At 31.8% G+C, this 57,671-nt stretch carries 36 protein-coding genes (1 of these 36 cut by a window edge); 23 read left to right on the plus strand and 13 right to left on the minus strand.

Features of this window, described 5'->3' with window-relative positions; translation table 11 throughout:
- Positions 1-1,977: the final stretch of a T9SS type B sorting domain-containing protein gene (locus MED152_RS04470; protein WP_015480674.1), read on the plus strand. The gene continues 3,648 nt to the left of window position 1, outside the view; the window shows 1,977 of its 5,625 coding nt (coding positions 3,649-5,625); its start codon lies beyond the left edge, outside the window; its stop codon occupies positions 1,975-1,977.
- A 4-nt stretch (positions 1,978-1,981) separates the two neighbouring features.
- Positions 1,982-4,687 carry a T9SS type B sorting domain-containing protein gene (locus tag MED152_RS04475; RefSeq protein WP_015480675.1) on the plus strand — a complete coding sequence of 902 codons (2,706 nt, stop codon included), beginning with the start codon at positions 1,982-1,984 and terminating at the stop codon, positions 4,685-4,687.
- Between the two features lie 71 nt (positions 4,688-4,758).
- Here the strand turns inward: MED152_RS04475 and infB are convergent, their stop codons facing one another.
- From infB to rimP, 3 genes are read right to left on the minus strand one after another with little or no spacing between them, the layout of a single operon-like run.
- Positions 4,759-7,566: a translation initiation factor IF-2 gene (gene infB, locus MED152_RS04480; protein ID WP_015480676.1), complete on the minus strand. Its 2,808-nt coding sequence runs from the start codon at positions 7,564-7,566 to the stop codon at positions 4,759-4,761.
- A gap of 60 nt (positions 7,567-7,626) precedes the next feature.
- Positions 7,627-8,883, minus strand: a complete 1,257-nt coding sequence (gene nusA / locus MED152_RS04485; protein ID WP_015480677.1) for a transcription termination factor NusA — start codon at positions 8,881-8,883, stop codon at positions 7,627-7,629.
- Positions 8,884-8,894: 11 nt separating this feature from the next.
- Positions 8,895-9,356: a ribosome assembly cofactor RimP gene (gene rimP, locus MED152_RS04490; RefSeq protein WP_015480678.1), complete on the minus strand. Its 462-nt coding sequence runs from the start codon at positions 9,354-9,356 to the stop codon at positions 8,895-8,897.
- Between the two features lie 193 nt (positions 9,357-9,549).
- On the opposite strand from rimP, the gene MED152_RS04495 reads away from it, so the two are divergent.
- Entirely contained in the window at positions 9,550-10,380 is an 831-nt protein-coding gene (locus MED152_RS04495) for a universal stress protein (protein ID WP_015480679.1), read from the plus strand.
- Positions 10,381-10,383: 3 nt separating this feature from the next.
- Here MED152_RS04495 and recR read toward each other — a convergent pair whose 3' ends face one another.
- Positions 10,384-11,001 carry a recombination mediator RecR gene (gene recR / locus MED152_RS04500; protein WP_015480680.1) on the minus strand — a complete coding sequence of 206 codons (618 nt, stop codon included), beginning with the start codon at positions 10,999-11,001 and terminating at the stop codon, positions 10,384-10,386.
- Positions 11,002-11,101: 100 nt separating this feature from the next.
- On the opposite strand from recR, the gene MED152_RS04505 reads away from it, so the two are divergent.
- The 7 genes from MED152_RS04505 (at position 11,102) to MED152_RS04535 (ending at position 31,295) form a co-directional block, all read left to right on the plus strand.
- Positions 11,102-12,556 (plus strand): sodium:solute symporter, encoded by a 1,455-nt coding sequence (locus MED152_RS04505; RefSeq protein WP_015480681.1) that lies wholly within the window; start codon positions 11,102-11,104, stop codon positions 12,554-12,556.
- Positions 12,557-13,171: 615 nt separating this feature from the next.
- Complete coding sequence (locus tag MED152_RS04510) at positions 13,172-21,805, plus strand: choice-of-anchor A family protein (protein WP_015480682.1); 8,634 nt, start codon at positions 13,172-13,174, stop codon at positions 21,803-21,805.
- A 285-nt stretch (positions 21,806-22,090) separates the two neighbouring features.
- Positions 22,091-27,874 carry a collagen-binding domain-containing protein gene (locus MED152_RS13855; protein WP_015480683.1) on the plus strand — a complete coding sequence of 1,928 codons (5,784 nt, stop codon included), beginning with the start codon at positions 22,091-22,093 and terminating at the stop codon, positions 27,872-27,874.
- Between the two features lie 156 nt (positions 27,875-28,030).
- Entirely contained in the window at positions 28,031-28,678 is a 648-nt protein-coding gene (gene pdxH / locus MED152_RS04520; protein WP_015480684.1) for a pyridoxamine 5'-phosphate oxidase, read from the plus strand.
- 31 nt (positions 28,679-28,709) lie between these two features.
- Positions 28,710-29,198: a histidine phosphatase family protein gene (locus MED152_RS04525; protein ID WP_015480685.1), complete on the plus strand. Its 489-nt coding sequence runs from the start codon at positions 28,710-28,712 to the stop codon at positions 29,196-29,198.
- A gap of 6 nt (positions 29,199-29,204) precedes the next feature.
- Positions 29,205-30,101 (plus strand): Ppx/GppA phosphatase family protein, encoded by an 897-nt coding sequence (locus tag MED152_RS04530; protein WP_015480686.1) that lies wholly within the window; start codon positions 29,205-29,207, stop codon positions 30,099-30,101.
- 93 nt (positions 30,102-30,194) lie between these two features.
- Entirely contained in the window at positions 30,195-31,295 is a 1,101-nt protein-coding gene (locus MED152_RS04535) for an OmpA family protein (RefSeq protein WP_041383871.1), read from the plus strand.
- Positions 31,296-31,362: 67 nt separating this feature from the next.
- Here the strand turns inward: MED152_RS04535 and MED152_RS04540 are convergent, their stop codons facing one another.
- Both MED152_RS04540 and lpxK read right to left on the minus strand, forming a co-directional pair.
- Entirely contained in the window at positions 31,363-31,851 is a 489-nt protein-coding gene (locus MED152_RS04540; protein WP_015480688.1) for a thioredoxin fold domain-containing protein, read from the minus strand.
- Positions 31,852-31,945: 94 nt separating this feature from the next.
- Entirely contained in the window at positions 31,946-32,974 is a 1,029-nt protein-coding gene (lpxK, locus tag MED152_RS04545; protein ID WP_015480689.1) for a tetraacyldisaccharide 4'-kinase, read from the minus strand.
- 52 nt (positions 32,975-33,026) lie between these two features.
- On the opposite strand from lpxK, the gene MED152_RS04550 reads away from it, so the two are divergent.
- Positions 33,027-34,121, plus strand: a complete 1,095-nt coding sequence (locus MED152_RS04550) for a Nif3-like dinuclear metal center hexameric protein (RefSeq protein ID WP_015480690.1) — start codon at positions 33,027-33,029, stop codon at positions 34,119-34,121.
- 2 nt (positions 34,122-34,123) lie between these two features.
- The gene (locus tag MED152_RS04555) at positions 34,124-34,897 is read left to right on the plus strand and encodes a zinc ribbon domain-containing protein (protein ID WP_015480691.1); all 774 of its coding nucleotides are present in this window, start codon (positions 34,124-34,126) and stop codon (positions 34,895-34,897) included.
- Between the two features lie 74 nt (positions 34,898-34,971).
- Here MED152_RS04555 and MED152_RS04560 read toward each other — a convergent pair whose 3' ends face one another.
- The 4 genes from MED152_RS04560 to MED152_RS04575 form a co-directional block, all read right to left on the minus strand.
- On the minus strand, positions 34,972-36,822 hold the full coding sequence (locus MED152_RS04560; protein WP_015480692.1) for a DUF349 domain-containing protein: 1,851 nt from the start codon (positions 36,820-36,822) through the stop codon (positions 34,972-34,974).
- Between the two features lie 111 nt (positions 36,823-36,933).
- On the minus strand, positions 36,934-37,689 hold the full coding sequence (locus MED152_RS04565) for a shikimate dehydrogenase (RefSeq protein WP_015480693.1): 756 nt from the start codon (positions 37,687-37,689) through the stop codon (positions 36,934-36,936).
- Positions 37,667-38,677 carry a DUF368 domain-containing protein gene (locus MED152_RS04570; protein ID WP_015480694.1) on the minus strand — a complete coding sequence of 337 codons (1,011 nt, stop codon included), beginning with the start codon at positions 38,675-38,677 and terminating at the stop codon, positions 37,667-37,669. Before MED152_RS04570 ends, MED152_RS04565 begins: the two co-directional genes overlap by 23 nt.
- Positions 38,678-39,601 (minus strand): DUF368 domain-containing protein, encoded by a 924-nt coding sequence (locus MED152_RS04575; protein ID WP_015480695.1) that lies wholly within the window; start codon positions 39,599-39,601, stop codon positions 38,678-38,680. It abuts the gene before it with no gap.
- A gap of 137 nt (positions 39,602-39,738) precedes the next feature.
- Here MED152_RS04575 and MED152_RS04580 point away from each other — a divergent pair, with 137 nt between their 5' ends.
- From MED152_RS04580 to MED152_RS04590, 3 genes are all read left to right on the plus strand, one after another.
- Positions 39,739-41,445 (plus strand): amidohydrolase, encoded by a 1,707-nt coding sequence (locus MED152_RS04580; protein WP_015480696.1) that lies wholly within the window; start codon positions 39,739-39,741, stop codon positions 41,443-41,445.
- Between the two features lie 87 nt (positions 41,446-41,532).
- A complete protein-coding gene (locus MED152_RS04585) occupies positions 41,533-42,318 on the plus strand; it encodes an MBL fold metallo-hydrolase (RefSeq protein ID WP_015480697.1) in 786 nt (261 codons plus the stop codon).
- 24 nt (positions 42,319-42,342) lie between these two features.
- The gene (locus MED152_RS04590; protein ID WP_015480698.1) at positions 42,343-42,858 is read left to right on the plus strand and encodes a superoxide dismutase family protein; all 516 of its coding nucleotides are present in this window, start codon (positions 42,343-42,345) and stop codon (positions 42,856-42,858) included.
- Positions 42,859-42,930: 72 nt separating this feature from the next.
- On the opposite strand, the gene MED152_RS04595 is transcribed toward MED152_RS04590, so the two are convergent.
- From MED152_RS04595 to MED152_RS04605, 3 genes are all read right to left on the minus strand, one after another.
- Positions 42,931-43,905 carry a Gfo/Idh/MocA family protein gene (locus MED152_RS04595; RefSeq protein WP_015480699.1) on the minus strand — a complete coding sequence of 325 codons (975 nt, stop codon included), beginning with the start codon at positions 43,903-43,905 and terminating at the stop codon, positions 42,931-42,933.
- Positions 43,905-45,617, minus strand: a complete 1,713-nt coding sequence (locus MED152_RS04600; RefSeq protein ID WP_015480700.1) for a sodium:solute symporter — start codon at positions 45,615-45,617, stop codon at positions 43,905-43,907. The genes MED152_RS04595 and MED152_RS04600 overlap by 1 nt, the downstream gene beginning before the upstream one ends.
- A 144-nt stretch (positions 45,618-45,761) precedes the next feature.
- Entirely contained in the window at positions 45,762-48,248 is a 2,487-nt protein-coding gene (locus tag MED152_RS04605; protein ID WP_041383875.1) for a PIG-L family deacetylase, read from the minus strand.
- A 175-nt stretch (positions 48,249-48,423) separates the two neighbouring features.
- Here MED152_RS04605 and dnaN point away from each other — a divergent pair, with 175 nt between their 5' ends.
- From dnaN to MED152_RS13505, 8 genes are all read left to right on the plus strand, one after another.
- Complete coding sequence (dnaN, locus tag MED152_RS04610) at positions 48,424-49,542, plus strand: DNA polymerase III subunit beta (RefSeq protein ID WP_015480702.1); 1,119 nt, start codon at positions 48,424-48,426, stop codon at positions 49,540-49,542.
- Positions 49,543-49,642: 100 nt separating this feature from the next.
- The gene (locus MED152_RS04615) at positions 49,643-50,239 is read left to right on the plus strand and encodes an ACP phosphodiesterase (RefSeq protein ID WP_238559158.1); all 597 of its coding nucleotides are present in this window, start codon (positions 49,643-49,645) and stop codon (positions 50,237-50,239) included.
- A complete protein-coding gene (gene ggt / locus MED152_RS04620) occupies positions 50,236-51,915 on the plus strand; it encodes a gamma-glutamyltransferase (RefSeq protein ID WP_015480704.1) in 1,680 nt (559 codons plus the stop codon). The genes MED152_RS04615 and ggt overlap by 4 nt, the downstream gene beginning before the upstream one ends.
- Positions 51,916-51,925: 10 nt before the next feature.
- Entirely contained in the window at positions 51,926-52,699 is a 774-nt protein-coding gene (locus MED152_RS04625) for a hypothetical protein (RefSeq protein WP_015480705.1), read from the plus strand.
- 1 nt (position 52,700) lies between these two features.
- Entirely contained in the window at positions 52,701-53,117 is a 417-nt protein-coding gene (locus MED152_RS04630; protein ID WP_015480706.1) for a VOC family protein, read from the plus strand.
- Between the two features lie 70 nt (positions 53,118-53,187).
- Positions 53,188-56,430, plus strand: a complete 3,243-nt coding sequence (locus MED152_RS04635) for a S41 family peptidase (protein ID WP_015480707.1) — start codon at positions 53,188-53,190, stop codon at positions 56,428-56,430.
- Positions 56,431-56,488: 58 nt separating this feature from the next.
- Positions 56,489-57,355: an RluA family pseudouridine synthase gene (locus MED152_RS04640; protein ID WP_015480708.1), complete on the plus strand. Its 867-nt coding sequence runs from the start codon at positions 56,489-56,491 to the stop codon at positions 57,353-57,355.
- A 12-nt stretch (positions 57,356-57,367) separates the two neighbouring features.
- Positions 57,368-57,658 carry a DUF1272 domain-containing protein gene (locus MED152_RS13505; RefSeq protein WP_083903255.1) on the plus strand — a complete coding sequence of 97 codons (291 nt, stop codon included), beginning with the start codon at positions 57,368-57,370 and terminating at the stop codon, positions 57,656-57,658.
- Positions 57,659-57,671 lie beyond the last annotated feature (13 nt).

Consider the following 57,671-nt stretch of genomic DNA (forward strand, 5'->3'; position numbering starts at 1 on the left):
GAGATTGATATTACTAACTATAGAAACGATATCAATAAAATAGATATTACTACAATTCCTGAAGGAATCCAGTTTCCTATTTACTATAAAATAATTAGTACTATTAATAACAACTGCCAAGGTTTAGGAGAATTTTTCTTACAAATACATGCAGTTCCTCAAGCAACTACAGTTTCTGACATAGAAGAATGTGATGATGCTTTATCTGGAAACACTGCTGATGGTAGAAATGCTGCCATAAACTTAAGAGATAAAGTTGCCGAAATTTTAGGAACAGGACAAACTGAAGCAGATTACGAAGTTACTTTTCATACTACAGAAGAAGGTGCTATAAATAACATAGATGTAATTACAAACGATACAAATTACACAAATCAAGCACCAAGTGGATTTACAGCTGGTACCACTAGTGAACAAACTATTTATGTTAGGGTACAAAACAGAACAGGTAGCATGTGTTATAATGCAAACACATCGTTTAAAATCATTATTCAACCAATTCCTACTGTTCCTGCAAACGTGCCAGATTTAATGGTTTGCGATGTAGTTACGCCTTCTGATGCAGATCCTAGAAATAGAATAGCCCAAAATATAAACTTAACAGAAAGAGAAGCAGATATTTTAGATGGTAGAACTGGTTTAATTGTTGAATATTACATTTCTCAGCAAGATGCAGAAAACAGAACAAATGCTATTGCAGATCCAAGTAATTTTCAAAATACAACAGCAGAAACATCATTTCCTACAGATTTTAATACAGATGATCCAGGTGTACAAACCATCTTTTTTATTATTGTAGATGAAAATGGCTTACAATGTCCTTCTGTATTTTCTACATTTCAATTACTAGTTTATCCAGAACCATCTATAAATCCTGTAAGTGTATTATCTGAATGTGACAATGATGATGATGGAGATGATGCAAACGGAATTATTCAAACAATAGATTTAAGTAGTAAAATTCCTGAGGTTTTAGGAGCAAGTAGAAATGTGAGCGATTTTAACGTAACTTTTCATATATCCCAAGCAGATGCAACATCTGGTGATAACTCTTTAGCTTCACCATACACCAACTCAAATAGTACAGAAACTATTTATATAAGAGTGAAGAACAAACAAACTATGTGTGTAAATGACGATGCTAACTTTGAGTTAATCGTAAATCCATTACCAAACTTTACTGTAACTACACCACAAATTCTATGTTTAAATGATTTACCTTACAACATTAGCGTAGAAAATCCGAGTGACAATTACACCTATGTTTGGACAGATGAAAATGGAAATACATTAAATCCAAATGCATCTGTAGATAATATTGATATTTCATCTGGAGGAAACTATAAAGTTACAGCAACCACAACGGATGGTACAATGTGTTCTAGAGAAGAGACTATAGAAGTTATAGAATCTAACATTGCAACTTTAGAATCTAGCTTTATAACCATTGTAGATGAATCGAATAATTTAGGAAGCACTAATAATTTATCTATCTCTATTGATACTATAAATAATGATTTAGGTCCTGGAGATTATCAATTTGCGATTGTAAATACAGATAATAATACTAGAATTCCTTTTATAGGTTATCAAGATGAACCACTTTTCGAAAATTTAGAAGGTGGAATTTATCAAGTTATTGTAAATGATAAAAACGGATGTTCTCCAGATACAACTTTACTAGTATCTGTAATACAGTTTCCAAAATTCTTTACACCAAATGGTGATAACATAAATGATACTTGGGTGGTAAAAGGTGCAAATCAAACTTTTTATCCTAATGCAAGTATTAATATCTTTAATAGATTTGGAAATCTAGTAGCTCAAGTTCCAATTGATAGCAATGGTTGGAATGGTATGTATAATGGTAAATTATTACCTTCTGATGATTATTGGTACAATGTAACATTAGTACCTGCAGACACAACAAAACCTACAATAAATAAAAAAGGAAACTTTTCTTTATTGAGAAAATAAGGTTATGAAAACCTATTTAACTCTTTTATGTCTTTGTCTAAGTTTAAGCATTACAGCTCAAAACGAAACCATTTATTGGTATTTTGGAAATAGAGCCGCTTTAAATTTCGACAAAGGCGAATTAGAGGTTTTAGCAGACAGTGCAATGGATGCACCTGCTGGTTCTGCATCTATTGCCAATGAAGATGGCTTATTAATGTTTTATTCTGATGGAGCAACTGTTTGGAACAGAAATCATGAAATTATGGAAAATGGTAGTGGTCTTGCAGGAGATCCTAACAATTTTCAATCATCAATCATAATACCTAAACCAGGCACAAATAATACTTATTACCTGTTTTATGCTCGTTCAGAAAACTCAACAAACCCTTTGGTAACTGCTGGTGCGTTTTATTCTGAAATAGAATTTTCAAATGATTTTCCTTTAGGTAAAGTAGTCGCTAAAAATGCTTTTTTAGATTCTAATGCTCCTTCAGAGAAATTCACGGCTGTGCATCATAAAAGTGGCGAATCTTTTTGGTTATTAACACTTACTGCTGCAAACTCAGACCCTGATGAATTAAAAACAGTTTTTAAGGCATATCCAATAACAGATTCTGGTATTGATTTCAACGCAAAAGTTACCAATTTAGACTTTGGAATAGAGTCTTTAGGTGCTATGAAGTTTTCTGTTGATGGCAAAAAATTGATAGTTGCTAGCCAAACCGAAAGTGATAGAACTAGATACGTTCATTATTTTAATTTTGATAATGAAACAGGAGATATTACCTTTAATAGAAATCTTATAATTGATCCTCCTTTTGCAGTTTGGCCACCAAAAGGAATCGAAATTTCGCCTAATGGACAATTTGTATATGTTAGTTTTGATGCGGGTGACAATAATGGAATATTTCAATATGAAATAGAGGGCCCTACAGCCCAAGAGGATCCTAGAGCTCTTTTGTATTTTAGGCCAAATATTAAAGTAGAAAGCTTACAGTTGGCCAATGACCAAAAAATTTATGTTGCATTAACTTTTGAGAATGATGATAGCTTAATTTTAGGTGTAATTAATGAACCAAATGGAAAAAGCTTATTGTCTAATTACACTCCTCTATCTCCAGAATTAAATCCTGGTAAATCTAAGAGAGGCTTACCAAACTTTATACAATCTTACTTTGCGTCAAAAATTGTTACAGAAAACCAATGTTTTGTAGATCCTTTTACATTTTCTAGCACCTCCTATGCTCCTATTTCTGATGTAATTTGGGATTTTGGCGATGGTAATTCTGGAACAGGAATTACTACTACTCATACTTATAGTGCACCAGGAACCTATACTGTTAAAGGTGTTTTAACTGTTGGTTCTAAAAAAGTTACAGTTTATAAAGTAGTTGAAGCTTTTGAATTGCCAGTGTTAAATGCGAATCAAGAGTTGATAGAATGTGATGAAGATTCTGATGGACTATCTACATTTAATCTCTTTTCGATTACCTCTAAAATTACTGACCCTACCTTAAACGAACAATTAATATTCTACTTATCTCAAGATGATTTGAATAATGATGTTCCTATTGCAAATCCTGAAAACTTTCAAAATACGGTTCAAAATCAAGAGATTTTTGTGAAAGTAATTAATGACAATGGCTGTTTCGAAACAACATCATTTATAATTACTGCTAGGTTTGTAGATCTTGCAAATATTGAAAATTTTTATGTCTGTGAAGATTCTGATGGAATTGTTGGTGATGCCAAAGGTCTTTTTGACAGTGAATTCTTAGCGAGTTCTATTCGAAATCAATTGGGCATTCCAAACAGTACATTATTATCTTTTTATCCTACCTATTTAGACGCACAAACCAATTTAAATGAATTTGAATCTAACTTTACATATACATCAGGAACAATATATGTTAAAGCGCAGGAAGCTGATTTATCTTGTGGAGGAATTCAAGGTTTTAATATTATTGTAAATGCTACACCACCAATTAATCTGTTAGACAATTACACCATTTGTTTTGATCCCAGTGCTAAACCACCTGTAATTGTTTCTGCCAATACTTTAAATGATCGTTTTGAATGGAAAAATGCAAACGGAACTATACTAAGTACAGATCAAGACTTTATACTAAATCAAGTAGGGCAGTTTTCGTTAACTGTTTATAAAATAGAAAATGGAATAGAGTGTTCTAACACGAAAGAATTTGGAGTAGTGAATCCTCCTATTCCTACTTTTAGTGAAATTATAGTTGATACAGAGGATGAAAAAAATAACACAATTTCAGTTACAGTAGATGGGAATAGTAGTTATGAATTTTCTTTAGATAATATTGACTATTTTGGAAATGCCAACAATTATTTCTTCAACAATGTTGATGCTGGTCTGCAAACGATTTACGTCAGAGATCTAAACAATTGCGAACAAGCTATACAAATTACAGTTTCTGTAATTGGCTTTAAAAAGTACTTTACGCCAAATGGAGATGGAGAAAATGACTTTTGGAATATTAAAGGGCTAGATAAAACATCGTTTAAATCTATAGATGTAAAAATCTTCGATAGATTTGGAAAGCTGATATATTCAATTACAGATTTTGATTCCATAGGTTGGAATGGATCTTACAATGGTAAAAACCTAAATTCTAACAACTTTTGGTTCAAAGCCAAAATAGTAGACAAAGATGATAATGAAATTAATGAATCTGGAAACTTTAGTCTAATTAGAGATTAAATTTGGAAGCATAAAAAAACACCAAAACAAATTCATGTTTTGGTGTTTTATTTTTATAAAAAGTAAGAAATTTATTTCAATTTCTTCTTAACTGCTACTTCTTTGTAAGCTTCTATTGCATCACCTTCTTGAATATCATTATAGTTCTTAATTTGTAAACCACAATCATAACCTTTTGCTACTTCTCTAACATCGTCTTTAAAACGTTTTAATGAAGTTAAAACACCATCATGAACTACAATTCCATCTCTAATAACTCTAATTTGAGAATCTCTAAAGATTTTACCAGACATTACCATACAACCTGCAATGTTACCTACTTTAGAAATTTTATATACTTCTCTAATTTCAACATTACCAGTAACCTCTTCTTTCATTTCTGGAGATAACATTCCTTCCATGGCATCTTTAAGGTCATTAATTGCATCATAAATTATAGAGTATGTTCTAATATCAACTTCTTCTCTATCTGCTACAGCTCTTGCATTTCCTTGTGGTCTTACATTAAACCCAACAATAATAGCGTCTGAAGCTGTTGCTAGTAACACATCACTTTCTGTAATGGCACCAACACCTTTATGTAAAATATTAACCTGAATTTCTTCTGTAGATAATTTTTGGAAAGAGTTTGTTAATGCTTCTACTGAACCATCCACGTCTCCTTTTAATATAATATTTAATTCTTTGAAATCTCCAAGAGCAATACGTCTTCCTATTTCGTCTAACGTTAAAGTTTTTTGTGTTCTTACAGACTGTTCTCTTTGTAATTGTGAACGTTTTGTAGCTATCTGTTTTGCTTCTCTTTCGTCATCAAATACTAAGAACTTGTCTCCTGCTTGTGGAGCACCATCTAAACCTAATATAGAAACTGGTGTTGAAGGTCCTGCTTTTTTAAGTTTCTTACCTTTATCGTTAAACATAGCTTTTACTTTACCACTATGTTTACCAGCAAGAATATAATCACCTACTTTTAAAGTACCTGCTTGTACTAAAATAGTTGTTACATAACCTCTACCCTTATCTAATTGTGCTTCTACTACAGTACCAACTGCATTTTTATTAGGATTAGCTTTTAATTCTAATACCTCTGCTTCTAATAATACTTTTTCTAAAAGTTCATCAACACCTTGACCTGTTTTTGCTGAAATGTCTTGAGACTGGATATTTCCACCCCATTCTTCTATCAACAAATTCATTTGAGATAATTGTGTTTTTACATTATCTGGATTTGCGTTTGGTTTATCAATCTTATTAATTGCAAATATGATTGGAACACCTGCTGCTTGAGCGTGAGAAATAGCCTCTTTTGTTTGTGGCATTACATCATCATCTGCTGCTGCTACAATAATTACTAAATCTGTTACTTGAGCTCCTCTAGCACGCATTGCAGTAAAGGCTTCGTGACCTGGAGTATCTAAAAAGGCAATTTTTTGATCACCTACATTTACAGAATACGCTCCAATATGTTGCGTTATTCCTCCACTTTCTCCTTCAATTACATTTGCATTTCTAATATAATCTAATAAAGATGTTTTACCATGATCTACGTGACCCATTACAGTAATAATAGGCGCTCTAGTTTCTAAATCTTCTGGTTTATCTTCTACTTCTTCAATAGACTCTTCAACTTCTGCACCAACAAATTCTACTTTATAATTGAATTCTTCTGCAACAATTACTAAGGTCTCTGCATCTAAACGTTGGTTCATTGTAACCATCATTCCTAATGACATACATGCAGAAATAATATTGGTTACTGGCACATCCATCATAGTTGCAACTTCACTAACAGTAACAAATTCTGTTACTTTTAAGATTTTGTTGTCTAATTCTTGTGCTTCTAGTTCTGCTTCAGATTGTTCTCTTCTGGCATCACGTTTATTTCTACGATATTTAGCTCCTTTTCCTTTAGAAGATTTCCCTTGTAATTTCTCAAGAGTTTCTCTTACTTGTTTTTGGATTTCTGCTTCTGTTGGCTCTTCCTTTTTAACAGGAGTTCTTGTATTTGCTCTGCCTCTTGGCCCAGTTCCTCTTGGTCTGTTATTGTTAGAACCTCTGTTTCCTGTAGGTCTTCCTACTCCACCTCCACCAGGTTTGCTTATACGCTTACGCTTCTTTTTAGCATCTGTACCTGTTTTCTTAACCTCGGTTTTCTTCTTTTTAGGTTTTTCGAATTGTTTTAAATCAATCTTTTTACCTGTAAAGTTAGGACCATCTAATTTTTTGTATTGAGTTTTAATAGCTTCAGCATTTTCAGGCGTAACCTCACCTGATTTTTCTTCTGCTTTTGTAGCATCTGATTTGCCTTCTATTTTACTCTCTACTTTAGAAGCCACTTTTTCTATAGCAGAAATAGGCTTAGCCTTTTCTACTTTCTTAGTTTCTTTTGGAGCTTCTACTTTATCCTCAACAACTTTTTCTGCTTCTACCTTTTTCTCAGGAGTTGCTTCAACTTGTTTTGGTGCTTCTTTCTTAGGCGCTTCTTTAACTGGCTCAGGCTTTTCTGTAGGCTTTTTACCTGCATTATCGATATCGATTTTACCAACTGTTTTAAGCTCTAACTTTTCTGCTTTGGCTTTAAGAATTTCTTCTTTCTTCTCTTCTTCTGCTCTTTTCTTTTCTAACTTAGCTTCAAGTTCTAAACGAATTGCTTCTTTCTCTTTACGCTTTTCTTCGCCAACTTCTTTAGATGCAGCTTTTTTGTTTGCATCTGTTTCAAAGCCATCTTGCAACACTTGATAGATATCAGCAGAAATTTTAGTAGTTGGTCTTGCTTCTATTTCATGACCATTCTTTGCTAAATATTCAACTGCTCTATCAAGAGAAATGTTTAATTCTCTTAAAACTTTATTAAGCCTCATTGTTTTGCCTACAGACATATAATTCTTTTAACTTTATAATTGTAAAAATATAATTTTTACTTTGTTTCTACGCTATAATTAGTCCTCGAATTCCTCTTTTAAAATTCTTTGAACATCTATAATTGTTTCTTCCTCTAAATCAGTTCGTTTCACCAATTCTGCAACGCTTGTTTCCAACACACTTCTTGCAGTATCTAAACCAATTTTCTTGAATTCTGTAATAACCCAGTCTTCAATTTCGTCAATAAATTCTGTTAACTCTACGTCTTCTTCTTCTAAACCTTCTCTTTGAACGTCTATTTCGTAACCTGTTAACTCACTTGCTAATCTAATATTAACACCACCTCTACCAATTGCTTTAGAAACTTCTTCTGGTTTTAAAAGAACGCTTACACGACCTTTCTTACCATTTTTCTCTTCTTCATACATGGTAATTTCCATTGATGTTACTTTTGCTGGGCTAAGTGCTCTAGAGATAAATAATTGTTCGTTTTTAGTGTAATTGATAACATCTATGTTTTCATTACCTAATTCACGAACAATGCCATGTATTCTTGAACCTTTTACACCAACACAAGCTCCTACAGGATCAATTCTATCATCATAAGAATCTACAGCTACTTTTGCTTTTTCACCTGGAATTCTTGCAACACCTTCAACAGTTATTAAACCATCAAAAACTTCTGGAATTTCTTGTTCGAATAATTTATTTAAAAATGCTGGAGATGTTCTAGATAGAATTATTGCAGGTTTGTTACCTCTTAATTCTACAGTTTTAATTACACCTCTTACATTATCTCCTTTTCTAAAAAAGTCTGAACGTATTTGCTCACTTTTTGGTAACACAATTTCATTACCTTCATCATCTAACAATATAATTGCATTATGACGTATGTGATGCACTTCTGCACTGAATAATTCACCTTCTAAATCTTTAAATTGCTTAAAGATATTAGTACTATCGTGCTCGTAAATTTTAGAAATTAAGTTTTGACGTAAAGCTAAAATTGCTCTTCTTCCTAAATCGATTAATTTAACCTCTTCAGATACATCTTCTCCGATCTCAAAATCTGGCTCAATTTTTCTAGCTTCAGAAAGTTCTATCTCTTCATTATCATCTTCAGAAAAACCATCTGCAACAACAACTCTATTTCTCCAAATTTCTAAATCTCCTTTATCTGGGTTAATAATAATATCAAAATTATCATCTGAACCAAACTTACGCTTTAAAGCAGCTCTAAAAACTTCTTCTAAAATAGACATTAATGTTACTCTGTCTATACTCTTATTATCTTTAAATTCTGAAAACGAATCAATTAATGCTATATTTTCCATTACATCTTTACTTAAAATACAATCTTCACTTTTGCTTCTTTAATTTCTGTGTAAGTTAAAGTTGCCGATTTTTTTACGGTAACTTTACCCTTACCTATTGGTTTTGGTTCTCTTGCTTTCCAGTTTAGCACAATCTTTTCATCATCTGCCTCTACAAGAGTACCTTCTAATTCTTCTTCTGCAGTTTTTACTTTTAATATTCTATTGATATTTTTTACGTACTGCCTTTTTTCTTTCAATGGATGAGAAATGTCTGGAGTGGTTACTTCTAAAGAAAAATCTTCTTCTTCTCTATCTAAATTATGCTCTACATTTCTACTAATTCTAATGCATTCACTTAAAGGAACTCCATTATCACCATCTACTGTAACTTGAATTTTATTATTCTCAGAAATTGTTAAATCAATTAAAAATAGACTTTCATTTAAGGCCAAAGCTTCGTCTACTAAATCTTTAATTTTCTTATGATCCATATAAAAACTTGATAATCGATTAAAATATTCTTTTTGAGTATAAAAAGAGGGGACTTTAAGTCCCCTCATTTATCAAATTACTGCTAAATTCTGTGCAAATATACGAATTGTTTACTATTTAGCAAACGTAATTATATTCTATTTTTTTTCGTAACTTTAATTTATACAATTAATTAAATCAACCAAATCTATTATGGATAAAATATTAGTTCCTATCGATTTTTCTAAGAGATCTGAATTTGCCTGTAAAATGGCATCTAGAATTGCAAAGAAATCTAACAGCACAGTGTACTTATTGCATATGATAGAATTGCCATCTGGAATTGTAGACATGGGTGCAGGAAGCAACTTTAGTATTCCTGAAAGCATGTTGTATTTAAGAAAAATTAGAGATCGAATTTTAGAGTTTAAAACCGATTTTTTTGATGAAAGCTATGAAGTGCATCATGCCATTCGTTTTCAAAAACCATATGAGGGTATTTTGCAATATGCTGAAAAAATTGAAGCAGATTTAATTGTTATGGGTTCTAAGGGACATTCTGAATTTGAAGAAATTCTTATTGGTTCTAATACAGAAAAAGTAGTAAGAAGAGCTCATGTACCTGTTATTGTTGTTAAAAAAGATTCTAAGAAGTTTAGAATTAAAAACATTGTTTTTGCTTCTAACTTTAAAGACGATAGTAAAAAAGTAGTTTTTAGAAAGTTTCTAGATTTTGCTAATCATTTTAAAAGTGAAATTCATTTATTAAAAGTTACAACACCTACTAAATTTGAAAGCACTCACGATGCTACCGAAAAAATAGAAAACTTTATTAGGGAATTCGATTTACCTAAGTTCTCTATTAATATTTACAATGATGCTTCTATTGAGAAAGGTATTCTAAATTTTTCGAGAGATTTAAATGCAGATTTAATTGCATTAAGTACAAGTGGAAGAAGTGGACTATCTCACTTATTTTCTGCAAGTGTAACCAAATCACTATCTAAAAAAGCATTAAAGCCCATTTTAACAATTAAAGCGTAACCCTTAATTTTTTATAGATTGAGAAAAAGGAATTCTATTAACAATAGATCTTCCTAAAGTAACTTCATCTGCATACTCTAATTCGTCTCCTACAGAAATTCCGCGAGCTATGGTAGATGTTGTAATGTTGTATTTTTCTATCTGTTTATAAATATAGAAGTTGGTAGTATCACCTTCCATTGTTGAGCTCAAGGCAAATATCAACTCTTTAATTATGCCTTTTTCTACCTTATTTACTAAAGATTCTATTTGTAAATTCTGTGGCCCTATGCCTTCTATTGGAGAAATTTTACCACCCAAAACATGGTACAATCCCTTAAATTGAGAAGTACTTTCTATAGCCATAACATCTCTAATATCTTCTACCACACAAACAATTTCTTCATTTCTTTTAGGATTATTACAAATATCACACAAAACCGTATCTGAGATATTATGACATTTTTCACAAGATTTTACATCGTTTCTTAAATGCAACAAGGCTTCTGACAAATAACTTGTATTTTCTTTAGGCTGCTTTAATAAGTGCAGAACCAAACGTAAAGCTGTACGTTTACCAATACCTGGTAATCTTGAAACTTCGTTTACAGCATTCTCTAAAATTTTTGACGAAAAATCCATAGTTGCAAATTTAAATCATTCAAAAGAAAAGAATGAAGAAAAAATAAAAAAGACTGTTAAATAACATATATTCGTGCTTACAAAATTGAAATTTATACATATGCAGCCACTTCATATTTTACTTTTAATAATTGGTTATTTCTCTGTATTAATTCTTATTTCTTACGTTACTGGTAAATCTGCCAATAATGCTACGTTTTTTAAGGCAAACAATTCATCACCTTGGTATTTGGTTGCTTTTGGTATGATAGGCGCTTCACTTTCTGGAGTTACATTTATTTCTGTTCCTGGTTGGGTAGAAGCCCAAAGCATGAGTTACATGCAAATGGTTTTGGGCTATATAGTAGGTTATGCTGTTATTGGCTTAGTATTACTACCTCTTTATTATAAACTGAATTTAACATCAATTTACACCTATCTTCAAGATAGATTTGGAAATTATTCCTACAAAACTGGTGCTAGCTATTTTTTATTATCAAGAATCATTGGTGCTTCTTTTCGACTGTTTCTAGTAGCTAATGTTTTACAACTCTTATTGTTTGATGAATTTGGAATACCTTTTTGGATTACAGTAACCATAACAATACTATTAATTTGGTTGTATACGTTTAAAGGCGGAATTAAAACTATTGTTTGGACAGATACCCTACAAACACTATTTATGCTAATTGCAGTTGGCGTTTGTATTTACACCATTTCTAGTGAAATGGAAATTAGCAATTTATTTACTTATGTTACAGACAGTGAACTCTCTAAAACTTTCTTTTTTGATGATTTTAAATCTGGTGATTATTTTTGGAAACGATTTCTTGCAGGTGCATTTGTGGCTATTGTAATGACAGGATTAGACCAAGATATGATGCAAAAAAATCTTACTTGTAGAAATCTAAAGGATGCTCAAAAAAACATGTTTTGGTTTACAATAGTTTTAGTAGTTGTAAACTTCTTCTTTTTAGCTTTAGGAGTGTTACTAACAGATTACGCTCAAAAAAAAGGAATTGACGCACACAAAGACCAACTTTTTCCTATAATAGCAACCAAAGGTACTTTAGGTTTAGCTACAGCTATTTTCTTTCTACTAGGTTTAATAGCAGCAGCCTACTCTAGTGCAGATTCTGCATTAACTTCTTTAACCACCTCTTTTAGTATTGACATATTGGAAATAGACAAAAAAGAAAGCGCTGTTAATCAAGAAAAAATTAGAAAAAAAATACATATAATCTTCTCACTAATTTTAATTGTTACCATCTTAATTTTTAAATATTTTATTGCTGATGAAAGTGTGATTGCTAAGATATTTACCTTTGCAAATTACACCTATGGCCCATTATTAGGTTTGTATGCTTTTGGTCTTTTTACGAGGTTTAAATTAAAAGATAAATGGGTGCCATTCGTCTGTATCTTGTCTCCAATTATTACTTATTTATTGAACTACTATAGCTTAGAATTATACAATTTTAGCTTTGGTTTTGCATTGCTCATCGTTAATGGACTCGTCACTTTCATAGGTCTTTACACCGTTAAAAGTAGCCAAAAAAAGGCAATTATTGACTGATAATCAGCCATTTAATGAAAAGTTATTAACAGTTAATACAACTTAATTATCTGATTTTTAAGTATTTACACTCTAAACCCTAACTAAATGTTAATTTTTTAGTTTTAGAGTTAAGAAGAAATCATTATTTTTTTTACATTTGCATACTTATAAGAAGTACTCTTAAATTACTTGAATAACCCCAAATTCAGCAATTTACCCCTCATTGAACTTTTCATAAGCGAGTAAAATTCGTTTATTGTTCAGTTATCGAAATAATACTGTCCTTTAACGAAAAAATCACACCCCTAAGACCAAAATAAGATAATTTTGTTCTTGATAGTAAAGTATTAACCCTAAATTAAAACTTTTTCGATGAAGAAAAATTTACACCCTAATCCGCAAAACTCTCTGAGATCTTCAGTGAGCCAAAATTCAATTATTAACATAATTAAATCCGAATTAGATTTAGGCCAATTACTTTACTAAGGTAAAAGTATAGATTTTTAATGCTTTTTAATTAGCATACGAAATCAACGTCTAACTAACGATTCTACCCTAAGTTCGAAACCTCTAAAGTCTTGTTCATAAAGGAGAATAAAAGTTGTAACCCTATTTTATAACCTTTTTCACGCCATGAAAAAAATTACACAACCCCAAACGAAACAATTCGTTTTCTCTACTCTAGTAAAGAAATTGAATTCAAAAGTCTTATTAACATTTTTGCTTGCTACATTTTTAGGAGCATCAGGAGTTTTAGCACAAAATACTGCTAATCCTACTGGTAAGGAAAGCATCAGACAATCTAGCAACACAACTGCTAAGTCTGGCTCTAAAACTAATTATGAAGATTTTTCTAGCCTAAACAATTTTTCTACAAGTAGTAGAACAAATGTTTGTTCTCCAGAAAGTTCTTTATTAATTACTGAAGCAAGTTCTTGGGGTATTTCTAGGTCTACTATTAATAATAGTGGAATTCCTTCATTTTGTTTAAGTTTATATGATACTGCTCCAAAGGATGATGATGTATTTAATACTACATTGAATCCTGCAGCTGATATTAGCTTTAACAATAACAATTTATCTACAAGTTCAATTATAAACAAGGTTCAAAGAGTAATGAGTTTAATGAAGCATAATTCTTATGCTCCTAGCTCTGCTCCTTCTAGCTTAACAGATAATTTCTATAGAGCAATTGCTGTAGCAGTTTGGCACTACACAGATAATTTAGACACATCAAATTATAACTATCAATGGACAGGTGCAGATGGCAACACCTATTCTGTTAGCAATATTAAAACTTGGGTTAGTAATGGTACATTAAGTGCTTCAGATGCAATTTGGTTAGTTCCTGAAGATAATGATAGACAACCAGAGGTGATGTTGAACGAAAATACATCATCAAACTGTTGCCCAACTTCACCTACGTTAAATTTAAGCGCAGTTACACCAACAAATAATGACGGTTCTGTAAAAATCAATTCATCAAATACAACACAATTTTATGGCATTAGTACCTTAAACGCTGGCACATATGATGGGCCAACAACAATTGCTACTGCTACTGCTTTACCAAATTCTTTACCAGCAACAATAATTTCTAATGTATTGAATAATGGTGGAACTTATATAATTAGAGCCTTTTCTAATTTCGATGATTGTTTCACTGACTATACAATTACGGTTCCTGCAGGTACAGGATCTACTTGTACTAGCACTTACGCCTCATATCAAAAAGATGTAAATAATGTAAATGGAAAAAACAATGTAGCTGGTGCTCCAGATGGTAGCTTTGCTGAAATTCATAATAGCAACCAAACATTAGTTGTAGACTTTAATCAAACTTTTCCAGCAGGTACAGAATACAGAATAACTTGGAAAGTAAGAAGTGGAGTTAGTGGAACTGCTTATATAGATTTGTCTGAATCAACTTCATCGAACTCAAACTTTGTAAATCATCCTACTAGACCTCAAACTAACTCTAATAATTTTATCACTACAACTGTAACTTCAAACTCTAGCTTTAGATATGTTGCTTTTGATAAAGGAGATATTAACGATGTAGACTATGACATAGATGCTGTAGAAGTTATAGTATGTGTACCTTGTGAAGTAGCTGACAATACTACCAATACTACTACAATTACCGAAAATGAAACTAAAACTTTAAGCGGTACTCCAGCAGGAGGAACATTTTCTATTGTTTCTGGTGGTGGTTCTATCAACGGATCTACTTATACTCCAGATGATATTAATACAAATACAAATGTAGTAATTCGTTATTCTGTTGCAGCTAATGGAACTTGTTCAGCTACATCAGATGACATCACTTTTACAGTAACTCCTGTTTGTGATGTTGTTGCAGATAACACAACTACAACAGCCTCTATTACTGAAGCTGAAACAAAAACATTAAGTGGTTCTCCAGCAGGAGGAACATTCTCTATCGTTTCTGGTGGTGGTTCTATCAATGGAAACACTTACACTCCAGCAGACGTAAATGGCGACACTAGCGTAACAATTAGGTATACTATTGCTGCAGATGGTGATTGTGCTGCTACAACTGACGATGTTACTTTTTCTGTAAAAGTTTTACAATCTGTAACTGTTAGCAGTACAGATGTAACTTGTTATGGTTTAAATGACGGATCAATAACTTTTAACTTTGAAGATGCTACTACAAGAACTCATATTGAATTTAGTTTAGATGGTGGTTCTAATTTCTTTACCAAAGTTGCAGACGATTCTGGTAGTGTAACATACTCTAATCTTAGCCCTGGAACTTACGATGTATGGGTTAGATGGGGTAATGGTGAATATAAAAGAGACTTAGGTGCAAACGTAACTATTTCTCAACCAGCAGAAATTGTTGTTAACAATACAACTTCTACTGCTTCAATAACTGAAGGTCAAACTAAAACATTAACAGGAACTCCTGCAGGTGGTACTTGGTCTATTGTTTCTGGTGGTGGATCAATCAATGGAAGTACTTATTCTCCAGCTGACATCAATACAAACACAACTGTAAAACTAAGATATACAGTTGCAGGTTCTGGGTCTTGTTCGGATATTTCTGATGATGTAACATTTACAGTAACTCCTATTTGTGTTACTGCCAACAATACAATATCAACTGCTTCTATTAACGAAGGTGAGGCTAAAACATTAACAGGAACTCCTGCTGGTGGAACTTGGTCTATTGTTTCTGGTGGAGGCTCAATCAATGGAAATACTTATTCTCCAGCTGACATCAACACAAACACAACTGTAGTGATTCGTTATACAATTGCTGCTGATGGTGATTGTGCTGCTACAACTGATGATGTTACTTTTACAGTAACTCCTGTATGTGATGTAGTTGCTGACAATACAACTTCTACTGCTACCATCAACGAAGGTGAGGCTAAAACATTAACAGGTTCGCCTGCTGGTGGAACTTGGTCTATCGTTTCTGGCGGTGGTTCAATCAATGGAAACACTTATTCTCCAGCTGATATCAATACAAACACAACTGTAGTGATTCGTTATACAATTGCTGCTGATGGTGATTGTGCTGCTACAACTGACGATGTTACTTTTACAGTTACTCCTGTGTGTGACGTAGTTGCTGACAATACAACTTCTACTGCCTCAATTACTGAAGGTCAAACTAAAACTCTTACAGGAACTCCTGCCGGTGGAACTTGGTCTATTGTTTCTGGTGGAGGTTCTATCAATGGAAATACTTATTCTCCAGCTGACATCAATACAAACACAACTGTAGTGATTCGTTATACAATTGCTGCTGATGGTGACTGCGCTGCTACAACTGATGATGTTACTTTTACAGTAACTCCTGTATGTGATGTAGTTGCTAATAACACAACTTCTACTGCTACTATTAATGAAGGTGAGGCTAAAACATTAACAGGAACTCCTGCTGGTGGAACTTGGTCTATCGTTTCTGGTGGTGGTTCTATTTCTGGTTCAACTTATACTCCAGCTAATATTAACACAAACACAACTGTAGTGATTCGTTATACAATTGCTGCTGATGGTGATTGTGCTTCGACTACTGATGATGTTACTTTCACAGTAACTCCTGTGTGTGATGTAGTTGCTGACAATACAACTTCTACTGCTACTATTAATGAAGGTGAGGCTAAAACATTAACAGGTTCGCCTGCTGGTGGTACTTGGTCTATCGTTTCTGGTGGTGGATCAATCAATGGAAATACTTATTCTCCAGCTGATATCAATACAAACACAACTGTAGTGATTCGCTATACAATTGCTGCTGATGGTGATTGTGCTGCTACAACTGATGATGTAACTTTTACAGTAACTCCTGTATGTGATGTAGTTGCTGACAATACAACTTCTACTGCCTCAATTACTGAAGGTCAAACTAAAACTCTTACAGGAACTCCTGCCGGTGGAACTTGGTCTATCGTTTCTGGCGGTGGTTCAATCAATGGAAACACTTATTCTCCAGCTGATATCAATACAAACACAACTGTAGTTATTCGTTATACAATTGCTGCTGATGGTGACTGCGCTGCTACAACTGATGATGTTACTTTTACAGTAACTCCTGTATGTGATGTAGTTGCTAATAACACAACTTCTACTGCTACTATTAATGAAGGTGAGGCTAAAACATTAACAGGAACTCCTGCTGGTGGAACTTGGTCTATCGTTTCTGGTGGTGGTTCTATCAATGGAAATACTTATTCTCCTGCTGATATTAATACAAACACAACTGTAGTGATTCGTTATACAATTGCTGCTGATGGTGACTGCGCTGCTACAACTGACGATGTTACTTTTACAGTTACTCCTGTGTGTGACGTAGTTGCTGACAATACAACTTCTACTGCCTCAATTACTGAAGGTCAAACTAAAACTCTTACAGGAACTCCTGCTGGTGGAACTTGGTCTATCGTTTCTGGTGGAGGTTCTATCAATGGAAATACTTATTCTCCAGCTGATATCAATACAAACACAACTGTAGTGATTCGTTATACAATTGCTGCTGATGGTGATTGTGCTGCTACAACTGACGATGTTACTTTTACAGTTACTCCTGTGTGTGACGTAGTTGCTGACAATACAACTTCTACTGCCTCAATTACTGAAGGTCAAACTAAAACTCTTACAGGAACTCCTGCTGGTGGTACTTGGTCTGTCGTTTCTGGTGGTGGATCAATCAATGGAAATACTTATTCTCCAGCTGATATCAATACAAACACAACTGTAGTGATTCGTTATACAATTGCTGCTGATGGTGATTGTGCTGCTACAACTGATGATGTTACTTTTACAGTAACTCCTGTGTGTGATGTAGTTGCTGATAATACAACGTCTACTGCTTCAATAACTGAAAGTCAAACTAAAACATTAACAGGTTCGCCTGCTGGTGGTACTTGGTCTATCGTTTCTGGTGGAGGGTCAATCTCTGGTTCAACTTATACACCAGCTGATATCAATACAAACACAACTGTAGTGATTCGTTATACAATTGCTGCTGATGGTGATTGTGCTGCTACAACTGATGATGTTACTTTTACAGTAACTCCTGTGTGTGATGTAGTTGCTGACAATACAACTTCTACTGCTTCAATAACTGAAGGTCAAACTAAAACATTATCAGGTTCGCCTGCTGGTGGTACTTGGTCTATCGTTTCTGGTGGAGGGTCAATCTCTGGTTCAACTTATACACCAGCTGATATCAATACAAACACAACTGTAGTGATTCGTTATACAATTGCTGCTGATGGTGATTGTGCTGCTACAACTGATGATGTTACTTTTACAGTAACTCCTGTGTGTGATGTAGTTGCTGACAATACAACTACAGCTACTACAATTAATGAAGGGCAAACTAAAACTCTTACAGGTAATCCTACAGGTGGAACGTTCACAGTAGTTTCTGGTGGAGGAACTATAAACGGAAATATTTATACTCCTGCTGATGTATCTACAGATACTACAGTAGTGATTCGTTATACAATTGCTGCTGATGGTGACTGTGCTGCTTCATCTGACGATGTTACTTTTACGGTTACAGAAGGTGGTTGTAATCAATCTCCAACTGATGCTGCTTTAGGATTTAACGTATTTACTTTAGAAGGTTTACAATTATCTACTAATGAAACTGAAGGTAGTGTTGCTACAGGTGGTGACTTGACTATTTCAGGAAACTATCAAATAACGACTAATGACCCTGGTTCTTTCCAAGTAAACAATGTAACTGTTGGTTTAGTTGTTGGTGGAAAAGTAAATTATCAATCAGGAAATTCTTTACAAATCAACCAAAATACTTATGTAAAAATTGGTGAAAGTAATGGATCTGTTGTTTGGTATAAAGATCAAAACAATGCATTTTCTCCTATTAGAGTTACTAAAAACTCAAGCTACAATTCTTCACCAAGAATTAGTTTACAAGCAAATGCAAATCAATTAAACGTATCATCTACAAATAATCCAATATTTGAGAGTAACGTAATAGATTTTGCTAGCGCATTTCAAACATTAAGAGGTAACTCTACAAATTTATCTCAATATGCAAACAATGCTCAGTTAACAAATCCTAATGGGCAACCAATTTCGAACACTAACTTACCAAATCAAGTAAAAATTAATTTACAAGCTGGTGTTAATTATCTAAACGTAACTGGTTCAGATTTAAATAACGTAAGTGTATTTACTTATAACAATAAGCCTAGTGCAACTAATATTTTAGTAATAAATGTAGATGCTGCAGGATCTTTTGATTGGACCGTTTGGAATCAAGCAGGCGTTGGTCAGCAAGATGCACCTTATATTATTTACAACTTTTATAACACAACTACTTTAAATGTTGTCGGTAACTCTACAGTTGTAGGTTCTTTATTTGCTCCTTTTGCAGATATAAACAAAACTGTAAACCAATCTAACATAGAAGGTCAGGTTATTGGAAAATCATTTAATCATGCAGGTGGAGAAGTACACTCAGCCAATTTTGTTCCAACAATTTCTGGTTGTACTACTAGTACAGGTGTTGCACCAACTGCAGAGTTCAATGTAAACTTGAATAACCAATGTTTTGATGGTAACTCATTCGAATTCACAAATACATCAAATACTGGTAACACATCGCAACCAAATGACCCTATTACGTATGCTTGGGATTTTGGAGATGGTACTACTAGTACGTTAATGAGTCCTACTAAAACGTATGCAAATTCTGGTACATATACTGTAACCATGACTGCTACTAATGGTGTTGGTTCAGATACAACCACAACTCAAGTAACTGTTAAACAAGATTTAGACATTACATTAACAATTAACTCTACAAGTAATGGTGATGGAAGTGTTACAAAAACTTTCACAGTAGATAATCCAGCTGTATTCCAAACTTATGATTGGTCTTTAGTTGAATCTGATGGAACATTAGTTGCCAATCTTGGTACAAATGTAACTACAGTAAATGCAACTATTACAGATGCTGGTTTATACTATGTAGAAATTGTTGCTGAAGATCAAAATGGATGTACTAAAACACACAGATTCCCTGTAACAGTAACTTCAGGAGAAGTTACAGGAGGTAATTCTGGTGGAGTTGAGTCTGAGTCTTTAGGAGATGCAATCTCTAAGATTTATGTGGGTAGAAAAAAGAACTCTGTTCCTACAACTTTCGTAAAATCTGATGCTAATCTTTACAACAAAGCTAAGATGAAAGCTGAGCAGCCTTATCAAGGTAAAGGGCAAACTATGTTAGACATGTTCCCTACTGAATTAGTAGCTGGTAATATCGCTAATGTTACCTCTCCTACTGATATCTTAGATTACACAATAGCTGATGAAGTATTATCTGTAGATTTCTCTTTAGATGGTAAAACCAAAGGGGTAGTTTTAGGTGTGAAAACATCAGATAAAATCTATAACCATACCAAGGCCTCTTGTGATAGATTAAGAGGTGCTGAAATCTTAAACATTCAAACTGTACAATTAGAAGGTTACAACTTCTTAATGCAAGGTATTAAGCAAAGAAATGGTGTTGTAGAATATGCGATCTCTTTTGCAACTGCTAAGAATAATAACGATACTAATTATACCATTCAAACCAATTGGTATGTAAACAACTACATCAAGTTTAACGATGTATATAACTTCCAGGTTTGGACTACAAACCCTGCTGATACTCAAAAATTAGTAGTAGATATTTTAAACAACTTAAAAGCATTTATTCCTGTAACTCAAACAGAAGTGCAGAAAGTGCCTAAAACATATGCTGCTAAGATTTCCAGAGAGAAAAATGAACTTGTAGTACTTTTAAGAAGCACTCAAAAAGGATTGAATACTGAGATCTCTATGGAAGAAATCTACTCTGAGACTGCTAACAATGTGAAGTTTAGATATAACCCAGTAAACACAGAGTTAGAGCAAACTTTAAGAGTAGACATTGCTGATGGATATGAGTATGATGGTTTAGTAAAAGTAGATGGTGAAGTTGAAGATGCCTTTTATCATGCAGATGGTAACTGGGGATTAGATTTCGATTCAAACTATACTAAAATTAAAGAGTACTTTGTATCAAATAGTTTTGATAGAATCTATCAAGATGATGAGCATGCTATCAACAGGAACGTAGCACTTAGAGCAACGAGTGATTTTGATTACTTAACACTTTACAAATCTTTATTACCTGGTACTTTAGCTGCTGATTATTCTGAGTACAACTACTTATCATTCACAGCAAAAGGTTCTGGACTAATTGAATTAGGTTTAATTAAAAAATCTATTGAAGATTGGAAAGCACAATATAGAGTAATGGTAGATTTATCTGAAGAAGAGCAAACTTATTATGTACCTTTCGATATCTTTACATCTAGTGCTAGTCAAGAAAAATTAACAGCTGAAGATTTAACAACATTATTATTTACGTTCTTACCTGTTGAGGCGCAAACAAAAGAGTTAGATTTAACAATCTCTGATGTAAAGTTCACCAAAATAGCAGTTGAAGATCAAATTGTAAATAAAATTGAGAAGTTTGAAAATGAATTTATGGCATATCCAAACCCTTCTCAAGGTAATGTAAACTTGTTACTATTTAGTCAAGTAGATACTGAAGCAACTGTAACTTTAACAGATATTACTGGTAAAACTATTTACAAAGAAAACGTAAACTTAAATACTGGTAAAAATGAACTAGACTTTAACTTTAGAGTTAAAACTGGTGTAATGTTACTAAAAGTAGCTAGTAAAGAAACAAACTATGGTACATCTAAAATAATCTTTAGATAAAACATATAAAATATCAATAGTCGAAATAATTTTTAGGGGTATTAATTTTTAGACTACTTGATCCCAAGAGCTGACTTACGTCAGCTCTTTTTTTTTGTATTGCATACTGGTTTAATTAAACTTACTTGCGAATAAAAGATAAAAACACTGCTCAATTACTTGATTTTCATATAAATTACGTTAAACTTATTATAAAAAATGTATATTTGCTACACCCCAAAATTTATTAATACCCTATTTCAACTTTAGATTATTATTATAATCTACTAAAATGTTACATCCCTAATGGATTACATCAATGAAACTGTGGTTAATAAAAAGAACTTCTCACTGCTTAAAATTGCAGCAACGTTTTTATTTATTTTCTTTTCAACCTTAAACGTAAATGCGCAATGTGTCAATGCTACAGATTGTGATGGAGATGGTATTGCCAATAGTATCGATTTAGATGATGATAATGATGGCATCTTAGATATAGATGAGTTTAGTTGCCCACCTTTGGCATCTGGTACAATTACATCATTTATTATAGAAAATAAACCACAAACAGCGTCTACCAAAACTGTAAACTCTTTTTCAAACTCGGCTTCACCATTTTCTCAAAACACTTCTTATACCCTATCTTATGGAACAAGTTTAGGAAAACGTTTAGAAGGTTTTGTTCTAAGTTCTGGAAATACAATTAAGGTAGACGAAGATGCATCTGTTGGTAACATTACCTTTAGAAGAGCTACAAGTGGTACTGCTCCTACCAACCAAATTATTTGGATTGAAAATGATGGCCATTCAAGTACTGCTAACGCAACTCAATTACATACAACAGAAGTAAACAACATGGCTGAAACCTTTTCGCATGGATTTTACAATGTAGGTAGTGATAATGTGTTTGATAATAGTATGTCTTCTCAAAACAATAATAATATAGAAAGAGTAGATGTAGTTTTTGATGATGGTTATTATATTAACTCGAATACTAATCAATACGTAACTGTTGGTGAAAGAGGAAAAAACAATTTTATTGATATTGCAATTATTACTAGTATAGATAATAATGGTACACCAACTTCTTATAGTTCGGTTTACAGAGTGACCACAAGTTCTATGACAACCATAGAAAAGTTACCCTCTACAGTATTAAGAAAAGAAATATCAGATACAGAATTCAGACCAAGCACAGCATTAAATCAAGATGTAGCAATAAGAGCGGTTAATTTTGCAGATTTCGGAGTTGCAAACGGAACCACAGTTTATGGGTACTCTATTTTTCCTCCAGATTACAACACAGCTAACCTTTTAGATTGGACAACTTTTCCAACCAATACAAACCCCTCATTAGGTGGTTTAGATTTGGTTTTGTTCAACTATTTTTCATCAGATTGTATAAGCAGAGATACAGATGGAGATGGCCTACCAGATAGTAAAGACACAGATTCAGATAATGATGGATGTCCAGATGCTATTGAAGCAAATAATTCGTATACATCAGCCACCGTAAATAATACGCTTGTTGGTGGTAGTAATGGAGGTAGTTTACTCAACTTCCCTACTCCTGTTAATAATAATGGAATTCCAACTGCAGTAGGTACTACAGTAGGTGGTTCTGAGGTTTCTGGACAATCAACTAGCAGTAAGGTTACAACTGCAGAACAAATTACAGTTAATACAGCTCCAACAAGTTTAACAGTTAATGAGAATGATAATGCTTCTTTTACAGTTAGTGCTTCATCAATATCAACAACTACTTTTGCTGCAGGAAATCCCAATTATACAATTCCACCAGGTACAAATAGCACAGCCAACCTAACCTACAAATGGTTTAAAAATTCGGCTTCTTCATCTATTCTATCTACTAATACAACCTTAAACTTAGGTACTGTTGGTTTTTCTGATGCTGGAGATTACACCTTACAGATATTTGCTGTAGACAATGTTTGCCCTGAAGAAATAACAGTTACTTTAACTGTAAATGATGTTCCAACAGCATCTAATGACACAGCAACAGTAAATGAAAACAGCCCTGCAAACACTATAGATGTTTTAAATAACGATACTTTTGGGAACGATGGGCCTAATACTGGTGCAATTTCTTTACCCAATGCAACATCTAGTAATGGAGGAACCTTGTCTGTAGATGATAATGGAACACCAAATGATCCAACAGACGATACTATATTATATACACCAAATTCAGGTTTCACTGGTAATGATACCTTTGATTACACCATAACAGATGCTAATGGAGATACTTCAACAGCAACAGTTACTGTAACAGTAAACACTGTTTTTAACTGTAATCAAAGTCCAACTGCACCTGCCCAAGGTTTTAATGTCTTTGTAGAAGAAAATTTAGAAGTGGTTGAAAATGAGAGTAAAGGTGCTGTAGCAGTAGGTGAAAACTTAACTATAAAAGGTAATTACAATGTAGCTTCTGATGATTGTGGAGATTTTGATACAAATGGATTAAAAACAGGTCTATTAGTAAACGGTCGTGTAAATTACCCATTAAATACGGTAATTAATACAGATGATGATGAGTGTAATTGTGGAGATCCAACCATTGTGAATAATGGAAGTTTTGAACAAGGAGCAAATCCATCTACTTGGACATTAAAGAATGAAGTTGATATACCTGGTTGGTATACTACTGCTACTGACAATAAAATTGAGATTTGGAAATCTGGTTTTCAAGGTAAAAATGCACAAAGTGGTAATTTTATTGCTGAAATAAATGCAACACAAAGAGCTGCACTATATCAAGTTATTTGTGCTGAGCCAGGCTCTGTATTAAATTGGTCTATATGGCATAGAGGAAGACGTGGAATTGATGTAGCTGATGTAAAAATTGGGGTGTCTTTAAATTCTGCAACTACTGTAAGTACAATGAGTACCGATCAAAATGCATGGCAAAATTATACAGGTTCATATACAGTGCCTGCAGGAGAAAATAAAGTTTATTTTGTATTTCAAGCGGTTTCTAGCCAACCATACAACAACTTATCTTATGGTAATTTAATTGATAATTTTGAAGTAACTAAAACAACTCAGGGAGTATGCCCAACAGGAGGTACAAATCCTGCTGGTTTGTTAACTGTAGTAAATCCTAATTATTATACTAAAATAGGAAACAGTAATGGTTCTGTGGCATGGTATTTTGATCAAAATAATGCACCAGCAAACATGAGAATAACTCCAAATGGAACTTATAACTCTTCTTCAAGAATTCAAATGAATAACAACTCACCTACTTATGGAGTGAGTGCAGGAAATAACCCTGTTTATGAAAATAATTTAATCGATTTTTCTAGTGCTTTCCAAAGCCTAAGAACAAATGCCACTAATTTAGCATTAAATGCCAATAATGCTGTTTTAGAGGATGATAATGGAAATTCTATTTCCAACACCAATTTAGCAAATCATACAGAAATATTCTTAAATAACGGTATCAATTATTTAAACATTACTGGTGCAGAATTAAATGCTACAAGTATTTTCGAAGCACAAAGAAATGCCAACGCAGATCGAATTTTAATAATTAATGTAGATGCCCCAGGAACATTTAATTGGAATGTTTGGGAGCAAAGAGGTTTTAGTGCGATAGACAGCCCTTATGTAATGTATAATTTCTCGAATACTACTGAACTGAATTTAGTTGGATCAGAAGAAATTTACGGAACTATTTTTGCACCAAATGCCGCTATAGAAAAATCAGTAAATAAAGAAGATATATTTGGTCAAGTAATTGCAAAATCTTTAATTCATGATGGTGGTACAATTCACTGTCAAAAATTTGCAGCAACCACAACTTGTCCACCAATTGTAGGTGTTGCTCCAACACCAGATTTTAACATCAATGTAAATCCACAATGTTTTGTAGAGAATGATTTTTCTTTCGAAAACACAACGCATACAGGAGGAACTGTGCAACCAGATGCACCAATTACTTATTTATGGAGTTTTGGAGATGGTACTACTAGTACAGAAATGAATCCTGATAAATACTATGCAAATGATGGTACATATACAGTTACACTTACAGCTACAAATACCTATGGCTCAAATTCAACAACCCAACAAGTTATAGTATTACCAGTTTTAGAACCGATTGTGAGCGTAACAACTTTACCATCTACAGGAGGTAAAATTGTAAAAACATTTACTATTGATAATGCAAGTTCATTTACTTCTTTCTCTTGGACATTACCAGGAAGTGGGCCAGGAAGTGGACCAGGAAAGTTTCAAAACACTAATCCAATAACACAAGAATTTACAGAAGCTGGTTCATTTATTGTTGCAGTTACTGCCACAAGTAATGATTGTACTATAACTATCGACATTCCAGTTACTATAACCTCTGGAGAAGTTACAGGAGGTAATTCTGGTGGAGTTGAGTCTGAGTCTTTAGGAGATGTAATCTCTAAGATTTATGTGGGTAGAAAAAAGAACTCTGTTCCTACTACTTTCGTAAAATCTGATGCTAATCTGTACAACAAGGCTAAGATGAAAGCTGAGCAGCCTTATCAAGGTAAAAGGCAAACAATGTTAGACATGTTCCCTACTGAATTAGTAGCTGGTAATATCGCTAATGTGACCTCTCCTACTGATATCTTAGATTACACAATAGCTGATGAAGTATTGTCTGTAGATTTCTCTTTAGATGGTAAAACAAAAGGGGTAGTATTAGGTGTAAAAACATCAGATAAAATCTACAACCATACCAAAGCTTCTTGTGATAGATTAAGAGGTGCTGAAATCTTAAACATTCAAACTGTACAATTAGAAGGTTACAACTTCTTAATGCAAGGTATTAAGCAGAGAAATGGTGTTGTAGAATATGCGATCTCTTTTGCAACTGCTAAGAATAATAACGATACTAATTATACTATTCAAACCAACTGGTATGTAAACAACTACATCAAGTTTAACGATGTATATAACTTCCAGGTTTGGACTACAAACCCTGCTGATACTCAAAAATTAGTAGTAGATATTTTAAACAACTTAAAAGCATTTATTCCTGTGACTCAAACAGAAGTGCAGAAAGTGCCTAAAACTTATGCTGCTAAAATTTCTAGAGAGAAAAATGAACTTGTAGTACTTTTAAGAAGCACTCAAAAAGGATTGAATACTGAGATCTCTATGGAAGAAATCTACTCTGAGACTGCTAACAATGTGAAGTTTAGATATAACCCAGTAAACACAGAGTTAGAGCAAACTTTAAGAGTAGACATTGCTGATGGATATGAGTATGATGGTTTAGTAAAAGTAGATGGTGAAGTTGAAGATGCCTTTTATCATGCAGATGGTAACTGGGGATTAGATTTTGATTCAAACTATACTAAAATTAAAGAGTACTTTGTATCAAATAGTTTTGATAGAACCTATCAAGATGATGAGCATGCTATCAACAGAAACGTAGCACTTAGAGCAACGAGTGATTTTGATTACTTAACACTATACAAATCTTTATTACCTGGTACTTTAGCTGCTGATTATTCTGAGTACAACTACTTATCATTCACAGCAAAAGGTTCTGGACTAATTGAATTAGGTTTAATTAAAAAATCTATTGAAGATTGGAAAGCACAATATAGAGTAATGGTAGATTTATCTGAAGAAGAGCAAACTTATTATGTACCTTTCGATATCTTTACATCTAGTGCTAGTCAAGAAAAATTAACAGCTGAAGATTTAACAACATTATTATTTACTTTCTTACCTGTTGAGGCGCAAACAAAAGAGTTAGATTTAACAATCTCTGATGTAAAGTTCACCAAAATTGCAGTTGAAGATCAAATTGTAAATAAAATTGAGAAGTTCGAAAATGAATTTATGGCATATCCAAACCCTTCTCAAGGTAATGTAAACTTGTTACTATTTAGTCAAGTAGATACTGAAGCAACTGTAACTTTAACAGATATTACTGGTAAAACCATTTACAAAGAAAACGTAAACTTAAATACTGGTAAAAATGAACTAGACTTTAACTTTAGAGTTAAAACTGGTGTAATGTTACTAAAAGTAGCTAGTAAAGAAACAAACTATGGTACATCTAAAATTATCTTTAGATAAAAACATATAAAATATCAATAGTCGAAATAATTTTTAGGGGTATTAATTTTTAGACTACTTGATCCCAAGAGCTGACTTACGTCAGCTCTTTTTTTTGCTATTTATATTTTCTATTTCTTTGAAATCATTCGTATTTTTACATTATAAAATTTACAAATGGCAAAAGACTTAAGTAATTATAGAAAATCATACGAAAAGCAAGAACTTTTAGAAAGCAATTGCCCAGAGAATCCTATGGAACTTTTTCAAACATGGTTTAAAAATGCAGATGAATCTGAAACTGTAGATGAAACAAATGCCATGAATATATCTACAATAGGTAAAGATGGTTTTCCTAAAAGTAGAATTGTACTACTAAAAAAAATTACTTGGGAAGGTTTTATATTTTACACCAATTACACTTCTGAAAAAGGACAAGCAATAGAAGCAAACAATAACATTTGTCTTTCGTTTTTTTGGCCAGGTTTAGAACAACAAATCATAATTAAAGGTAAGGCAGAACACCTACCAGAAAATTTATCTGATGGCTATTTTGAATCTAGACCAGATGGAAGTAAACTTGGAGCTTGGGCATCAAACCAAAGTACAGTAGTATCTTCTAGAGAAGAGTTAGAAAAGAATTTAGATATGTTCGAAAGAAATTTTGAAGGCATAGAAATACCAAGACCAAAACATTGGGGAGGCTATCTTACCAAACCAATTTCTATAGAATTTTGGCAAGGAAGACCTAACAGATTACATGATAGAATAAGATATACTTTACAAAAAGATTTTTCTTGGAAATTAGAAAGATTAGCCCCGTAAATATTTATATTTACAATTCAATATCAACCCAATGAAAACATTATATATAGTTCGTCATGCAAAATCATCTTGGAAATATTCAGGTATAGATGATATAGACAGACCATTGAAAAAGAGAGGTATAAAAGACGCTCACTTGATGTCTAAGGTACTTAACAAAATGGTTGATAAACCAGATGTTTTTATCTCTAGTAGTGCGAATAGAGCCTTACACACAGCTGTTATTTTCTGCGAAAATTTTGGGTTTCCTCATTTTAACCTACAAATTAAAAGACAATTGTATAGTTTTAGCGATGGCTACCTTGTAAAAACTGTTAATGCTTTAGATGATGGTTTTAATTCTGCAATTATTTTTAGTCACGATCATGGTATTAATACCTTCGTAAATGAGTTTGGTAACAGACCAATTGCTCATGTAACAACTTGCGGAATTATAGGTATTAAATTCAAAGAAAAACATTGGAAAAATATTAGAAGAGGAGAAACTTTTCTTGTTGAATTTCCAAAAAATCATAAATAAACTTCCTTGTTAGAAATAAAAAAATACGGAGCTATAGATATTGGTTCTAATGCAATACGTTTGCTAATTGCCAATGTAATTGTAAAAGATGGTAAAGAACCTCAATTCAAAAAATCATCTTTAGTTCGTGTACCTATTCGTTTAGGAGCAGATGCTTTTGTTGGTGGTGTTATTAGTGAAGAAAATACCACAAGAATGATAGAAGCCATGAACGCTTTTAAACTTTTAATGAATGTGCATAAAGTAGAACGCTATAAAGCTTGTGCAACATCTGCAATGAGAGAAGCAACTAATGGTTCTGAAGTTGTTCATAAAATAGAGAAAGAAACTGGAGTTAAAATTGATATTATTGGTGGTAAAGAAGAAGCAAGTATCATTTCATCTACAGATTTGAATGAACTGATTCAGGGTAACAACTCTTATTTGTACGTTGATGTTGGTGGTGGAAGCACAGAGTTTACCGTTTTTTCTGAAGGTAAAATCATCACTTCTAAATCCTTTAAAATGGGTACTGTACGTTTGCTCAACAATAAAAAATCTGTAAATAAAGAGATTTTTGCAAGCGTAGAGAAATGGATTCATAAGAACACCAAAGATCTTAAAAAATTGTCTTTAATTGGTTCTGGAGGAAACATCAACAAATTGTTCAAAATGTCTGGTAGAACCGAGGGCAAACCTATTTCTTATATATATTTAAATGCCCAATATCAATTCTTAAAAAAGATGAGCTATCAAGATAGAATTGTAGAATTAAGCTTAAACCCAGATAGAGCAGATGTTATTATACCTGCAACTAAAATCTATTTATCTGCCATGAAATGGAGTGGAGCCAGAAAAATTTATGTTCCAAAAATTGGTCTTTCTGATGGTATAATTAAAAGTTTGCACTACAACAAATTATAAATTATAATATTTCCTAAAAATTTATAAATGTTTTTAGTACATTTGGCACACTGTATTTACTATAAATAAAGACTTTGATTAATGATTATCCCAATGAAAAAAATTGTATTTAGTGCTGCTTTCATGTTGTTAGCAACTGTTGCTTTTGGACAAGATTTACCTGATAATCCAGAACCAGGAAAGTGTTACGTACGTTGTAAAACTCCAGACATTTATAAAAACGAAACTATTAATATCGCTGTTTCTCCAGAATACAAAAAGATTGTTTCTTTTCCTGCAGAATACGAAACTGTAGAAGAAAGAGTATTAGTTAGAGAAGCTGGTGAAGAAATTTTAATTGTACCTGCAGTTTGGGGAACTCAAGAAGTTACGTACTATGAAAAAGAAGATGGTACAAAAATAGAAATTGAAAAAGCAAGTTTTTTACAAGGATTTGAAACAGTAGAAACTAGAGCTGCTACTGCAAAATGGGAAATGAGTGAAAAATTACCAGATTGTGAATCTAGTAATCCAGATGATTGTAGATATTGGTGTTATAAACCAGTACCAGCTGAATTTAAAACAATGCCTGTTGAGAAATTAGCAAGTGATGCTTCAGTAAATAAAATACGTATTCCTGGTGTTACAAAAACATATACTAGAAAAGTAATGGTAAAACCACCATCTACTTCTGTAGTTAAAACTGAACCAGAATACATTACCATTAAGAAGACAGTATTAGTTAGAGATGCAAGAACTGAAGAAGTAGTTGTGCCTGCTGTATACAGATCTATTACAAAACAAGTATTGGTAGAAAAAGGAGGTTTATCTTCTTGGAAAGCTGTAGACTGTTCTTTAATTGACAATACTCCATTACCAATTAACTGGGATTTCTCTAGTGCAACTTTAAACGAAGGTGCAAAACAAATTATAGATGCTAGATTATTACCAATCGTTAAAGATGGTGTAGCTGTATTCATCGAATCTCATACAGATATGAGAGGAACTAAAAGAGACAATCAAGAATTATCAGACAGAAGAGCAAAAGCCGTAACAGATTACTTAATTTCTAAAGGAATTAATGCTACTCAATTATATGCTAAAGGCTTTGGTGAAACAAGATTACTTAACAAATGTGCTGATGGTGTTGTTTGTTCTGAATCTGAACATGCAGTAAACAGAAGAACTACATTTAGAGTAGTGAATCAGAAATAAAGAAAATATAAAGCATAAAAAAACCGAAGTAAATTTACTTCGGTTTTTTTTTTGTGTCTTGTTCTAATTAAAATTTCTGTATTACAGACTGTATAAAAGGATAGTAATACTCAGTCATGATATAACCGCTTTTTTCAGCTATTTTTCGACCTCTGTGATTCACAAAAATTAAAGTCGGAAAAGAATTTACTTTAAACTTCTTTTTTAAATACAAATTCTCACTCAACTTATCTTGAGTTAATAAATCTTGCTGTCTAGGTATATCTACCTCTAACAAAATTAATTCCTTGTCTGAAAATTCCTTGAATTTTTCTGTGTGAAATAATTCCTTGTCCAAACGAATACATGGCCCACACCAATCTGAACCTGTAAAATACATAAGAACTGGTTTGTTCTCTTCTTTAGACCTTTTTAAGGCCTCTTTGTACGTTAACACCCAATTCAGACGATCTGAATTAATGTCATTAATAGCTAATTTCTCTGTTTTAGTTTCCTGTGGGTAAGTCAATAAAATTGCAAAAACGCAAAGTAGGGGAAACATTACTTTTTTCATCATAATGTGTTTTTAAATTTATCAAATGTATCAAAAAAAATCGAAAAATTGCAAATTATGAAATCAAACCATCTAGAAAGTAATGATATCACTAAAATTAAATGGCGTTTTTAGCTATGGAATTCATTATGAGATTATTAAACTTAACCTCTTCATTATTTAAAAATTTAGTTTCAATTTCCAAATAAGAAAGCTGATTAACTTTATTTTGTAATCGAGTATAATCTTTCTCTGTGGTAAGAATTAATTTATCCTCAGTATCAATTCTCTCAAATGTAGACTGAATATCATTGATATCCTTATTACTAAATTGATAATGATCTGGAAAATTTAAATGTGTGTATGCAATATCATTTGAAGTCAAAAACTCCAATAAAGGTGCAGGATTTGCAATACCTGTAACCAACAAAAGGTGTTTATTTTTTAATTCGTTAATAGTATAATTATGATGACCAGAAATTTTACTAGCATAACTGATTAAACTAAAAAAAACAGGTTTATCATAAATTTGTAGTTGCTGGATAATTTCTTTTTGCTTTGAACTAGACAATTCTTTAGGGCATTTAGTAACTACAATTACATCAGCTCTTGTAGCTCCTGCCCTACTTTCTCTTAAATTACCTGTTGGTAACAAATAATCATCAGTAAATAAATCATTAAATTTCGTTAGTAAAATATAGTAACTACCCTCAACTTTTCTGTGCTGATAAGCATCATCTAACAAAATAACTTCTGGCGATTTTGTTTTTAATAAAGTTTTTATGCCTTCTACTCTTTTTTCACAAACAGCAACAGTTATATTTTTAAATTTTTTGAAATATTGCAATGGTTCATCTCCTATGTCTAATGAAGTATGCGAATCATTTGCTAAAATATAACCTTTCGTTTTCCGGCCATAACCTCTACTTAGAATGGCAATTTTAGCTTTCTCTTTTAACAACCTCGTTAAGTATTCTATTTGTGGAGTTTTACCTGTACCTCCTACACTTAAATTACCAACAACAATTACTGGCAAAGAAAACTTAGTAGATTTGAAAACTTTTTTCTCAAATAATAAATTACGAATTGCTGTAATTAGATGATAAACAACAGCAATTGGGAACAATAAAAATCGAAGAAATTTCATTGCAGTAAAAATACATTAAAAATGTTAACTTTGATTTTCAATAATTTGATAAATGACTATTAAAGACGTTACAAATCACATAGAAGAATTAGCCCCATTAGCCTATGCTGAATCTTTTGATAATGTAGGATTATTACTAGGAAATTATAATACAGAAGTAACTGGAGTACTGGTAACTTTAGACACATTAGAAGATACAATAAATGAAGCCATTGCTAAAAACTGTAATCTAATTGTTAGTTTTCATCCTATTATTTTTGGAGGATTAAAGAAAATAAATGGCAATTCTTATGTAGAAAGAGTAGTTCTTAAAGCCATTAAAAATGACATTGCCATTTATGCTACTCATACAGCTTTAGATAATTCTAAACATGGAGTATCAGCTAAAATGTGTGAAGTTCTAGGTCTACAAAACACTAAGGTTCTAATACCTAAAAAAGGAATTATTAAGCAATTAAATACCTATGTACCAGAAGAAAAAGCTAATGAGGTTAGAGAAGCCCTTTTTAAGGTGAATCAAAATAATATTGGTAATTACGATAGTTGTTCCTTTAGTAATTTAGGAGAAGGTACTTTTAAGGGAAATGAAAACTCTAACCCCACTTATGGTGAAAAGGGCAAATTGCATTCTGAAAAAGAAACCAAAATATCTATTGTCTTTCAAAGTAAAGACGAAAAAACGATACTAAATGCTTTGAAACAAAATCATCCTTATGAAGAAGTAGCTTACGAAATTGTATCTACAGAAAATGTTCACGAAAACATTGGAATGGGTATGGTTGGCGAATTAAAAACTGAAATGGATGAACAAGCATTTTTGAATTACCTCAAAAAGACGATGCAAACAGATTGTGTTAGACACTCAGAATTACTTTCTAAAAAAATAAAAACAGTAGCTGTTTTAGGTGGCTCAGGAAGTTTTGCTATAGAGAATGCAAAGAGTGTTGGAGCAGATGCCTACGTAAGTGCAGATTTTAAATATCATGAGTTTTTTAGAGCCGAAAAGAAGATACTTTTGGCAGATATTGGGCATTATGAGAGTGAACAATTTACAAAAAACCTTTTGGTTGATTATCTTACAAAAAAATTTAGTAATTTTGCAATCATTTTATCAGAAAAAAGTACAAATCCTATACATTATATATAAACATGGCAAAGAAGAAAGAAGTTTCGGTTGAAGAAAAATTAAGAGCTTTATATGATTTACAATTAATAGACTCTAGAATTGACGAAATTAGAAACGTAAGAGGAGAATTACCTTTAGAAGTTGAAGATTTAGAAGATGAAGTTGCTGGTTTAAATACACGTATTTCTAATTTAGAAAAAGATGTTTCTAGCTTAGAAACAGATATTAACAATAAAAAGTTAGCCATTGATGAGTCTAAATCATTAATGAAAAAATACGAAGAGCAACAACAGAAAGTTAGAAATAACAGAGAGTTTGATTCTTTATCTAAAGAAATCGAATTTCAAGACTTAGAAATTCAATTAGCAGACAAAAGAATTAACGAGTTTAAAGCAAAAATTGCTCAGAAATTAGAAGTTATTGATGCTACTAAAGAAAAATTAGCAAAGCAAGAACAACATTTAGGACACAAAAAGTCTGAATTAGATGCAATTTTAAAGGAAACTGAAAAAGAAGAATCTCTTTTAATTGAAAAATCGAAAGAGTTTGGTGAGTCTTTAGACAAGCATTTATATTCTGCTTACAATAGAATTAGAACTAAAGTTAAAAATGGTTTAGCTGTAGTAGCCATAGAACGCGGTGCTTCTGGTGGTTCTTATTTTACAATTCCGCCTCAAGTTCAATTAGAAATTGCGAATAGAAAGAAGATTACAATTGACGAACACAGTGGACGTATCTTAGTAGATGCAGCATTAGCTGAAGAAGAAAAAGAAAAAATGGATAAGTTATTTTCTTAGTCTTAGTTTAATATATTTATAAAAAAACTCGAAGCGCTTGCTTCGAGTTTTTTTGTATTTCATTTTTTATAAAATTAGAAATCTAACTTTCTTAGATAGTCCATCTTTAAGTTCCAAATAGCTAAATCTTTCCTATACTTCTCTACTTGGTTTTTTACATTTTTAACTAAAGGATTATCATCTGTAGCATTAGAGAAAAACCCTAAATTATTCTCTAATTGTTGAATTTCTTTATTAATTTCATCCTGCTTTTTACGAATAAATTGCTGTTCTGAAACCAGTTTTCTTGTATCATTATCTGCTAAATAAGAATCAATAAGATTAGTAAACTTCAACATTGCTACTTCTTCTTTATCTAATGATAAATTTTCGAGCATTTTATCTACCTGCTTATTAAACTTTTCTTTAAGGTTGCCAGAATTTTTAGGTAAGCTTCCTAAATCTCTCCATTTATCAATCGCTTCTAAAACCTCTTCTTTAGATTCTTTTTTAGTTTCCTTTAAATTTTCTAAAAACGCTTTCTTTGCTGTAATTACTTTTTCTTGCTCTTTGCTAACAGCATTCTTTTGGTTATTTAAACGATCAAAATAATGATTACATGCACTTTTAAATTTTTTCCAAATATCATCAGAAAACTTTCGAGGAACATGACCAATTTTTTTCCAATCTGCTTGAATTTTTTTCATTGCATTTGTAGCCATTTGCCAATCTTCACTATCCTTAAAAGATTCTGCAATTTCTATTAATGCCATTTTTTTCTTTAAATTCTCTTGCTGCTCATTTTTTTCTCGTTTATAAAAAGTATTTTTTGCAGTATTAAATTTTTTGGTAGCTTCTTTAAATTTCTGCCAAACTTCCTCACTTTTATTATAAGGCAATTTACCAGCTTTAAAGTACTCTTGTCTTAATTTTTCTACCTCCTTTATACTTTTTTGCCAATCATTATGAGTTTTATTAGAAGACGTGTCATAAGCATTCAGCTTTTTTATTACCTCATGCTTCTTTTCTACAATTTCTTGGAACTTAGAACGCATTTCTTTAAAATATTCATGTCTTCTATCATGAATTTTCTTAGTAGCATCACTAAATTTCTGCCAAATTTCTTCACGCATTTCTTTAGCTACAGGCCCAATATCTTCTTTCCAGCTCTTATGTAATTCTTGTAATTCTTTAGAAGCGTAATTTACATCCTCTTCATTCGCCAAAGCTTTGGCTTTTTCTATAATCTTTAACTTCTCTTCTAAATTGTATTTAAAGTCTAGGTCTCTTAAATCGTTACTTAGATTTAAAAGATCGTAAAAGCGTTCTACATGATGATGATAAGTTTTCCAAGTATCATTATAATGCGACTTTGGCACAGGTCCAATAGCTCTCCATTTATCTTGAATGGCTTTAAATTCTTTATACATTGTTGTAGAATCTGCATTCTCAATCAAAGATTTTAAACTATCAATTACATCATTTCTTTTGTCTAAATTCTGATTTAATTGAGTATCAATTTCTTTATAATAAGCATCTCTACGTTTTTTATAATCAAAAAGCAGCTCATTATATTCTGACTTTAAAGGACTAGAAAATTTAAAATCGATTGAATTACCTCCTTCTTCTAAAAATTTTGCTTTTTTCTGAGCTAAAAGGGCTCCAAATTTCTTGTTGAATTCACTTTTAATGTTTTCTACAGCTGTTTTAACTGACTGAACAGGATTGTTATTCAAAACTGTTTTAAAGCTAACCAATAACTCCTCTAAGCTTTTATCTGAATAATTCTCTACTGGAATTTCTTTTTCATCTGCTTGATTAGGGGTTGCTTCTTCATTAGCACTTTCTACTGGAGTAACGTTGCTCTCAGAATTACTTTCTGTTTTAGATTCTTCTGAATTTACAACATTTTCATCTTGAACAACTTTTTCTTGATTATCTAACATATCTACAATGTTTAAAGGTCTTAATACAATAATATAAATGTATAGTCACCAAAATTACTTACAACTTACAAAATTTGCAAGGTTTAATTATAGCAAAAATTTATACTGTAATTAAGAGTTCCAAATTCGCCAAGATTCCTCTGCTTGCAGCTCTAACATTTCGTAACCATTCTTAATTTTGGCACCATTTGCTTTACCATTTGCTAAGAATTTTGAAACTTCTGGGTTGTAGATTAAATCATACAATAGATGCTTAGAAGTAATAAATTGATATGGAATTGCAGGACATTTATCTACATCTGGTGAAGTACCTAATGGAGTTGAATTAACAATAATGGTATAATCTTGCATGATTTCTTGAGATAAATCATTGTAAGAAATTTGCTTTTTCGTTTTTGGGTTTCTAGAAACAAACTTGTACTTAATATTGTTTAACTTTAATGCATATGCAATAGCTTTAGAGGCACCACCTGTTCCTAAAATTAGAGCTTTCTTATGGTGCTTTTCTAATAATGGTACTATTGATTTTTCGAAACCAACTACATCAGAATTGTAACCTTTTAAATTGCCTCTTTTAGTAATTTTAATAGTATTTACTGCCCCAATTTCTTTAGCAGTCTTATCTATTTTATCAAGATAAGCCATAACCTCTTCCTTATATGGAATAGTTACATTAATACCTTTAATTGATTCATTGTTTTCTATGATACTAGGAAAATCTTCAATTTTTGGGATATCAAAATTCACATAAGAATGATGTTCTAAATTAAGAGCTGAGAACTTTTTTGTAAAATATCCTCTAGAGAATGAATAAGAAATATCTCTACCTAATAATCCAAATAACTTACTTTTTTCTTCTTTTCCCATAATAATCTATAATAAGCACTATTGCAATGCCAATTAGCATAAAAAATATTGCTAAAAATGTTTCTGAATTGAATAACTCAGGCATAAAACGCTCAAAATTCTCTATAACTTTATTTCCTTCTTTATCTATTAAGAATTCACCATTTTCCTGAGCATATATTTTTTCTTTCCAAGGCCATACAATACCTAAAGAACCTGTTATAAATCCAATAATTACTGCATTTACAATTTTATTATATTTTTTTAAAACATAACCCAATACATGAGAAATTGAAACCAAACCAAAAGCAGAGCCTGCAGTAAAAACTGAAATGATTTTTAAGTATTTTACTTTTATAGGATCAGATAAAACTTCAAAATTCCCAATAGCTAAATTGGTTAATACGTTTAAAAGAACGTTTACAGAATCTACCAATAGCAGCACATAATTACCTAACAGAATTAAAATAAAGGAACCTGATAAGCCAGGTAAAGTCATACCAGAAACACCTATAATTCCACATAAGAAAACAAACCAAAGATTATCATTTTCTTTAGCAGGCTTTAAAAAACTTATGGCCAAGCCAAGTGTAATTCCGATAATTAAAGATATAAAACTAGTTCTATTCCATTTACCAAAATCTTTTCCTATGTAATAAATAGAGCCTACAATCATTCCAAAAAACCAGCTCCAAACAAACAATTCATAATGCTTTAGCAAGTAATCTAAAAGTAGTGAAACACTGAAATAACTAAAAATACTTCCACCCATTACCAATAAGATAAATTGGGCATTTGTGTATTGAGCAAAGGTTTTAAAATTACCAGCAATGAGAAGCTTAAAAGCTTTTAAATTTATTTTTTGAAAAGAGTAAATAAGATCTTCATAAAAACCAAGCACATAAGAAACAGTTCCTCCAGAAACACCAGGCACTTTATTGGCAGCACCCATTGCTAATCCTTTAAAGAATAGTTTAGCTTTCTGTACAAAAGTTCTTTGTTCTCGCATTTAGTTTTTTTGTGTGGCTAATTTCTCCATTCCTAAAATTAGTGCAAATCCGATAAAAGCCAATAAAATTGCGAATAATAATTGTGCATCACCATCAAAATTAGATGGTAAAACACTTTGTTGATTGAATGGCACTTGCTCTCCATGAGAATTTGTACGCCAAGTTATGGTTTCTTTCCAAGGCCAAATTTTATTTAAAGAACCGATAATGAATCCTGTTAAAACAGCAAGCGTATAATCTTTGTAATGGTTAAATAACCATTTTAAAATTTTAGAAAATGATAACAAACCTACAATAGCTCCTAAGCCTACTACTGCAATTGTTTTTAAATCCTTATCGCTTACAGCAGATAAAATTGGTTTATAAGCCCCTAAAAGTACCAAGATAAAAGCACCTGAAATACCTGGTAATATCATTGCACAAATGGCTAAAGCACCAGCTATAAACATAAATAAAAGTGATGAATTTTCATTAACTAAAGGGTTTAATGTAGTAATATAATAAGCTACAAAAGCCCCAATAATTAAGACTAAAACCGATATAAAGTTCCATTTTTTAATTTGTTTCGCAATGTAAATTATACTTGCCAAAACCAAACCAAAAAAGAAAGACCAAAGTAAGATAGGTTCATTTTCTAATAGGTATTTAATAGCTTTTGCTAGTGATACCACACTTATAAAAATCCCTATAAATAAAGCTAATAGAAAATTTCCATTTAACTTTTTCCAAGCTATTTTAAAACCTTCATTTTTTAAAGTTTTAAAAAGTTCTAAATTAATATTACTAATTGAGCCTAAAAGTTCTTCGTAAATACCAGAAATAAATGCTATTGTTCCTCCAGAAACACCTGGTACAACATCTGCAGCACCCATTGCCATCCCTTTAAGACTTATTATAATATAGTCTTTGATTTTTCTGCTCATCTTATAGAAATTTCTTTATAGAACGAATATAAAATTTTTTTGGATATATAAAGTATTTCATACTCAAGTATCTAGAAAAAGTCCTTATTTTAGTTTTAAATTATCTAAAGTACATATAACGAACTAATTAATAAATCATGAAAGGCAAGGCTCTTTTAATTTTATCACTACTAACATCGATCATTATTCTAATTTCTTGTAATAAAGAAACCACTAAACCGCAAGCAACTGTATATTTCAATGGAAAAATAATCACTATGGAGGGTGATAACCCAACCTATGTAGAAGCATTAGTAACCAGAAATGGTAAAATAGAGTTTACTGGAAATTCAGACCAAGCTATGGAAAAAGCTGGTATGGGTCATAAAATGATAAACCTAAAAGGTAAAACTATGTTACCTGGTTTTATTGATGGCCATTCACATTTTGCCAACTTTTCTGCTCAAGCGATTGGTGCACAAATTTTACCTCCACCAGATGCAGGTGCAAAAGACATTCCATCTATTATATCTATTTTAAAAGAGTGGAATACCGAAGAAAACAGAGCCTTAACAGGTTGGATTTTCGGAACTGGATTTGATGATTCTGTAATAGAAGAAAAACGTTTTCCGACCAAAGAAGATTTAGACAAAGTAACTACTGAACATCCTGTAATGATTATCCATATTTCAAATCACTTTGCAGTATTAAACTCTAAAGGATTAGAATTATTAGGCATTACAGAAGACACTAAAAATCCTGAAGGTGGAATTATTAGAAGAATGCCAAATAGTCAAGAACCAAATGGTGTTCTAGAAGAATTGGCTGCAATACCTCATATGTTAAAAGCGCTGACACCAAAGTCTGATGAAGCTCTTCTAAAATTCATGAAGGCTGGTCAAGACTTGGCTTTATATTATGGTTACACAACAGCTCAAGAAGGAAGAGCTATGGAACAGCATGAATTATTAGCAACCTTCGCAGATAAAAATTTCTGGAAAATTGATATTGTTTCTTACATCGATTATTCTTTTCAAGATCTTATGAAAAGTAAATGGAATAAAAAAGAGTATGAAAACCACTATAGAATTGGTGGTTTAAAGTTAACTTTAGATGGTTCTCCTCAAGGAAGAACTGCGTGGAGAACTAAACCTTATTTATTAGCACCACACAATGCAGCTCCAAATTATTTAGGATATCCTGCAATACCAAAAGATGAAGATGTTTTAGCTATTTATGAAAATGCATTCAAAAACAATTGGCAAATACTTACACATGCCAATGGAGATGCTGCAATGGATCAAATGATTAGAACCATGTCTAAAGCTGCAAAAAAATATGGTAATGAAGATCGTAGAAATGTTTTAATACATGGGCAATATGTTAGAGATGATCAATTAGATTCTTTAAAAAAACTAAATGTAATTGCCTCTTTATATCCTTTACATACTTTTTATTGGGGAGATTGGCATCAGGAAATTATTGGTGGTGAATTAGGAGAAAAAATTAGTCCTGTAAAAACAGCCTTAAACAAAGGTTTAAAAGTAACCATACATTCAGATGCACCTGTTGCTTTACCTAATTTAATGCGTGTAGTTTGGACAGCTGTAGAAAGAACCTCTAGGTCAGGAAAAGTAATTGGAGAAAATGAAAGGTTAACACCTTACGAAGCTTTACAAGCAATTACAAGTTGGTCTGCATATCAACATTTTGAAGAAGACACAAAAGGATCTTTAACTGCTGGCAAATTAGCTGATTTAGTAATTCTTAATGAGAACCCTTTAACAGTTGAACCAAGTAAAATTAAAGATATCGTAGTTTTAGAAACTATTAAAGAAGGGGAATCAATCTATAAAAGAGAGTAGATCGTTCTCGAATAATAAATATGTTTAAGATCAACATTTGATTTTTTCTTAATCTTCTTATCTTTGAGAATACTTAAAAAAAATATCATGAAAATTAAATCAATATTCTTAGCGCTGACTGTTCTAGCATTGTTTTCTTGCAAATCTGAAGCAAAAAAAGCTTTGGATAAAAAAATGCCTCTTGCAGAAAATGTAAAAGAACAAACTGAATTAGAAATTACACCAATAAGTCATGCAACTGCAGTCTTAGAGTTCGATGAAACTGTTATTTATTTAGATCCTACAGGTGGTGCAGAAGCGTTTGCTTCTTTTGAAGACCCTCATTATGTTTTAATAACCGATATTCATGGTGATCATATGAACTTAAAAACCTTGAATGCCTTAGCTTTAGAAAATACTATAATTATTGCTCCTGAAGCAGTAGCTAAAGAAATTAGCGCTGTTAAAGCGAAAGAAATTGTTGTAATTAACAATGGCGAAGAAAAATCATTCTCTAATTTTGATATTGAAGCAATACCAATGTACAATTTAAGAGAAGAAGCTTTAAAGTTTCATAGTAAAGGAAGAGGAAATGGTTATGTGCTAACCATTGATGAAGAAAGAATTTATTTTTCTGGAGATACAGAAGACATTCCAGAAATGAGAAATCTAGAAAACATCGACAAAGCATTTGTTTGCATGAATTTACCTTACACAATGCCTGTTGAAAATGCAGCTAGTGGAGTATTGGCTTTTAAACCAAAACAAGTATATCCTTATCATTACAGAGGTACAGGTGGTTTGAGCGATGTAAGTGAATTTAAAGAATTGGTAAACAAAGAAAATAAAGAAATTGAAGTGGTACAGTTAAATTGGTACCCAAATAGAAAATAATAACTATCTAAACTCTATAAAATTATGAAAAAAATAAGTCTATTAATTTTACTTTTTGCAATCGCAATTTCATGTACAAAAAGTGAAGAAAAATTTGCTGAAGCAACTATAAATGCAAAAAGTGGAAGCTCAGTTAGCGGAACTGTTAGTTTTACTCAAGTTGATGGTAAAGTTATGATGAAAGCCGAATTAAAAGGATTAACTCCTGGTACACACGCCATTCATATTCATGAAAAAGGAGATTGTTCTTCTGATGATGGTAAATCTGCTGGAGGTCACTGGAACCCAACACAAGATAATCATGGAAAATGGAAGCATGGCGAATTTCATAGTGGAGATATTGGTAATTTAGAAGCTGATGAAAATGGAAATGCTACCATAGAAAAAGAAAGTGATTTCTGGTGCATAGGTTGTGAAGACGATACCAAAAACATTATAGGGCATGCCATTATTGTTCATGCAGGTACAGATGATTTTAAATCTCAACCTTCAGGTGCTGCTGGTGCTAGAGTTGGTTGTGGAGAAATTATGGAAAAATAATTGAACCATATTAGAATATAAAAAAGTCACTAGAAATAGTGGCTTTTTTTGTTTGTTGAAAATTAAAATAAATTAATACGTCAAATCTATTTTAGTTCTTACATCGTCTAACGTATTTATCAACTTTCTAGAAAAATCAAAAGACATTATATTACTTTCTTTTTTACCTTCTCTTAATAGTTGACTGAAATGATCTGCTTCAAAATTATAACCAATACTCTTATAGTTAAAATCTAAAGTTTCTGAATTATTATTTTGAATTACGGTTACAGTAGAAGGTTCATGAAATCTGGTATTAATAACCAATTTTGCTTTTTCAAAGGTAAAAATAGCTTCAGTTGGAGTTTCTTCTAACAAAGTACTTTTTAGATATACTTTGGCTTTTTCGTAACTAAAAATCATATCACAAACTGCATCTGCCCCATTTTCGAAAAACTCAGCTTTAGCCTCTATATTAGAAGGACTACCTAAAGTACTCAAAGCAGCAAATATTGGGTAAATACCAATATCTAATAAAGAACCTCCACCCACTTCCTTCTTAAAAACCCTGCTGTCTGTATTGTAAGGAGTAACAAATCCAAAATCGGCCTTTAAATCAATTAAATCGCCATACTTTTTTGTCTTATAGATATCGAGTACAAATCTATAATGAGGTAAAAAGTAGGTCCAAAGCGCTTCCATCAATAAAACATCATTTTCTTTTGCAACAGCTATCATTTCATTTACCTCTTCTAAATTCATGGCAAATGGTTTTTCGCATAAAACTGCTTTTTTATGCTTTAAACATAGAATAGAATGTTCTTTATGAAAACTATGTGGAGTTGCTATGTAAACTGCATCCACATTTGGGTCTTGAGCTAGTTTTAGGTAAGAATCGTAAGCTTTATCTGCACTAAACTGTTTGGCAAATTCATTTGCCCTTTCTTCACTTCTGGAAGCTACAGCTGCAAGATTTACGTTGCTTACATTCGCCAAATCTGTAGCAAATCTGTCCGCAATTTTACCTAAACCAATAATTCCCCAATTGATAATTTTACTGTTATTCATTATCCTTCATTAAATTTTAGCTTCGATTTATCTTGAGTAAATGTTTGAATAAAAATGGCAATTCCCATTACTAAAACACATCCTAGTAGGTTAAGCCATAAATAAGGTAACCAATCCATTATAAACACATAAATTATTATAACTTGAGTGATAAGTGCAGCTATAAATACTGCATTTCCTCTTACAAATTTGATGAAAAATGCTAATAAAAATATACCCAAAACATTCCCATAAAATATGGAACCAATAATATTTACCAGTTGAATTAAATTATCGAACAAATTAGCAATACATGCTACAGAAATTGCAATAATTCCCCAAGCTAAAGTGAACCATTTAGATGCTTTTACATAATGCTCTTCAGTTTTCTCCTCACCTAAATTTCTTTTATATAAATCCATTGCTGTTGTGCTTGCTAATGCATTTAATTCTGATGCTGTAGAAGACATTGCTGCTGATAGTATTACAGCCAAAAGCAAGCCTATTAATCCTCTAGGTAAATTATTTAGAATGAAATGAATAAAAACATAATCTTTATCATTAGATTCTATTTTTTTAAAATCTTTTTGTTGATTTAAAATATTCACCAAATCTTTAGCTTCTTCTTTTATGGCTAAATCTTGTGCATTTAATATTTTAATTTTTTCTTTTTCTCTATTCTGAACACCGTCAATAAACATCATTCTTTTTTCATCTTCAATTTTAGCATGTCTGCTTTCTAATTGTTGATATTGACTGCTAAATTTAGAGTTTGCAATAGCATCATTAACCTTTGGATTAAAATTTAAAGGTGATGCATTAAATTGATAAAACACAAAAACCATAACACCTACTAGCAAAATAAAAAATTGCATAGGTACTTTTAATAAACCATTAAAAATTAAACCTAACTGACTTTCTCTGACAGATTTACCAGACAAATAACGTTGAACTTGACTTTGATCTGTTCCAAAATAGGATAACATTAAAAATGTTCCTCCTAAAATACCTGTCCAAACTGTATATCTGTTATTTAAATCAAAAGAAAAGTCTAGGACCTCCATTTTTCCACTAGCTCCTGCAATATCTAAAGCTTTGCCAAATGTAATATCTTCTGGAAGTTGACTCATAATCATAAAAAATGCTACCAACATTCCAAAAAATATAATAATCATTTGCTGTTTCTGAGTAACATTTACAGCTTTTGTACCTCCTGAAACTGTATAGACAATTACTAAAAAACCAATAATAATATTTAGGACTAACAAATCCCAACCTAGCACTGCAGATAGTATAATCGCTGGTGCAAAAATGGTTATACCTGCTGCCAAACCTCTTTGTATTAGAAATAAAATAGCTGCTAAACTTCTTGTTTTTAAATCGAATCTACCTTCCAAGAATTCATAAGCAGTGTATACTTTTAACTTATGATAAATAGGTATAAAAACTGCGCAAATAATTACCATAGCAATTGGCAATCCAAAATAAAATTGCACAAACCCCATTCCACTATGAAAAGCCTGACCTGGAGTTGACAAAAAGGTTATTGCACTGGCTTGAGTTGCCATGACAGAAAGACCAATTGTCCACCATTTAGAATCGCTACCACCTTTTATATAATCTGTGACGTTACTGTTTTTACGAGTAACATAAGTACCATAAGCAACTATGAATATTAAAGTTACAGAAAGTATTATCCAATCTACATAATGTAATTTACTTGCTACTTCCATAAATTAATTTGTAAAATGATTTGTGATAAGATAAAATACAATCAGATAAATTAAGTTCGCAATTAAAACGAAGGTGTAACTTCTTTCCCACTTATATTTTGGTTTTTCCAAACGATTCATTTTAAATGATTAGCTTCTTATTTATTATTCTTTACCTACAGACAACATATTTGCAAATAACTTGTAAGCCCCAGAAACACCTGCTGGTAGTTCTCTAAAAAAACTTAAACCAGTATAAATGTAATTTCCTTCACCATATTTAGCAATTAACAAACTACCTAACTTTGGAGTTTCTCCTTTGTCTTTCATGGATAATAAAGGTGTATACTGCTCGCTCCAAATATCTGGAAAGTACAAACCCCTTTCTTGTACCCAACCTTTAAAATCAGCTTCTGTAATTTTATTCGGAAAATTTAACAACGAATTATTCGGATCTAAAATAGTCACTTCTGCAAATTCATCTGTAACTCGATCTCTAGACAATTTAAGTTGATAAGGTGCTTGTACATCTACTCCTCTATTTGTGTTGTATTGCACTATTAAATTTCCTCCATTCTTTACATATTCCAACAAAAATTTCTGTTTGAATTTTAAATCATTCACAACATTGTAGGCTCTTATTCCTAAAACAATTGCATCAAATTGTTGTAAATTTTTATTGTTTATTTCTGATGGTTTTAAAGCAATAACCTTATACCCAATTTGTTGTAAACTTTCTGGCACAGCATCTCCTGCTCCTTTTATGTAACCGATATTAGTACCTTTCTTTTTGATATTTAATCTTACAATTTTAGCTTCAGAATTCTTAAGAACTGTCTGTTTTGGTATATGATTGTAATTAATTTCTATTAACTCCTTTGTAAACTTTTCACCTTGTGAATTTGCAATAACTTTTAAGTTGCCTTCAGATTGATTTTTTGGAGGAACAACTGTAAAAACAACTACTTGTTTATCATTTTTTTGAGCAATATTAAACGGAATTTCCACAGGTGAAACCAACCACTCTTTTGGCACATCTAACTGCACAGTTCCAGATGTAAAATTAGCGCCAGCTCTTACTTCTACCTCAACTTTTTTTGCTACACTATCAGAAAAAATAAGCACTTTATCTTTTAACTTAGTAGTTACTCTTGGCACAATTTCAAAAGGTTCATAAATTTCACCTTTGTCACGCTTAGAATATCTTCTAATTACATTTTTTGTAAAACTGATTGGCACATAATTTACAATCATGTTAAAATCAACAGTAATTTCTCTAGGTGTTTCTGGCTTACCAATTAAAGTTCTATCGTCTACAGCATACATGCCTAAAGACGCCTCATTTCTTAACCAATAAGGGTCTGAATAATTTGCTCCTTTTAATGAAATTTGCTCCTTAAAGTTTTCCTTTTTGTTTTTTGCTAAACTTATTCCTTTAAAATATTTTTTATTTGTTTTGTTTGATGTGATTGAGGTTAGCTCAACAGGAATATCACTTCTATTTATTACTTCGAAATTAACATCAATGGTAGAGTTGGGAACAGCTGTTGCGCTAACTGCAGAAGCCTCTATATACAAACCTAAGCATGCCTCAATAATTTCTTTAATCTCAGCAGTTTTAATCTTTTTCCAATGTTCATTTTCTAATTTTGTTATTAGAGAATAAGCTTCCAATAATTTCGGCAAATGTTTAGCAGGATTTGTAAAGTCGAAATTTTCTTCAATATCATATAAAATACCACCCACTTGTCCTCCATTCTTAACACGATTCCAAGTAGTATTAATTCCTGAAAAAATATCACTTTTATCTTTTGGAGCATCACCTTTTAAAAACTCTACATATTCTGTTTGAGATCCTCTTGTAGTTAATCTACCAAAACCTTGACATAAATGTTGACTACTTGCTAAAGATGCCAATTCATTATTTGAAAGTCCTTTTAAAGGGTAATATACACCAACGTCAAATTTTGTAAAATTCTTAGAAGCTTCAGCAAATTTGTCTTTATCTCTATAAAACCAAGAAGATGTGTTAAAAAAAAGACGTTTTGGCTGCCATACTTGGGTATACTTCAATTGGTCAGAAAATTTTGTATTATCATTTACCAAATCAAAAGCTTCAACACTTAACATAGCAGAGCTAGTATGATGGCCATGTGTTGTACCTGGTGTTCTATGATTGAATCTGTTGATAATTACATCTGGCTTAAAGGTTCTAATTGCCCAAACCACATCACTTAAAACCTCCTCTTTATTCCAAATTTGTAAGGTTTCATCAGGATGTTTAGAATACCCAAAATCATTGGCTCTAGTAAACATTTGTTCACCACCATCAACCCTTCTTGCAGCTAATAATTCTTGCGTTCTAATAACACCCAATAACTCTCTAATTTCTGGACCAATTAAATTCTGTCCTCCATCACCTCTAGTTAAAGATAAGTAAGCAGTTCTTGCTTTAACTTCATTTGCCAAATACGCAATTAATCGTGTATTTTCATCATCTGGATGTGCAGCAATATAAAGTGCAGTTCCTAAAAAATTAAGTTTTTGAACTTTTTCAAAAATTTCATTCGATGTTAATTTATTTGGTTGCTGAGCAGAAAGTGCAGTATACATCAGCAAAATCGCTGAAATTGAAAGGAATAATTTCTTCATTTTTTGTAGTTGATAACACACAAATGTAGTTTTTTTAATCAGTAAAAAAGTACGCATTAACATAATTATAACGTTTTTAAAAACATCAACAAAATGCTCATAACCTGTTAATAAATTAATTTTAAAAGTCGCTTATTAAGATTATATTTGTAAATCAAATTAAGAAAAATAATCAATGAAATTTATTGTATCGAGTTCACAACTTTTAAAGCAATTACAAGTTTTAGGAGGCGTTATAAATAGCAACAACACCTTACCAATTTTAGACAACTTTTTATTTGAATTATCTGAAAATCAACTTAAAGTTTCTGCTTCAGATTTAGAAACTACAATGAGTTCTGTTGTAGATGTAGAAAGTGATAGTTCTGGTTCAATTGCAGTTTCTGCACGTTTGTTATTAGATACATTAAAAACTTTTCCAGATCAGCCATTAACTTTCAAAACAGAAGGTGATAATACTATAGAAATTAGTTCTGATCAAGGTAAATATGACATGGCTTATTTTGGTGGAGATGAGTTTCCGAAAGCGGTTAGCTTACCTAGCCCAAGTAAAACTGTAGTGCCTGCAAATATATTAGGTACTGCAATTTCTAAAACTATTTTTGCTGCTGGAAATGATGATTTAAGACCAGTAATGAGTGGTGTGTTTTTTCAATTTAGTTCTCAAAGTTTAACTTTTGTAGCAACAGATGCTCATAAATTAGTTAAATATTCTAGAACAGATGTAACTGCAGATCAAACAGCAGAATTTATTATGCCAAAGAAGCCTTTAAATTTGTTAAAAGGTATTTTAGGTGGTTCTGAAAGTGATGTAACTATTGAATATAATGATGCTAATGCAAAATTTACATTCGATAATATAGTATTGGTTTGTAGATTAATTGATGGTAAATATCCTAACTACGAAGCTGTAATACCAAAAGAAAATCCTAACAAATTAACTGTTGATAGAGCTTCTTTCCTAAATTCTGTTAGACGTGTTTCTATTTTTTCTAGTAAAACCACGCATCAGATTCGTTTAAAAATGGCGGGTACTGAATTAAATATTTCTGCAGAAGATTTAGATTTCTCTAACAAGGCAGATGAACGTTTAAGTTGTGATTATCAAGGAGATGATATGCAAATTGGTTTTAACTCACGTTTTTTAAGTGAAATGTTAAACAACTTAAATTCTAGTGATGTTTTAATTGAAATGTCTTTACCAAACAGAGCAGGTATTTTAACACCTATTGATGGTACAGATGAAGGTGAACAAGTTACAATGCTTGTAATGCCAGTAATGCTAAATAACTAATTTTAAATAGTTTATATTTAAATAATTTAAATATTACAACCACAATAAATCTGATTTTAAACTCAGAATTTATTGTGGTTTTTTGATTACATTTACTTGCATGAATTTCTTAGCTCACCTCTATTTATCAGAAAACAATACCAATATTATGATTGGTAATTTTATTGCAGACCATGTTAGAGGAAATAATTATACCCATTTTAATGACGAAATTCAGCAAGGTATTTTTCTACACAGAGAAATAGACACATTTACAGATGCACACCCAATAGTTAGAAAAAGTAAAAGGCGTTTACACAAACGTTATAGACATTATGATGGTGTTATTATTGATATTTTTTACGATTACTTTTTAGCAAAAAACTGGAACCAGTATTCAGAAATTCCTTTAGAATTATATACGAAAGCTATTTATAGACTTTTCAATGAAAAATCCCCTGAACTGCCTATAAAATCTCAGAACTTCATCAGATATATGATTGAGTATGACATACTCTACAACTATCAATTTAAAAATGGAATTGCCAAAGTTTTAAATGGCATGAACCAAAGAACAAAAGGCAAATCTCAAATGAACTTAGCGATTGAAGATCTAGAACTTCTTCAAACAGAATTAGAAGAAGATTTTACGTTATTTTTTAAAGATTTGCATGCCTTTACCAAAATCAAACTAAAAGAAATTCAATCGAAATTATGAGAAATTTATTATTTCTATTAAGCTTTACAATTGTTTTAATTTCTTGTAAAAAACAAACTGAAATTGGTTTAATTACAGAAAAAACAATGGTAGTTTCTGCAAGAGTTGAAGCTTCAGAAATTGGAACATCTATTTTAAAAAAAGGAGGAAATGCTTATGATGCCATGGTTGCTACTCATTTTGCTTTAGCAGTTGTATACCCAGTTGCTGGTAATATTGGTGGTGGTGGTTTTATGGTTTACAGAAATAATGATGGTAAAAAAGGAGCGCTAGATTTTAGAGAAAAAGCACCTATTACAGCACATAAAAACATGTATTTAGATTCTTTAGGCAATGTTATCGAAAATAAAAGTGTTTTAGGTGCGTATGCAGTTGGCATACCAGGCTCTGTAGCAGGTGTGTTTGAAGTACATCAAAAATTAGGGAGTTTGCCTTTTTCTGATTTGGTACAACCAGCTATTGATTTAGCAAAAAACGGAATAACAATTACAGAGAAACAAGCTAATGATTTAAATAATGCCACAGCTCGTTTTAGAAAGGTAAACAATTACAAAACTGTTTTTGATAAAAAGTGGAAAGCAGGTGATGTTCTTATTCAAACTGAATTGGCACAAACCTTAGAACGTATTCGTGATTTTGGAAAAGATGGCTTTTATAAAGGAAAAACTGCTGAATTATTAGTGGATTATATTACAGAATTAGGAGGTATAATTACTTTTGAAGATTTAGAAAAATATCAGGCAACTTGGAGAAAACCTATAGAGTTTACTTACAAAAACCACAACATTACTTCCATGACTTTACCTGCAAGTGGTGGTATTTGTTTAGCTCAAATTCTAAAGTCTATTGAACCTTATGATCTTTCTAAAATAAAACACAACTCAACAGAGTACATACAATTATTAACTGAAGCAGAAAGACGTGCTTATGCAGATAGAGCTCATTATTTAGGTGATATCGATTTTGTAGATGTACCAATAGATAGCCTTGTAAATTCGGCTTATATAAATAAGAGAATGAGTGATTTTTCTTGGAATAAAGCTACACAATCATCTGCAGTTTCTCATGGTAAAATTCTTGGTTATGAAAGTGATGAAACAACACATTACTCTATAGTGGATCAATTTGGAAATGCAGTGGCAGTAACAACAACACTAAACACGGGTTATGGATCTAAAGTTTTGGTGAAGGGTGCTGGTTTTTTTCTTAATAATGAAATGGATGATTTTTCTAGTAAACCTGGTGTGCCCAATGTATATGGTTTGGTAGGTTCTAAGGCAAATGCAATTGCGCCAGAAAAACGCATGTTAAGCTCAATGACACCAACCATAATAGAAAAAGATGGAAAGCTCAAAATGGTTATAGGAACTCCTGGAGGTTCTACAATTATAACCTCTGTGTTGCAAAATATAATCAATGTTGTAGATTATAATATGGGCATGCAAGCATCTGTAAATCAACCACGTTTTCATCATCAATGGTTACCAGATGTAATTCGAATGGAACCTAATGGATTTGATAATACCACAAAAACAAACCTCAACAATTTAGGTTATGATATTTTAGAAAGAAACTCATTAATAATAGGTAGAGTTGATGCCATTTTAGTCTTACCAAATGGAAAGCTAGAAGCAGGTGCTGATAAAAGAGGTGATGATGCAGCAGTTGGGTTTTAAATCATTTATAATGCAAAAAATACCATTTATTCTTGCAATTACTATTCTATTTATGAATTGCAAAAGCGAGGATTTTACAATAACAAATGTAAAAGAATCCAATCTTAGGTTTCCTAAGGCAACTTTTGAATTACCAATTTTAAATGGTAAAAAAAATATTACAGCTAGTGTAAACAACCAACTTATTAAATCGCTTTTTGACATAGATGTATATTCAGATTATGAAAAAGTATTTCAAAATGCTCGGTCAAATAAAGAAAATCGAATATTCAACCTGACTTTTTTAAATTATGAAATAAACACCTTAAATGATCTACTATATTCAATAACTTTATACACTGAAGGTTGTGGAGCTTATTGTGAAGAATATGAACAAAGTTTTAATTTTAATTTAGAGAATGGAAATAAAATAAACTTAGATTCTATATTTTCTGTAATGGGTAAAAAGAAGTTTTTAAAAGAAATATCAAAGCAAAAAAGCAAAAAAATTAATAGTTATATATCTAAGTTAAAGCAAGAACAAGTATTAGAAAATGAACAAATAACCGTTAATCAATCGATACAACTATATAGAAATTGCCTAAAGAGCTTACCATTTACAACTTTAGAATATTTAGATTTTAAAATAAAAAAAGATTCCATATTTTTTTTATCAGACAGATGCTCAAATCATGCAATGAGAGCTCTTGATGATTTAGGAGATTATACATTTTCTTTTCATAAGTCTGATTTTAATATATTTTTGAATAAATATGGCAAAAAACTATTAACAAAAAGCTACTAAAATGATACAACCTTTCCACTTGGCAATTCCCGTTCAAAATTTAGAAAAATGCAGAACTTTTTATAGAGATGTGTTACAATGTGAAGAAGGCAGATCTTCAGATCATTGGGTAGATTTTAATTTCTTTGGTCATCAATTGGTAATTCATCAAAAAGAAGGTTTTATTTCTGACCGAATTTCAAATCCTGTAGATGGTAAAGATGTTCCTGTTCCCCATTTTGGTGTTGTTTTAACATGGAGTGATTGGCATATTTTAGCTGATCGATTGAAAGAAGTACAGACTGAATTCATAATAGAACCAGGAATTCGTTTTGAAGGCAAGGTTGGTGAACAAGCTACCATGTTTTTTAATGATCCAGAAAATAATGCTTTAGAGTTTAAAGCTTTTAAAGATGAAAGTCAGTTATTTGCTAAATAACTTAAAATTTTTGTGATATTTTTTAGTTTGATTTTATTTACCTTTAAAGACTAAACCAAACTTTATCATCATGAAAAAAATAATTCTTCTTTTTTCGTTATTCTTAACATACATAAGCTTTTCACAGGGAACTCGATTATTGAGGCAACCTACCCTATCTAATAACCAAGTAGTATTTGTGCATGCAGCAGATTTATGGAAAGCACCAATAAATGGAGGTAATGCAGTTAGGCTTACGAGTGATGATGGCTATGAATCTAGCCCGAAATTTTCTAAAGATGGCCAATGGATTGCCTTTACAGCTCAATATGATGGAAATATTGATGTTTATTTAGTTTCCATAAATGGTGGCGAACCAAAAAGATTAACCTACCATTCAGCTTCAGATATTGTGCAAGGCTGGACTCCAGATGGTAAAATCTTATTCAGGTCTAACAGAGAAGGAAGACCAACACAAACTAACAAATTCTACACAATTGGTGCAGAAGGTGGTATGCCAGAAGCTTTTGATATACCAAGAGCTGCCTTTGGTGAAATTTCTGAAGACAATAAATACATTGCCTACACTCCTATTACAAGTTGGGATGCAGAATGGAGAAATTACAGAGGAGGACAAGCAATGCCTATTTGGATAGTAAATTTAAAAACAAAAGAATTAATAAAAACGCCTCAATTAGATGGAGAAAGACATGTAAATCCTGTTTGGTTTAAAGGCAATGTCTATTACATTTCAGAAAGAGATTATACTGCCAATATTTGGTCTTACAACTTGAAAACCAAAAAAGAAACTCAAATTACCTTTCATAAAAAGTTCGATGTTAAAAATATTGATGCTAATGAAAATGGTATTGTTTACGAGCAAGCAGGTTTTCTGCACATGCTAAACCCAGAAACCAAAGAAACCAACCAAATTATTATTAATGTTAAAGGTGATTTAAACTATTCTAGAACAAGATGGATGAACGTTTCTGGAAGAAATCTTACAAACCCAAACATATCACCTAAAGGTAAAAGAGCCATTTTTGAATATAGAGGAGAAATTTTTACGGTACCTAAAGAAAATGGTACTTGGAGAAACTTAACCAATTCTTCTGGAATTGCAGATCGTTCTCCTATTTGGTCTCCTAAAGGTGATCAAGTTGCTTGGTTTTCAGACAAAAATGGTGAATATGAATTGGTTTTGGCAGATCAAAATGGAAATAATCAAGAGTTTATTAAACTGCCAAATCCTACTTTTTATTTTCAACCAGATTGGTCTCCAAATGGTAAATATATTGCATATACAGATACAAACTTTGTTATTTGGATCATTAATTTAGAAACCAAAAAAATTGTAAAGGCAGATGCAGATGGTTTTGCACATCCTAACAGAGCTATGAATCCTAAATTTTCTCCTGATAGCGATTGGATTGTGTATGCCAAACAAAATGACAATAGCTTTAAATCTGTTTATGCATACCAATTAAGTACGCAAAAAATAGTTCAAATTACAGATAAAATTGCAGATGCAATTACACCTGTTTGGGATGCTTCAGGTAAATACATCTATACCCTAGCAAGTACAGATTATGGTTTACAAACAGGCTGGTTAGACATGTCTTCTTACGATCCTAGTGTTACAAGAACACTTTATACAGTGGTTTTAAATTCGGAAGACAAAGCTCCTAACCTGCCAAAAACAGATGAAGAAGAAATTAAAAAAGAAAAGACAGAAGGTGCTAAAAACGAAAAAGACAAAAAAATAGAAGCCAATAAAACAATTATTGATGAAAATGGAATTTTTGATAGAGCTGTAGCTTTAGACTTACCTGCAAGAAATTATGTTGGGCTTTTAAAAGGACCTAAAAACAAAGTTTTTGTAGCTGAATCTATCCCAAATTCTAGAGGTTTAACTTTACATAGTTTCGATGTTACCAAAGAAAAACCAACAACCTTTGCAACTGGGGTTTCATCTATGACTGCCTCTAGTGATGCAAATTCAATTTTATTATCTAAAGGAAGTAGCTGGAGCATCAACAAAGCAACTGCACCCAAAGCAGGAAAAGAAAACTTAAAAACCAATTTAAAAATTAAAGTAGATCCTAAAGCAGAAGCGCATCAAATATTTAAAGAAGGATGGCGATTTATGAGAGATTTTCTTTACGTAGATAATGTGCATGGAGCTCCTTGGAATGATATTTACAAGTGGTATTCTCCATGGATAAATGATGTAAGACATAGAACAGATTTAAACTATGTTGTAGACATTATGAGTGGTGAAGTTGCAATTGGGCATTCTTATGTTTCTGGTGGAGATTTACCAAATTTAGACAGAGTTGCTGTAGGTTTGTTAGGTGCAGATTTAGAGAAAAACAAGGGTTATTATCGCTTTAAGAAAATCTATAAAGGCGAAAGATGGAATCCTAATATTTTTGCTCCTTTAGGTTTGCCAGGCATCAATGTAAATAAAGATGATTATTTAGTAGCTATCAATGGTGTTGAACTTACATCAGATATGAATCCTTATCAATTGTTAGAACAAACTGCTGGTAGAGAAATTTATATTAAAGTTAATGATAAGCCTTCTCAAAAAGACGCTAGGTCTGTTTTAATTACACCAACTGCAAGTGAAAGAGGTTTAAGAAATATTGATTGGGTAGAAAGCAACAGAAGAAAGGTGGATAAATTATCGAATGGAAAATTGGCCTACGTTTATGTGCCAAACACAAGTAATCCTGGCTTTACTTCTTTTAATAGATATTACTTTTCTCAACAAGATAAAAAAGGAGTGATAATTGATGAAAGAAATAATGGTGGAGGTTCTGCTGCTGATTATATGATTGATATTATGTCTAGAGAAGTTGTTGGTTATTTCAATAGCAAAACAGAAAGCAGAAAACCTTGGACAACACCAATGGCTGGAATATGGGGCCCAAAAGTGATGATAATTAACGAAAGAGCTGGTTCTGGAGGAGATTTATTACCATATATGTTTAAAGTAAAAAAACTAGGAACCTTAGTAGGTACAAGAACTTGGGGTGGTTTAGTTGGTACTTGGGATACCCCAAGATTTATTGATGGAGGAAGAATGGTAGCACCAAGAGGTGGTTTTTATGATGTTGATGGGAACTGGGCTGTAGAGGCAGAAGGTGTTGCACCAGATATTGAGGTTCATCAAACACCAAAAGAAGTATTACTGGGTAAAGATCCTCAGCTAGAGAAAGCAGTTGCAGAGGCTTTACGCTTATTAAAAGGTAATGAATTTTTTCCTAAGCCAGAGCCAAAAGCGCCAATTCGTTCTAAAAGACCAAAAGGTTATCAAAAAGACAATTAATCAAATCATAATAATTCCCACAAAAGTGGGAATTATTATTTAACCACATTTATTATCCGTGAGAATTATAGAAACTCATATTGCTTTAAACCTTGATAAACCGATTCGATTTCAAGAATATGGAGTTGGTATTTTTAATACAATTCCCACAAAATCGGGTATTAAAAAAGCAATAAAGAAACAGTTGATTTTAATTGATAACGAACTTGCTAGTACTGCCAAATTTATTTCGGGTGGAGAAAAAATTATGTTGTTAGAAAGTAACAAACAACAAGAATTCAGTAGACTAAAATTAGATTTACAAGTTTTACTCGAAGATGATTTCTTAGCAGTTATTTATAAGCCTGCAGGAATTTTAGTAAGTGGGAACAAATTTGTAACAATAGCGAATGCTTTATCTCAAAATCTTAAAAAAAGCAATCAAGTAGATGCTGTAAAACCACAACCTGTTCACAGACTAGATTATGCAACTTCAGGTTTACTTTTAGTTGGCAAAACAAGTAGTGCCATTCAAAAACTGAGTGAGTTATTTCAAAAAAAAGAAATTAAGAAAACCTATTATGCAGTTACAATTGGTAAAATGAAACCTCTTGGTATTATCGATAAACCTATAGATGATAAGGAAGCATACACTCAATATAAAGTAATAAGCAATGAAATTTCCAAACGTTTTAATTTTCTTAATTTGGTAGAATTATCGCCAAAAACAGGCAGAAAACACCAACTGAGAAAACATTTATTATCATTAAAAAATCCTATTTTAGGTGATAAAGAATATTTTATAGAAGGTAAAATACTAAAAGGTAAGGGTTTGTATTTACATGCAGCAAAGTTAGAATTTACACATCCTTTCACCGCTGAAAAAATTACAATTCGTAAAGAATTACCAAATAAATTTAAGTCCATTTTTTCCAATATCGAGTAAAATATAAAATTGATGCTACAAATTAGACCTACTTGTGAACATTGCAACAAAGCATTACCTAACCATTCTACAGAAGCTATGATATGCTCTTTTGAGTGCACCTATTGCAAAACTTGTGCATCAGAGATTTTCAAAAATGTATGCCCCAGTTGTTCTGGCAATTTTGTAGAGCGTCCAATTCGACCTTCGAAAATGTTAGAGAAATATCCTGCATCAACAATTGAAATCTTTAAACCTAAAGCTTTAGAAAAGGCTAAAATCAATACAAATATATTTATAAACATCAAGCCCTCAGAGAGATAAAACTTCTAAAGAT

This window comes from Polaribacter sp. MED152 (genome assembly GCF_000152945.2).
Classification (GTDB): domain Bacteria; phylum Bacteroidota; class Bacteroidia; order Flavobacteriales; family Flavobacteriaceae; genus Polaribacter.

Coding starts and splice junctions, on each gene's coding strand:
- MED152_RS04475 (WP_015480675.1), top strand. CDS start 1,982: ATGAAAACCTATTTAACTCTTTTATGTCTTTGTCTAAGTTTAAGCATT.
- MED152_RS04495 (WP_015480679.1), top strand. CDS start 9,550: ATGGATAAAATATTAGTTCCTATCGATTTTTCTAAGAGATCTGAATTT.
- MED152_RS04590 (WP_015480698.1), top strand. CDS start 42,343: ATGAAAAAAATAAGTCTATTAATTTTACTTTTTGCAATCGCAATTTCA.
- lpxK (WP_015480689.1), bottom strand. CDS start 32,974: ATGAAATTTCTTCGATTTTTATTGTTCCCAATTGCTGTTGTTTATCAT.
- MED152_RS04615 (WP_238559158.1), top strand. CDS start 49,643: ATGAATTTCTTAGCTCACCTCTATTTATCAGAAAACAATACCAATATT.
- MED152_RS04555 (WP_015480691.1), top strand. CDS start 34,124: ATGGCAAAGAAGAAAGAAGTTTCGGTTGAAGAAAAATTAAGAGCTTTA.
- pdxH (WP_015480684.1), top strand. CDS start 28,031: ATGGCAAAAGACTTAAGTAATTATAGAAAATCATACGAAAAGCAAGAA.
- MED152_RS04580 (WP_015480696.1), top strand. CDS start 39,739: ATGAAAGGCAAGGCTCTTTTAATTTTATCACTACTAACATCGATCATT.
- MED152_RS04510 (WP_015480682.1), top strand. CDS start 13,172: ATGAAAAAAATTACACAACCCCAAACGAAACAATTCGTTTTCTCTACT.
- MED152_RS13855 (WP_015480683.1), top strand. CDS start 22,091: ATGGATTACATCAATGAAACTGTGGTTAATAAAAAGAACTTCTCACTG.
- MED152_RS04505 (WP_015480681.1), top strand. CDS start 11,102: ATGCAGCCACTTCATATTTTACTTTTAATAATTGGTTATTTCTCTGTA.
- MED152_RS04550 (WP_015480690.1), top strand. CDS start 33,027: ATGACTATTAAAGACGTTACAAATCACATAGAAGAATTAGCCCCATTA.
- MED152_RS04585 (WP_015480697.1), top strand. CDS start 41,533: ATGAAAATTAAATCAATATTCTTAGCGCTGACTGTTCTAGCATTGTTT.
- recR (WP_015480680.1), bottom strand. CDS start 11,001: ATGGATTTTTCGTCAAAAATTTTAGAGAATGCTGTAAACGAAGTTTCA.
- MED152_RS13505 (WP_083903255.1), top strand. CDS start 57,368: ATGCTACAAATTAGACCTACTTGTGAACATTGCAACAAAGCATTACCT.
- infB (WP_015480676.1), bottom strand. CDS start 7,566: ATGTCTGTAGGCAAAACAATGAGGCTTAATAAAGTTTTAAGAGAATTA.
- MED152_RS04625 (WP_015480705.1), top strand. CDS start 51,926: ATGCAAAAAATACCATTTATTCTTGCAATTACTATTCTATTTATGAAT.
- rimP (WP_015480678.1), bottom strand. CDS start 9,356: ATGGATCATAAGAAAATTAAAGATTTAGTAGACGAAGCTTTGGCCTTA.
- MED152_RS04570 (WP_015480694.1), bottom strand. CDS start 38,677: ATGCGAGAACAAAGAACTTTTGTACAGAAAGCTAAACTATTCTTTAAA.
- MED152_RS04540 (WP_015480688.1), bottom strand. CDS start 31,851: ATGATGAAAAAAGTAATGTTTCCCCTACTTTGCGTTTTTGCAATTTTA.
- MED152_RS04605 (WP_041383875.1), bottom strand. CDS start 48,248: ATGAAGAAATTATTCCTTTCAATTTCAGCGATTTTGCTGATGTATACT.
- MED152_RS04560 (WP_015480692.1), bottom strand. CDS start 36,822: ATGTTAGATAATCAAGAAAAAGTTGTTCAAGATGAAAATGTTGTAAAT.
- MED152_RS04575 (WP_015480695.1), bottom strand. CDS start 39,601: ATGAGCAGAAAAATCAAAGACTATATTATAATAAGTCTTAAAGGGATG.
- MED152_RS04565 (WP_015480693.1), bottom strand. CDS start 37,689: ATGGGAAAAGAAGAAAAAAGTAAGTTATTTGGATTATTAGGTAGAGAT.
- ggt (WP_015480704.1), top strand. CDS start 50,236: ATGAGAAATTTATTATTTCTATTAAGCTTTACAATTGTTTTAATTTCT.
- MED152_RS04595 (WP_015480699.1), bottom strand. CDS start 43,905: ATGAATAACAGTAAAATTATCAATTGGGGAATTATTGGTTTAGGTAAA.
- MED152_RS04635 (WP_015480707.1), top strand. CDS start 53,188: ATGAAAAAAATAATTCTTCTTTTTTCGTTATTCTTAACATACATAAGC.
- MED152_RS04630 (WP_015480706.1), top strand. CDS start 52,701: ATGATACAACCTTTCCACTTGGCAATTCCCGTTCAAAATTTAGAAAAA.
- MED152_RS04600 (WP_015480700.1), bottom strand. CDS start 45,617: ATGGAAGTAGCAAGTAAATTACATTATGTAGATTGGATAATACTTTCT.
- MED152_RS04525 (WP_015480685.1), top strand. CDS start 28,710: ATGAAAACATTATATATAGTTCGTCATGCAAAATCATCTTGGAAATAT.
- nusA (WP_015480677.1), bottom strand. CDS start 8,883: ATGGAAAATATAGCATTAATTGATTCGTTTTCAGAATTTAAAGATAAT.
- dnaN (WP_015480702.1), top strand. CDS start 48,424: ATGAAATTTATTGTATCGAGTTCACAACTTTTAAAGCAATTACAAGTT.
- MED152_RS04535 (WP_041383871.1), top strand. CDS start 30,195: ATGAAAAAAATTGTATTTAGTGCTGCTTTCATGTTGTTAGCAACTGTT.